Origin of the sequence: Listeria grandensis, from assembly GCF_014322885.1 — a bacterium.
Taxonomy (GTDB): domain Bacteria; phylum Bacillota; class Bacilli; order Lactobacillales; family Listeriaceae; genus Listeria_A; species Listeria_A grandensis.
In genome coordinates, this window is record NZ_JAASUG010000003.1 from 230,686 (window position 1) to 288,356 (window position 57,671).

Below are 57,671 nucleotides of genomic sequence, written 5' to 3' on the forward strand. Positions count from 1 at the left end.
AACAACTTCCTCTGTATCCAATAAATTATCTTTCACATCATATACCAAAACTTCTACTTTCTGAGTATCCGCTTTGATTATATCGTGTGCATAAGCCTTAATTTTGCCATCGATAACCTCTCCACGAAAATAGGTTTTCCCGTCCACTCTTAACTTCATTTTCACAACATCTCCAGTATACTTACCTGTGATATATTTGCTGCTTATAAGGCTGTAATTGTCAGGAGTGACACTTCCTTGACCAAGGTAATCCTTGACGTTTACTGTTTTCGTACCAATGACTGTATCCTTTGCGTCAAATGCAATGATTTCTGCTTGTTCTGTTTTAGACTTAATCTTGTCCTTAGCATAAAAACGGAAATTCCCGTCCTTTACTTCTCCACCAGAGTGTACTTTATCCCCAACCTTTAATTTTATATGATGTACACCTTGCATCGCAGTACCTGTCACGTAGGAATCCCGTACCAACATGAAATCATCTGGTGTTATGGAGTCCAAAAGTCTGAACGCTTTTTTTACTAATTCAACCATTGCGTAATAATCGGAATCATTAATTTGCCCTTGTAAACTTGCTACTTTGGCTTGCATTTCTTGTAATTGCATATAGCTGACACCTTGTTTTAGTGCATCAAAATTTGTATCTACAAACAGGTTATCAATCGGTTCCCAGTGTTGCTTATACTTTTCTGTCACATTTAAAGAGTAAATGCTTGCTCTTGATATTTGGTATTCTTTATTGCTGAATGCAAAACGTACTTCTGCTGAACGCCTATCGATATTCAAATTATCTGCATTACTCAAATGAAATTCTTGTATCAACTTTTTTGGAGTCCCTTCACCAACAACAACCTCATTGGAATACACCTCGTCCTTCAAGTCCACAAAGCCTAGTTTGGCAGTTGCTTTTCCACCAAAACCATTTTTAACCACTTCTGCAGTAGTTATATATGTGCGCCCTTCGATGCCATAGATTTGTTGCCGCATACCAACAAAGAACTCGGTCTCATTAACACTTGGCAATTCAAATACCATACCAGCCGACTCTGGACGGCTCTTGAAACTCTCGCTGTTATTCATAAAAATAAGTGGGGTGTTCATATAGATATCTATTTCGCCATATTTAATAAGTGGTCTTACACTTGGATCTTTCACGTGATCCGTAAATGTGCTCCAATTTCCATAACGACTCGGTTCAAAAGTCCCGTTGTTATAGAATGAGATATTACGAAGCAAATTATCACGGTCATATTGGCTTGGTAATAAAGAGTACGCAATTTCAATATCTTTTAACATCTTCGTTTTCATTTCTGAATCGGTAAGTGCCTTGACTTCCTCTTCTGCAGATTGGATATGGGTAACATCTGTGTTGTTGATTTGTGTGCGTTCTTCGTCACTAAATAACTTTGCGACCGATTGATCTGCTAATAGCGTATATGCACGAAGTAGCAAATCGCGCATAACATGGTACTCTTCTCTGTATTCCTCATCAGAAATAGAATCATATACCGCATCAATATCAGCTTTATCTACACCCGTGCTTAAATACCCATAAGTATCATTCCCAAATAACCCCTCAATCCGCGACCAAATTTCAGGATGTGTAAGGGTAACCCTTGGATTAGAAATTTCCATATTTTCTTTAAATCTGGCATTACCCCCATTGTACGCTGATTTTCCAACGATGAAGGAAGTTTCTTCTGATTCTGCAATATATGTTTTAGTTATCGTTTTCTTTGAATCGATAGTCAAGCTTTCCCTAGTTGTAAATTGATTATCTTCATTAAGAGGAAACGTATTTTTACTAACATCAAATAGGCCCACAAACGCTGCATAAGTCGCTAAACTAACATCTTTTTTCTCTAAGTCTACAGACGCTGTATAACTTCTACCTTTTGTCGTGTAAAAAGTTTGTCTAAACCCTGCTTCACGAGGAGTAAATCTAGCATCTGTAAGAAATTTCATCACATTATTGTCTACACGAACATATTTTTCGGCTGGCGCTTCACTGCCACCATTAATTACATGATACCCAGGCACATAACCACTTGGCGCCCCGAACGTCGACCGTGGCGAATAATAGATCGGTTCATAAGAATTAATACTTCTTTCAATAAAATAAGCCTGCCAACTAGAATAACGATTCACTCCTAAGCCATCACCAAAAAATGTCGTATTATTTAGTAATTGATCATAAGCGCCCTTCGCTTGTTGTCTTGTACTTGAATTCACGTTCTTATCCCTTACATTTGTTGACTTTTGAATTTTTTGTTCCGCTTTCTTTGTTAGTTCCTCTGCATAGATTGCAGTTGGGGGTATAAGCGTGCTCATAGCCATTGTAGCAACTGCTGTTATGGCAAGTAGCTTTTTCCCAAAATTTTCTATCGGTTTCATTTTATTACTCTCCTTTTTAATTTATTAACGGCGTTACATCTATTCTCTTGTTTTTACATGCAAGACACAATCTATTTTTGTAAAATTAGCGCATACGTGACGTATAAGTACACGTCTATAGATGCATCAAAAAAAAACTGATAGGAGCCATAATAATAATGACTTCATACCAGCTTTTCCTAGGTACTTATTTTTTCCAAAGACGACTTACAATTTTTCCAAGTTCCATTAAAATAACGGCGGCTAGTGCTAGTCCCGCTGCAATTCCCCACTCGCTTAAGCCAAACGTCTCTGGGATGGAGAAGATCTCGCGTGCACCTGGGAGCACTGTCACGCCATACAAGACGAAACATACAAGCACTGCATAGATAACGTATTTATTACTAAAAAATCCTGCTTCAAATGCAGTCAGCTTATTCGAACGAGCTGCAAATGTTTGCAATGTCCGCGCTAGAATCAAGGTTGTAAACGCCATCGCAACACTGATTTCAGGAGAATGCTGTAACCCGATGTATTGCGAAATAATAACCGCTACCCCGATTAATAGGCCACGCGTGACAACAGCCTGCATCGTTCCACCTGCAAAAATACCTTCTTTAATATCTCGTGGCTTCCGTTCCATCACGTCTGGCTCTGCTTTTTCCATGCCAAGCGCTATCGCTGGTAATGAATCGTTGACCAAGTTGATAAACAGCAATTGAAGTGCTGTAAATGGATTGATCCAGTCAAATACCAAAGCAAACAGAATCGCAATAATCGCACCTAAATTTCCCGCAAACAAATAGGCAATCGCTTTTTTTATGTTATCAAAAACGGTACGGCCAACTTCCACCGCGCTTACAATCGATACGAAATTATCATCCGTTAACACCATCGCCGACGCATCTTTGGCAACGTCTGTCCCGCTTCCCATCGCAACACCAATATCCGCTTGTTTCAAGGCTGGTGCATCATTTACACCGTCACCCGTCATCGAAGTTACCTTGCCTTTTTTCTGCCATGCTTTGACGATCCGAATTTTATTTTCAGGAGAGACACGTGCGTACACCGAAATATGTTCCAGCTTTTCATCTAGCTCTTGCTCTGATAAGGCATCGAGCTCTTGGCCTGTCAGCGCGATATCATCCGGTTCCATCAAACCAATATCACGTCCAATCGCTTGTGCTGTCGTCTTGTGATCCCCGGTAATCATCACCGTTCGAATTCCGGCTTTTTTCGACTCTTCAATCGCGGAATAAACCGCTTCACGTGGCGGGTCAATCATCGCCGTCAAACCAACGAGCACCAAATCATGCTCATCGTCCAAATCAACATCCGACTGCGAGCCGTCCAAACGCTTATACGCATAAGCTAGAACCCGTAACGCCTGATTCGAAAAGTCCTCATTCGCCTGCATCAAACTGGCCTTCAATTCCTCCGTAAGCGGCTGTTCTTTGCCATCCAAGAATACCTGGCTACAGCGCGCGAACACGACATCCGGTCCACCTTTGGTCAGCATCGCTTTTTGCCCGTCGAACGTGTGCATCGTCGACATCAACTTCCGCTCCGAGTCAAACGGAATCTCCGCTTCCCGTAAATAACGCTCACGAATCTCGTTGTAATTCTTATTGTTCTTATTACTAAACGCGATCAGCGCAACCTCCGTTGGGTCTCCAAGTTCAAGCCCCTCCTCATTGATGTTCGAGTCATTACAAAGCACCGCGATATGAATCAACCGACGCTCACCCTCCGACCATGTATCCGGTGTATCCGGGAAAACTTCTTGCGTCCCGTCCGGCAAATAATAATCCACCACGGTCATCTTGTTTTGCGTCAACGTCCCCGTCTTATCCGTACAAATCACACTCGTTGAACCGAGCGTCTCGACAGCCGGCAGTTTCCGAATAATCGCATGCCTTTTTGCCATCTTATTCGTTCCGACCGACAACACAATCGTCACAATCGAAGACAACGCCTCCGGAATCGCCGCAACAGCCACTGCCACTGCGAACATAAACGCATTCAAAATCGCCTTCGTCATGTCGCCACTTCCGCCGCCAAACCAAACACGCCCCGCCTCAATGGCAAAAATCAAGATACAAAGAAGCAAAATCCCGATACCGAGTTTTTTACTAAAGCTCTCCAATTTTTGCTGTAAAGGGGTTTGCTTTGCTTCGGCGCTTTCCAACAAGCCTGCGATCTTCCCGATCTCCGTGCCACCGCCCGTTTCCGTTACGACAAAAGCTCCTCGTCCATAAACGACTAATGCCCCGCTAAACACCATGTTTTTCCGATCACCTAAGGCCACCTCATCCGAAATTGCCCGTACATGTTTTTCTACCGCTTCTGATTCACCCGTCAACATCCCCTCGTCGACTTTCAACGAACCACTTTCAAAAACTCGTCCGTCCGCCGGAATGAAATCACCAGCATCAAGCAATACGATATCACCCTTCACAAGTTCCCGCGCAGCTATCGTCAGCTTTTCTCCGTTCCTGATCACCTTTGCCAGAGGCGCCGACATCTCCTTGAGCGCATCAAGCGAACCCTCCGCCTTCCGCGTCTGCACCACACTAATAACCGAATTCAAAAGTAGCACCGCAAAAATGATAAGCGACTCCACAACCTCACCCAGCAAAATTTGCACAAGCGCTGCGGCAAGTAGCACAATAACCATCGGATCCTTAAACGTCTCTAAAAACAGTTTCCATAGAGGATCTTTCAACTTGTCTTTCAATTCATTATAACCATCCCGCTCCAACCGATTCGCCACTTCCGTCGCTGTCAAACCAGTTTTCGCAGAAGTTTCTAACTCTTCTAATACTTTTTCTGCCTCTTCCTGATACCTCGCCATTCCCAAAACACCTCTTTTTTTACAATATACTATCCATTATACCCGAAAAATCTCATCTTTAAATCAAAAAAACGCGAAATCCTCTAAAAGATTTCGCGTTTTCGCATGCGTATTATTTTAAGAAAAAATATATCTGTATCGGTGCGCTGAACTATTCTTTTAAATCCGACATCTTTGCTTTCCCCATCAAAAGCATCGTGAAGAATGCCAAACTTAGCGGAATCAGCGTCCAAAGGAAAGTTTGTGCGATTGAGCTACACAACACTTCGGTCACTTTATCCAAAATTTCGGTCGGAATTTTCGCGCGCAATTCTGGTGATAAAATCGCACGGCTATCCACATGTTTGAACATCTCAGGAACGCCATCCGCAAACAGGTTTCGCTGTACTACGCCATAAATCGTAATCCCAACAGTCATCCCAAACGAGCGAATAAAATTATTCGTCGCACTCGCTGTCCCGCGCTCACTCGGATTAATTTTATACAGACTCGCCGTTCCAAGAATCGAGAACGAAGGCCCGATTCCTACACCTAGCATCACCATGTAAATCGTCAACATGTAACGCGGCGTATCCGGCGTCAGCGTCCCAAACAGGATCGTCGTCACAAACGTCAAAATCCCTGCACAAATCATGATCGCGCGAAAACTAAAACGATTCGCCAAGTTCCCCGAAACAGCCGCCATCACGCTTGTCCCAACCATCATCGGCAGGAGTAACAAGCCTGAATTCGTCGCCGTTCCACCATCGACACCTTGCACATACAGCGGGATATAAATCGTCGCAACCATGAAGACTCCACCGTACAGCATCCCCGTCAGCACCGTCCCTAAATAGACATGACGCTTAAACAAATAAAACGGTAAAATCGGATCTGATGCGCGACGCTCCACAAAAATCAGCACAATCATCGCGATGACAAACAGAGCAAACAATCCTAAAATCTGTACTGAGTCCCATGCATACGTTTGGCCACCAAGCTCGAGTCCAAACATTAAAGCAACCGTCCCGCCAACGAGGAAGAACGCGCCCAGCCAATCAATTTTAGCTTTATTATGTTTCGGCGATTCTTTATAAAAAATACTAATTAAGAATAAGGCCACAATCCCAATCGGCACGTTGATATAGAAAATCCAATGCCAGCTAATGTGATCCGTAATAAATGCGCCAAGTAGCGGTCCAACAACGCTTGATAGGCCGAATACAGCGCCGAACCAACCGCCCACACTCGCTCTTTTTTCTAGCGGTAACACGTCCCAAATAATCGTGAACGCGATCGGCATTAACGCACTACCACCAACGCCTTGAATCGCACGATAAATGGCCAGTTGCGTCATCGTTTCCGCCGTTCCGCAAAGAATCGAACCAATTAAAAATAAGGTAATCCCGAACACATAGAACCGTTTCCGTCCATACATATCCGATAATTTTCCGAAAATCGGCATCCCTGCCATCTCCGCAACTAAGTACGCTGACGTAATCCAAACATACTTATCAAGTCCCCCTAAATCCCCTACAATTGTTCCCATACTCGCTGCAACAATTGTGTTGTCAAGAGAAGAAACAAAGATTCCAAGCATTAACGCGACTAATACCGGAACTATTTTCGTTTCTGTTTTCGCCATTTTTCTCACCCTTCTTGATCGTAACCATGTATAATAGAACTATCACGGCTTATCCTTTTAATTTAACACTGTTAAATTATATCCTTATTCCCTTTAAAATAAAATCAGTCTAAAGGAGTATTTTTAGTGAGCAAAAAAAGAAATCTAACAAAAGAAAAGATAATTCTAGCCTCATTAGAAGTTTTACAGAAGAACGGTATCCAAAGTTTATCGATGCGCAAAGTGGCCGAAGCGATGAATGTACAAGCCCCCGCGCTCTATTGGCATTTCAAAAATAAACAGGACTTGCTTCAAGGTTTGGCGAGTTACATCTCCGCTCAGATTGAGCTACCTGATCCGGCGCTTTCGTGGCAGGAGAAAACACGCTGGCTTGCAATGCGAAGTCATCATGCCATGTGTGCAGTTCCTGACGGTGCCGAAATCATGATGAAAACAATTCCGATCGACATTTACCGTTTGAAAATGATTGATTGCCTGTTCGTCGCTTTCTTGGAAGCCGGTTTCGATGATGATCAGACACTGGCGTTATGCAATCTAATCGACAACTACGTGACGGGGATCGCGATCGATGAGGCCTCTCAAGAACGCACCCTAAACGAAGTCGGCCCAGAAAAGATTCATGATTTGTTTGCCTCGATGTTTGAGCGCGAGGATACGCAAGACTTGCGCGTACTACCTGTCATGAAAAAACACGCCCAGTCTGAGAGCCGATTTGATTTGAATTTTTCGTTTGGACTCGATGTCATTATTGCCGGTGCTGAAAAACTGCTTGACATGAATAAAGAAAGGTGATGGAATATGCGTCAAGATAAGCTTTTACAAGGAGAATTCATTTTTTTACGTCCACTACATCCGAACGATCTGGATGCGTATTATACGATGTTTTTTAACGAGGATGTTCGCCGTTTAACTGGAACAAAACAAGCGTTCACCTACCCTCAAATCGAGCAATATATCGCGACAAAATGGCAGGAAAGCGACGCTATCTTGTTACTGATTTGTTTGCAAGATACAGAAGAAGTCATTGGAGACATCGCAATTCAAGATATCGATACGACCAATCGCCATGCCAATTTACGCATTGCGATCAGCAAAACGGAACATCAAAGTAAAGGCTACGGTTCTGAGGCCATGCGGTTAATGCTTGATTATGGATTCGGCATTTTGAACCTACACAGAATTGAATTGAATGTCTTTGATTACAACAAACAAGCCACCCGTGCCTATGAAAAAGTCGGTTTCATAGTGGAAGGCATTCAGCGTGAAGCACTATTTTACAACCATACCTACCATGACTCCATCACGATGAGTATACTTGCTCGGGAATACCGCAAAAAATATCAAAAATAAAAGAAGGATGGGCGCTCGGCACAATAATGCCAGTCCCATCCTTATCTCTATTCGTTCCTCGAAAACTGAGCATCGTGCAACTGACGATACGCCCCCTTCTTCATCATTAATTCCGCGTGTGTTCCTTGCTCCGCGATTCCCGACTCGTTCACCACAATGATCCGGTCCGCATGTTTAATCGTTGCCAAGCGATGCGCGATAATCAATGTCGTCCTTCCCTTTGCCAATTCATCTAGTGATTGTTGGATCACAAGCTCCGTCTCCGTATCGAGTGCAGAAGTCGCCTCATCCAAAATTAAAATTGGCGGATTTTTCAAGAACATCCGAGCAATCGCAAGCCGTTGTTTTTGACCTCCAGAAAGTTTCACGCCACGTTCTCCAATCATAGTATCCAAACCATTTGGCATCTCGTTCACCACTTTTTCCAAATGCGCTAACCGCACCACGTACCAAATTTCCTCATCGGTTGCATCCAATTTCCCATAAGCGATATTCTCACGGATCGTTCCAGAAAACAAGAACACATCCTGTTGCACGACCCCAATCTGAGCGCGCAAAGACGCCAATGTCATCGCCCCAATATGCACACCGTCAATTGTAATCGCACCATCTGTCACATCATAAAAACGCGGTAACAAGTTACAAATCGTCGTTTTCCCAGCACCAGAAGGACCCACGAACGCGATCGTTTCCCCAGCTTTCACCGTCAAATCGACCCCATCCAGTACTTTTTTTCCAGAATCGTATTGAAATGACACATTTTCATAGCGAATATCTCCTCGTAAATGTCCCGCATCAACCGCTCCAGGTTTATCTAAAATCGATGGTTCTGTATCCATAACTTCGATGAACCGCTTAAATCCAGCAATCCCTTTCGGATAACTCTCAATCACCGCGTTAATCTTCTCAATTGGCCGCATAAAGACATTCGTCAACAAAATAAAGCTCACAAACTGCCCATACGAAATCCCATCATTAATCACGAAATAGGAGCCGAAAAACAAAGCAAACAGCGTAATCAAGCGCATTAAAAAGTAGTTAAACGAAAAACTAAATCCCATCACCTTGTAAAACATCAATTTTGATTTGCGATACGTCTGATTCAACTTGCCGAAACGCTCCCGCTCAAACCCCTCATTCGCAAACGCCTGCACAACACGCACACCACTAATCGCATTTTCTACACCTGCATTAAAGCTCCCCAAATCCTTGAAAATCTGCGTATTCACACCCGTCATCTTCTTGTTGAAAAAAATAATCAGCACCGTCAAAATCGGTACGAGTACAATCGTCATCACCGCCAGCTTCACATTAATCGTCATCATCAACAAGAACGCTCCAACAAGCGACATAATCGAGATAAAAATATCCTCTGGACCATGATGCGCGACCTCACCAATTTCAAACAGATCGGTGGTCATCCGCGACATCAATTTCCCCGTTTTCTGGTTGTCGTAATACTCAAACGGTTGCTTCTGCAAATGCGCGAACAAATCCCGACGCATATCCGTCTCAATATTGAGCCCCAACATATGCCCCCAATACGTCACAATATATTGCATAAACATATTCAAGAAATAAAAGAACAACAGCGCCAAAGCTGCCGTCACAATAAGTCCCCAATCCTTGTTAGGCAACAACTTATCGATCACCTGATTCACAGCTACCGGAAACGCTAACTCAAGTAATGCCGCAATTACCGCACACCCAAAATCGATTATAAATAAAAGCTTGTATGGCTTATAATAACTAAAAAATCGTTTTAACACCCAATTCTCCCCCTTCTTCTCACGGAAATTCCATTATAACAAAAAAATACACGCTTGCCTAATTGAGATTGATTCTCAATCAAAAAAAGTTCCCATTTCAATAGGAACTTCCTTTTTCTTATCTATTCCCGCCCAATTGACGGTTTTTCCTACGTCCAAATGGAATCATCGCAATCGCACCGAAAATCGTGCAGCTATAGTACGTAATCAAACGCCATAAAATGAGACCCATTACTAGTTTTTCCGGGCTGAGTACCATACCAAAAAACGAGGTAAAGCTATATTCCGCACCACCACTACCACCAGGCGTCGGAATCGAAGACGACAATTTCATAACAAAAGCGTGATACGTCATCACAGTCATCAAGCCAACATCCGTCACACCCATACTCAGCAACACAAAATAAGGAATGCTTAAATAAAAGAGCAACTGGACAACTGTGTAAAGCGTACATTCCCAAATCAGCCGCCGGTTCCCGCTAAAACGCACACTTTCCTCATGGAACGATGTAATTTTACTATCCGCATTTTCGCGAATGCCCGCACGACGTTCCTTTTTCACAAATAATAGCGCTGGTTTTAACAGAATATGCACGATCGCTGATGCCACACGCTCACTTTTAGCCACTGTAATCAAGCCGACAATGACCGCCAAATTGATGACGAAGCCAATCAGTATTAAATATTTAATCTCGAATGTCGTATGCCCCAATAACGGAAAACCGAAAATCAAGAAAAATACGAAGGTCCCCACGATCACCGCTTGGTAAATAATAAACTTGATTAAGAGCACAGAACTCCCAAGCCCAATATCTATTTTTCGTCGTGTCAACAAGTAAAGCTGAGCCGGCTGACCACCACTTGCAAACGGCGTCACAGAGTTGAAAAACTGCCCAATCATCGTAATTCGAAAGGACGTTCGTAACTTTAATGTCGGATCTGCAAGTTTTCCAAATCGCTGCAAAACAACCGACTCCAGCCACCAGTATAAAAACATTGCCAAACAAGCAATCCCGATATAACCTAAATTCACATTTTTTAAAACGTCCAGAACAACATTCCATTTGACATTACGAAATTGGAAAAAAATAAACCCAACACTAATCGCAACAACAAGTAAAATACTGATTACATGCCGGCTTGTATTTTTATTCATCTGCTTCTATCCCTTCAAAAGCCCGTCATAAAATTCCTGCCATAATCCAGTGAGTCTAGCTTCTGAATAATAGTCCGCTCCTTTTTTAGCACCATCTTTCGCCGTTTGCATATATGCTGGATCCTTTGCCATCCGCTCCAACTCGCCCTGAAATAAAGCAACATCAGAGGCCTGCATATAATTGCCCGCAAGAATGCCCTCATACAGCTCCAAATCCCGCAACAACACAGCAAGCCCACTGCTCATACCTTCTAAAATCGCCATCGGAAACAGCTCATTAAATGACGGCAAGAAAAGCACATCCGCCATATTATAATATGCATTCATATCCGCACGCTCCACAATCCCTGGAAACTGAACGTTTTTCGGCGGATGATCATAAATTTCCTTCAGCTCTTTATACCCAGCCGTAATTTTCCCAAAAGAAAAACCGCCAGCCCAAATAAATTGCATCTCTGGTAACTTTTTGGCGACTTCAATAAAATCGAGAACGCCTTTACGATGCTGCACTTGCCCCACACCAATCGCGACGAAAGCATCCGGTGCAATACCATGTTCTCGGCGCAATGCTAACTTTTCTGCGCCAGACATTGGATAGAATGTTTTCGCTGACACAAAATTCGGTATATATTTAATTTTCTCTTTTGGAATGCCGTACGCTACTAATTGCGGAATAAATGACGGGTTCACAACAACGAGCACGTCCATCCGTTTATAAAATAGAATAACGTATTTATAAAAAATCTTTTTTGCAATCCAAGGTAGTTTCAGACTCTCGTCCAAAGTTTCCGGTAAAAAATGCACATATCCAACCATCACACCACGCCGCTTCCTCCTAAAAGTGGATAAGAAAAACGGAAAATCGATCGTGTGATAGTGTGTGATGTCAGATTTGCGATATGTATTAATGGCGATGTCATACTTATCCGCATGATGCGTTGTCATTAAGTTAATGAGCTCGCGATACGCAGAAGCTACCCCCTGTCCCTTCACTTTTTCTGCAGAGGATAGCATCGTAATTCTATTCATGGTATTTTCTCACTTTCTTTTCACGTTTTTGGAGTACTGCTGCTGGAATGCTTAACACATAATTGCTCACCGTATACTGATCTAACGGCTCATAAGTTCTTTCTCCATCGATCCAGCCATAATTCTCACACGTTTCCATGTATAATTGTTCAATGTTGGCGCCGAATTGTTCTGCTGAAAAGCTTTGAATATGGTGCAATGCGTTTGTGACCAAGCGACCTGCCATATCCTTCTCCTGCAACAATCCACAAATCATTTCTGGCAATTCTGCATCTGTTCTAAAACTTCGACCCGTTATGCGGTCCAACACAAGGCCTTCGTTACTCCGATCCGTTTTGGCAATCACAGGAATGCCCGAAGCCATCGCCTCAATGTAGGTCATGCCTTGCGTTTCTGATGTAGAAGCACTGACAAACACATCTCCTAATTGATAAAAACGACCAATCGTTTCCCAATCCTGCTCTCCTGCAAAAATGACTGATTTCGAAATATCTTCTGTAAACGCCAGTTCTTCCAACTCCTTGCGAGCTGGGCCATCCCCGACGATGAGTAATTTCGCATTCGGTATCTTCGCAAGCACACTCGGAAAGGCCTTCACGATAATATCAATGCCTTTTTCTTGCGCGACACGACCAACTGAGACCACCACTTTATCATTTGGCGCAATGCCAAGAGCAGCCCTCGTATGTTGCAAATTCGTTTTATCAAAACGGTCGGCTTTAAACGATTGAAATTCCGTTCCTGTTGGGATAATGCGAATATGATTCGGAATACCATAACGACGTAGCGACGTTTGTACCTTCTCTGTTGGGACAATAACCGTATCCATCGACTCACAAAAAGCACGGCTTAGTCGCTGTACAACGCCTTGAGTAATCAGTTTACCCTTGCCGATATAATGCAAGTAATCCTCATACATCGTGTGATACGTATGCAAAACAGGTAGGTCGAATTTTTTCGCCATTTTTTTCCCGATTAGCCCCATCGAAAACTCGGTATGGGTATGAATAACATCAATTTCTAAACGTCTGATCAAATGGGCTACCTTCTGTGTTCCAGCAACCGCAATTCGGCGCTCAGGAAAAAACACAAACGGAATGCTTGAAAAACGGAATACTTTCCCTTGCTCCGCCTCCAAGTCAGCCTGTGGATCTGAGGTTGTAAATATATATACATTATGTCCTCGTTTTGTTAACTCTTTTTCCATCGTCTTAATTGATGTTGCCACACCGCTAATCTGCGGAAAAAAAGTATCTGTAAAAATGCCTATGTTCACTGTTTTCGCCTTCCCTCCACACCATGATAAAGTACCATCGTGCCTTTGCCAAAGCCTGTTTTTATTTTAAGCTTAAAGTCATCCATCCTTATTATAACAAAAATCCAGATAAAAAATCATTTTATTTTTCAATATTTCTGTAACGCAACCATATCTAACTCTATTATGCAACAATCTTCAACAATTTACCTAGGCCTATGGTTTGATTTTTCCTCATTCTTACGTCCTTTTATACAAAGATAACTTTTTCGATGATCTCTATTTTGGGATCAAGTGACATCGCAACAGGACACGATTTTTTAACAAGGTGGAGCGCCTTTTCAGCTTTCGCTTGATCTGCGTCGCCTACTTTCAATGTGAAGGTAACCTCAATTTTCTTTAAAACACGCACAACTGCTTCCTGATCTTGCTCAAATGTCACATGAATATTTTCGATCGTATAATCAATTCGCTTCTTTTCTAGAATAGCGTCGTATACATATCCGCTACACGCTGCTACTGCTGCCACCGTTGCTTGTGTTGGTGAAAAACCAGTATCGCGATTTAACTGCCAATTTCCATTCTCATGGATCACATCAAACCCATTCGCGCCTCTTACTAAATCCATTCTCTCATTCCTCCTAATACACTTCATAATTCTGGCCTGTTTGTCCGCCTAAAACACTTTTAACAAAAGCTTGGGCCACTTTTTCTGCGGGAACTGGGTTAAAACCGACGAAGAAGTCAGCATACTTATCCCAAGATTCCTGCAATACGTTGGGGCTTACACTATTTATCCGAATCCCACGCGGTGTCTCAATCGCTGCCGATTTAACAAAGGCGCGGATGCCACCGTTCACCATTGCCGCTGAAGCTCCTTGCTTGATTGGATCATCCATCATAATCCCAGTCACCAAAGTGAAGCTACCGCCATCTTGGATATGATCCAAACCAAGCAGAACAAGATTCATCTGACCTTTTAGCTTACTGTCAATAGATTGTTGATTGTCTTCCGGCGTCATTGTTTCAAGTGGACCAAAATAAGCCGCTCCTGCTGCAACAATAACCGCGTCTACTTTCCCAACATGCGCATACATTGCTTGAATGCTCGCAACCGATGTCATGTCAAGCATCACATCGGCGCCTTTACGACTTGCTGTTATAATTGTATGTTCCTTTTCAAGCTTTGCAATAATTGCTTTTCCAATCGTTCCAGTCGCTCCAACTAATACTATTTTCAACAAAAATTCCCCCTTAAAACTAATCCGAGTTCCGTCGCATCGTTTTAGTATTAGCGACAAAAAGTGAAACTAATAGTACCAGAATGGCACTGGACAAAAATAATGTCGATGCTGCACTTTTATGATCGAGAATGATATAGCGCACAATGGCAGTAATTCCGATATAAATAAAGTACCGTAACGGAAAATGATAACCCATCTCAAAGTATTTAATAATCAAAGCTAAAAACTCAAAATAAAGAAAGAAAACTAATATTTCTTCTGTGATCTGATAAAAATTTTCCGAAGCATCGTAAAAGATACTATAAAAAATCTCCCATACTTCTTTAAACAACGAAATAACGAGTGTGATCGCGACTAAGATTAAGGCTAAATTAAGTGCCGCTCGCAACAACCGTGGTGTTCTGTCTGACCATCTTTTAATAAAATCCATCTGCTCACAACTCCTCTCATGTGTTCTCTATTGTACCAGATTTTAGCCTACAATTCATTTCTGATGGTCCTCACTAAAAAGCTGTACCCGCATCGCTTACAAAACACGATACGGGCACAGCTTTTTGGTTAAGATGGTGCGTCGGTGTTTTCTTCTACTTTTTGAACGAAGGTTTCGAATAAAGGACACATTTCGTCGTCCTGTTTCACCATGATTTCTGGATGCCACTGCACGCCGACAACAAAGAGATTGCCTTCTCGCTCAAGGCCTTCGATCACACCGTCTGACGCCCAAGCCGTCGCATGAAATTCATCGGCTATATCCCGAATTACTTGGTGGTGTAGCGAGTTAACCATGGTCTTCTCACCAAAAATAGCACGGAGTTCCGATGCTGCTTTCGTCGTAATCGAGTGAATTGGAAAAACCGGATCTGTGCGTTGTAAATGCTGGCGTTCAATCCCCTGTGCATAGCTGATATCTTGATACAATGTCCCACCAAAAGCCACATTCATCAACTGCACACCACGACAAATCGCTAGTACTGGCTTATTTTGTGCCAGCGTCTCTTTCAATAATTCGATTTCATAAATATCCCGTTCGGGTAGCGTTGCGCTGAGTTCTGCGAGCGGTTCTTCTCCATATAAGAATGGCGAAATATCATCGCCTCCTGTAAGCACTAAGCCGTCAATGCGCGCCACAATCTCCTTCGCATAACCACCTTGCGTCACTGGTAAAATAATCGGCGCACCCCCTGCTTTTGCGATCGCCTTCACGTACGTATCATTTACTGTCGCGCGCGGCTCAAAAATATTTTGTGGAAACTCCATACTGCGGAGCGTTCCTGAAATTCCAATGATAACTGTCATCGCTAACCATCTCCTCCACTAGTCTGCCACACAACCTACTTAAAAATATTTGTAAGCTTCTTCGATTAAAATTTATTCTAAGCACTTCTCTATTATACTACATAACCGTTTTTCAAAATTCGAATCATCTGCCTTGCGAATATTTGTACAGTTATTTATAATGAACTATACCAATTATTAAATAACGGCTCTATTAAAAGGAGGATTTATATTTATGCAAACAGACCAATTCAAATATTTAAGTTTGTTATCTCGTAATTATCCGACCATTGCAAGTACAGCCACTGAAATTATTAATTTAGAAGCCATTCTCAATCTCCCAAAAGGGACCGAACATTTTTTGAGTGACCTGCACGGGGAATATGAAGCGTTTGAACAAGTGATTCGTAACGGTTCAGGTGTCGTCAAACGTAAAATCCATGATGTTTTCGGCGATCGTTTGACCGATGAGGAAATGAATGGCCTGGCGACATTGATTTATTATCCCGAACAAAAGCTAGATTTGATTCTAGAGACAACGGAGCATTTAGATTTTTGGTATAAGAGTACACTTTTTCAATTGATTGAGCTTTCTGTGCATGTTTCGTCTAAGTATACACGTTCGAAAGTCCGCAAAGCAATGCCGGCAGATTTTGAATATATTTTGCAAGAATTGTTGCATGAAAACCATTTGGTGATGGATAAGTCGCTTTATTATCAAGAAATTATTGCGAGTATTATTTCGCTTGATCGAGCTGGGGAATTTATCGGCGCCCTTGCACGCCTCATTCAGCGTCTTGTTGTCGATCATTTACATATCGTTGGCGATGTTTATGATCGTGGACCTTATCCTGATAAGATTATGGATTCGTTGATGGCATATCATTCACTTGATTTTCAGTGGGGCAATCACGATATGCTCTGGATGGGCGCTGCGAGTGGATCGCGTGTTTGTCTGGCGAATGTATTACGCATTTCGAGTCGTTATCTAAATTTGGATATTATTGAGGATAGTTATGGCATCTCGATTCGGCCATTAGCACTTTTTGCGGAGGAAAATTATAGGGATGATCCTTGTACTGCCTTTTTACCGCAGCAGACGGCGATAACGGAGCAGAGCACGACGGAAATTAATCAGATTGCACGGATGCATAAGGCGATTGCGGTTATTCAGTTTAAACTGGAAGGCGAGATTATTGCACGTCATCCTGAGTTTGAGATGGAGCATCGTTTACTACTTGATATGGTCGATTATGCGGCTGGGACGGTGACAATAAAAGGGAAAACGTATCCGTTAACAGATACGCATTTCCCGACGATTGACCCCGATAATCCTTATGCACTAACGGATAGCGAGCATGAGCTGATCGATAAACTCACCGCTTCTTTTAAAAACTGTGAAAAATTGCAACGCCACGTCTCCTTTCTTTACGCCAAGGGTAGCATGGTGCTGACTTATAATAACAACTTGCTGTATCATGGTTGCATTCCGCTAAACGAAGATGGCAGTTTCATGGAGATGACGCTAAAAGGTCAACGTTTTTCTGGACGCGCCCTTTTGAATCAGTTTGAGCAAATCGCACGGGAAGGTTATTTTCGGACAAGTGGCACCCCTGAGAAAAAATATGCGCTTGATATCGTCTGGTATTTATGGACGGGCGCCGCATCTTCTCTATTTGGAAAAAGTGAGATGACAACTTTTGAACGGTACTTTGTCGCGGATAAAGAAACCCATGTCGAGAAGAAGAATGCCTATTATAAACTGCGAAACGAAGAAGCCACCTGCCATCAGATCTTAGCAGAATTTGATTTGGATACGAGTGGTCATATTATTAATGGGCACACACCTGTAAAAGAAGGGAAAGGCGAAAGTCCGATTAAAGCTGGTGGCAAGATGCTAGTCATCGATGGCGGCTTCTCCCCTGCTTATCAAAAAACAACAGGTCTTGCGGGATATACGCTACTGTACAACTCCTTTGGCTTGCAGCTGGTCTCCCATCAGCCATTCACCTCCACAGAAGACGCCATTCAAAAAGAAACCGACATTCTCTCGACGCGCCAAGTGATTGAGACAGAAACCGAACGGAAGTTGGTTCGCGATACCGATATCGGTCAAGAATTATTGCAGCAAATCGACGAACTCAAATGCTTACTCCGTGCATACCGACAAGGCTTAATTAAAGAACGACATTAAAAAATATGTACATGCGCCTAAAGTAAGAATCGCATTACCTTTTTAACAGGGTAAAGTGATGCTGTATGACGCTTCGAAACGGAGTGCACAGCATCGCTTTTTCACCTGCCCGATTCAATATTCAAAAAACATATTGTTTTTTCTACCGAAAACGTTCATAATGGATAAATAGAGTACGAGCCTATGCATACTAGATTCAGAAAATTGAATTTAAATTTTGCATGGTTAATTGAATGGATCAGGAGTGTGAAAGATGAAAGTTATTAAATTCGGCGGAAGTTCGCTGGCTTCGGCTACGCAACTACAAAAAGTATACAAAATCGTGGTAGAGGATTCGAAGCGAAAGTTCGTTGTTGTATCAGCTCCTGGTAAACGTTTTGCAGATGATGTGAAGGTGACGGATTTATTAATTGATTGTGGCGCAAAACATCTGTTAGGGGAAACGGCGGTGGATTTGGAGCAGGAAGTGCTGGCTCGCTATGCGTCGATTGCGGATGAACTAGGTCTTGGTGCGGAAGTTATGGCCCGAATCACCCGAGATTTTGAGGAGCTTTTGGCTTCTGATAAGGCGAATCCCGACCGCTACATGGACCGGATTAAGGCGAGTGGTGAGGATAATAATGCGAAATTGATCGCGGCATTTTTCCGAAGTCAAGGAACAGAAGCGCACTACGTGAATCCGAAAGATGCGGGGTTATTTGTGACAGATGAGCCTGGAAATGCGCAAGTTTTGCCGGAAAGTTATGATAATTTGTATAAATTACTGGAACGTGACGGGATTGTTGTTTTCCCTGGGTTCTTTGGTTATACGAAGGATGGCGAAATCAGTACGTTTTCGCGCAGTGGCTCGGATATCACGGGGGCGATTGTGGCGAATGGCGTGAAAGCGGAGGTCTATGAGAACTTTACAGATGTCGATGCGGTTTATGCGGTGAATCCTTCTATCGTACATAAGCCCCGCGCGATTGTCGAGCTGACATATCGGGAAATGCGTGAGTTGTCTTATGCTGGTTTTTCTGTGTTCCATGATGAAGCGCTTGTTCCCGCCTTCCAAGCAGGAATCCCTGTTCAAATTAAAAATACGAACCGACCACAATTACCCGGTACACGCGTGATTCACCACCGGGAAAATACGAATGGTCCAGTTGTGGGAATCGCGAGTGATGGCGGTTTTTGCAGTATTTATATTACGAAATACTTGATGAACCGTGAAATCGGATTTGGTCGCAAAGTGCTAGAAATTTTAGAAGATGTTGGCTTGACGTATGAGCATATGCCTTCTGGGATCGATGATTTGACGATTATTTTGCGAGAGAATCAGATGGATCGACAAACAGAAACAACCGTGCTAGATCGCTTGAAAAATGAGTTGTCATCTGATGAAGTCATGATAGAGCATGGCATCGCGCTTGTCATGGTCGTTGGTGAAGCAATGAAGCACAATGTCGGAACTACCGCGCGCGCTTCAAAAGCCTTATCGGAAGCGCATGTCAACATTGAGATGATTAATCAAGGGTCTTCTGAGGTCAGCATTATGTTTGGCGTGAAGGAAGAGGAGGAGAAAAAAGCGGTACGCGCGTTGTATAACGAGTTTTTTGACGCAGAATAAAGAATGGATCGACTCGAAAATTGATGAGTCGATCCATTTTTTCGTATATTGCTAATCTCTAGCTCCAGCCCAGCTGAATCGCATAATCATGTGACGGATGAACCAGTATAACGGTCCACATGACACGAGTAGCGGTACATAAATCAGCATCATGTGCCAATCGAAAATCGATACGAGTGAGAAAAACTTGCCACCGAATAAGAACAGACAGACAAATGCGGCCATCATTGTTGCTACGAGTACTTTCGTTTTGCGTCCGAATGGATGTCCAACACTAATCAAAGCGACGAAACATGTAGCCCCTGTTAGCATGACGTTCATGGTCGATGTTTGTGCGAAGCTTAATCCTAGCATGTTTCCAAAACCTAGAATAAGCATGATATAGGTGATAACGCAGGTCGCAGCTGGCACGGAAGTTTGCAATACTTTGTGTAGGAACTGTCCCTTGATGCGGTCGTAGTTCGGTTTTAATGCTAAGAAGAACGACGGGATTCCAACGGTTAGCGCCGAGATTGGGCTAAGTTGAATCGGTTGGAACGGATACGCCCCTGCTAGGAAAATGAAGGCGAGCGCGAGTACCGTCGAATACATCGTTTTGATAAGGTACAGTGATGCCACACGCTCAATATTGTTGACAACACGCCGACCTTCGCGCATCACGCCAATCATCGAGTCAAAATTATTCGATAGCAAGACAAAATCAGAAACGCTACGCGCGGCGTCACTACCTTCTGCCATCGCGATGCTACAATTGGCTTCTTTTAAAGCAAGCACATCATTGACACCATCACCAGTCATGGCAACGGTATGTCCCTGATTTTTATAGGTGTTAATCAAATCTTTCTTTTGATGCGGCGTTACGCGGCCAAAAACCGTATAAGCTTCGATAATCGGCAACAAATCAGCATCCTCAGCAACTTCACTCATATCAATATATTTATCACCATTCGCAATCCCCGCCCGAACCGCGACATTTGAAACCGTCACCGGATTGTCTCCCGAAATAACCTTAATCGACACACCTTCTGCGGCGAAAAATGCAAACGTATCTGGCGCCTCCACACGAATATTATCCGCAATCAAAATGAAGGCTAACAACTCACATTGCTCCGGCAAAACGCTTTCTGTTAGGGTTTCCAAAGAATGCGCCACCGCCAAAACCCGAAAACCTTGATTCGCATAATCATCTAATTCCTGCCGATTTTCCGCAGATAAATCTCTGAAAATAAACTCCGGCGCACCGATCAAAAACGTTCCTTTTTCGGTAAAACTACAACCGCTCCATTTACGCGCGGAGGAGAAGGGAATACGCTTCTCAATTTGCCATTCTGGATTCTCTGTGAAATGCTTCCCGAGCGCAATACTGGTCGCGTTATTATCCGAAAGCGAGCCAACAATCGCGCCAACACTAGCATCAATCTGCGAAGACGTCACTCGCGGATGCTTCAACACGATATCCGTCACATCTAGTTTTCCATCTGTAATCGTCCCCGTTTTATCCAAACAGAGCACGTCCACACGCGCCAATGTCTCAATACACGGCATCGATTTCACGAGCACTTTCTGCTTCGCCAAGTTGATAACCCCAACCGCAAGCGCGATACTCGTCAAAAGTACAAGCCCTTCTGGAATCATCCCAATCATCGCGGCTGCCGTTCCGAGTACCGATTCCCTCAGTGGTAATCCTTGGAAATACTTCGAGAAAAATAGCGCTAGCCCAATCGGAATAATGATAAACGTCAATACTTTGATAATTTTCTTAATCGAGCGGATTAACTCGCTATCTGGGCGTTTCTCCTGCTTGACTTCCATCGAAATTTTTGACACAAAACTATGTTCTCCGACAGCGGAAACCTTCACGTACGCTTGCCCACTGACGATATAGCTTCCAGACATCACGTAATCATCCGCGCCTTTAACAACAGGCTCTGCTTCACCCGTTAGCTGTGATTCATCGACTTCCAAACCATCCGTCTGAAAAATCATCCCATCCGCACAAATTTGGTCTTCGCGATTCAGAACCATCACATCACCAAGTACAAGCTCGTCCTGTTCCATTTCACAAAGTTCGCCATCGCGCATAACCTTGACCTTCGCCTGTGTCAAAATCGTCAGCTTATCGATGTTTCGCTTCGCCCGGATCTCCTGAAAAATCCCCATTGATGTATTGCAGAGCGCGACACCGAGGAACAGCAGATTTTGATAGCTTCCCACGAGAATAATAAAGCTCGCGATGACGACATTTATCATATTAAAAAGCGTAAATGTATTATCCCGTATAATTCCAAGCACACTACGCGTTAACGGCTTGAGTGCATGATTAACCTGTCCGTGCTTTACTCGCTCGGCTACCTCGTTGGAAGTTAACCCTGCTGGTGTTTTCGTTTTATTTTCCATCTCACCAGATCCTTTTCGCTTTAGAATAGCCTCTATATGCCTTTTATCATGCTCGCATTGTATCAAAAAAAGATAAGAATTCGATGAAATTTATGAGAGATTTTCATAGCTACTCTCATTTTTGCGGGCATATTATAGTACTACCCGTTTTGAGGAAAATCCATTCAAAGATTCAGCAATAAACTGTTAATTTTCTCCCACTCATGCATGTTTGGTAAGCGTGACGTCCGGTACTGAATACACTCTGTTATCACTGTCTCGTCCCGATAATTTTGTACTAGTATATCAACGCCCAGTTCGTGTATCAATTCATTGGTAACCCGCTTATTAGAAATAAAAGTTACTTTTGCATGCCTGCTAATAAACTCGTTGACAAAGACCTGCATATAATTCATGTACGCTTTTTTACCATCCAGTGCAAATAAAATATGCTTCTTCGTTTGATAACTTTGATGCGTTACATAGTACGTAAACATGGCCAAATTAACAGCCACGTCCTCTTTATATTCCAGCGATTTAATCTCTGGGATATCACTAGTCACCAGTTGATTTAACCAGCGTTCATACAAGATAGGATGATTTAGCTTCACAAACTGATTGATTTCATAAAAATTTTTCTGGAAAAGCGACGTTAGTCTTGACAGTAAAAGCACGTTCTCCAAATAAAACATGAAAATACTCAGGTTAGATTGATCTAGCTTCTCCATATCACTACTACTAAAGAAAAGTTCAATAAATTCACGCAAGCCTTCATGCCAAGTCATGGACTCATACAATCGCTGCATCACTATTTCGTCTCTTTCTTTATAAAGGTAATTCTCCAGTAGTAGCAGGTCAATATAAATAACTTCATCTTCTGGCATCGCGTGATTCAATACTGTATCCAGCGTTTCCCTCGCCAGCTGATGCACATAATGATATCTAGGCGTTTTCATTTGCTCTGCTTTAAACGCTGCATCTATCTCAACAAAATGACCCTGCTCGATTCGGTGACTAATCACTTTAATCCAATATAATATACTACGATGCTGTATATAAACATCATACCCCACCTCATTCATAAAAAAGAGGTAGTTTTTTTCAAAGATATCATATTGCTCTTGTCTTGGGCGATGTTCCATGGACATATCATTAATATTATAGAAAAAATAGTAATAAAAATAGCGAATATTCTCCTCTTTCCCATGGATATTAACAGGGTTCGTCGTCAATGTTAATTTGAACTCCGCTAGCAAACTCCTTAAATGCTGCAAGTAACGATATAAGGTAGACGTTGATAAAAATAGTTCATCTGCCCATTCATCAATCGATAAGAATATTTCTTCATAAACGTTCGAAATAATTTGAAACAGCGGTGATTGCTTAGACACGACCATCAACAATTCATCAATCGCCAATTTGTCGTTAATTCGATAACCCTGTACCTTCAATGTGGAAAAAAATTTTCGTTCTGGAAAAGCTCGCTCTAACTCCCTGATGTCTCGTTCCAACGTCTTCTGGGACACATTAAACTCTTCTGCAATTTCTTCTAGTGTAATTGCATAATCGGCGTCATGAATGCGTTGAAGCAGGCTTACTTGTCGCTTAATTTTCTTATCTGCAATAATTTGTAAATAAAAATGGTTCATTATCATCATTCCCTTTACTAGATTCCAAATATAGAATTCTCCTTAATGAAATTGTATCATTTTATTTTACTTCTAGTCCAGATTCCTATACTTAAATACCTATTTATTAAAAAAGAGCACAAAAAAAGGCCAAAAGCGACTCTTAAATTCACTAATGGCACTTTTTAACCTTTTATCTAATCCAAATATACCGAGCTATACTTCGCTTTCGTAAAAAGACGAATATACCTCCATATAGGAAAAATGTGAGTAGCGTCAAACCAAGTGTCATGCTTATTGGATAACTACCTATAGCTGGTTGACCCGTTATCAGATGAATCGCATTCGCAAATAGAATAAGAAAATAGTAATGTGTACATAAAATGACAAGACTATTTTTCCCATAAAAAGAAAAGATACGAATGTGCTGCAAGCGTATAGCCAGAAGGCACAGCGCAAAAATACCGAGTAATGCGCCAGCAAAGAAAGCGAACGGTTGACCGATATCCATACTGCGCAGGGTGACAATTTTATAATCATTCGCGTACATGAGTGTTAGAATATAGAGAACAACACAGCTAGCGAGCGTCCACCATGATAGGAACCATTTTCTTTGGAATAGTTTTCGTTCCCGGCTTATGAGTCCTACCCAGTAAAATAAAAAGGCAACGGGAATAATTTTAATACCAAGTGGCCAGCGAATACCTTGATCGAATGTGCTCAAGACTGTTAGACCGACAACGATAATAAGCACAAGCCACGACCATTTTGGCAGATATTTTTTAAAACAAAAGAATAGGATTTCGACTTCAAATAAGACGACTAAAAACCATAGTGGACTATTAAAACCAACTTCTCCATTTAAAAAGAAGAACTCCATCCAGGAAAAAGGATACGCTGTTTTTTCATAAATAAACTGGAATCCGAACATGATTAATGCTGTTATTGCTTGAAAAACGAAGAAAGGAACAAGTAAGCTGTGGCTTTTTTTCCGGATGTACGTGCCTAGACTACTCGGCTTTACTTGAAACGTGTAGCCGGAAAGAAAGAAGAACAGTGGCATATGAAAACCATAAATCCAAATTTTCACGTTATCTGTGGCATAGAAATGTCCCCATACAACGAGAAAAATACCCAGTCCTTTGGCGACGTCTAGCCACTCGAGGCGTTTCACTTCACTGTCTCCTTGCTGTTTATTCGTTGTATCGCTGACCGCAGAGCTGTGGAGGATGTCCCCGTTGTATAAGGTAGATATTGAATCGCCACGCCGACTTGCGCAAAGGTTTGTTCCAACTGATTCCACGTATCACTTCCCTGCCAATCGCTTCCGACAAACATGACGTCAAAAGGATGCGCCTCATAAGCCTCCATTTTATTCATATTTTTTTGTGGTACGACTTGATCCACATAACTAATCTGGTTCACAATCTCCATCCGCTCTTCAAAAGGGATGATAGCTTCTTTATTTTTGTAGGAGACAAGTTCATCGATGGTGACACCAACAATTAGATACTCGCATTGTTCTTTCGCTTTTTTTAGTAAGTTAAGATGCCCGATGTGAAACATATCATAAACGCCTGTTGTATAGCCGATTTTATATTTTTTCATGGTTTTCTTTTACTCCTTTAATGGCAAAATGCCTTGATTTGGTTGGCGACGGTGAGCGCTGCATTCCCCTTCTCATAGGAACCTATTTTTTGGTTGAAAAGGGCTAATTTATGTTGATAGTTTGTAGCATCAAACTGACAAATTTGAGTAAGAAGTGTGGCTGGACTGGTCGCGATTGGGAATGGTAGGTCCTGTAGATCGAAGTACATCGCGCGTTCATTTGCAATGTATTCCGTCACATCTGGTGTATAGAGAATCGTTTTTTTACCTGCCATCGCCATATCAAACATGCTAGAAGAGTAATCAGTGATGAGTAAATCCGCCGCTGCGAGCAATTCCTGCATATCAGGATAATCCGTGGCATTGATGGCGCCTTTGCGATAGGACATGCCACCCGCAAGGTTAGCGATATTCGGATGCAGGCGAACAAGGATTGTCCACTCACCAAAAAATCTTCCTTCCAACGCTTGTTTCACATCCGAAAATTCTTGTAAATACACCGATAGACTGGCATCTTTTCGAAATGTTGGGGCGTATAGTGCGAATTTCGTGGTTGGCTTTGTTTCAAAAAACTGTGTGACGCGTCCATGAACTGTTGTATCTTCATTTATAAGTAAATCGCATCGTGGGGTTCCAGTTGGTAAAACTTCTCCGTCAAACCAGAAAGAATGTTGATACATTTTGCGGCTAAAATCAGAACCTGCGAGCATGTAATTGCATTTTTGGGCGTCTCGTTTCGCACGGTCAAGATAAGCTACTGGCAACTGTTTTTCTGCATCTTGTTCTATTTTTTTGAGGCGCAGCGGGCTATGCCACGTTTGAATATATACTTGCGGTCTGCGTTTTGGTGGGCTGTATTTTTGGCGGCAGTTATCGAGCCATATTTTAGCGGTCGCGAGCTCTTGGAGGGCTTGATTGGAGCCATATCTTACCGGACGCACGCCTTCTGGAAGTGTGGATTCTTGATTCTGTGTAACTAGCCAAACGATATCAAAACCTTGATTTAGTAGTTCCGCGACGATATATTTTGGGTTGTCTCCGTAGCCACGACCGTAATGTGTGGATACGACGATTTTATTTTTTTGTATCGGTAAAAACCAGTAATGGTAGGCGAAATTGCCGTAATGCCAGCGTTGTTTTAGTAGGCGTAGTGTTCGTTTACTTTTTTGAAACATCCTTAATTAGCTCCTTTTCTGAGAAAATATGGCGGTTTTTCCAGACGATGATCACGCGATAGAGTAATACGGTGAATTGAGACACGACGGTGATGGCGCATAGCGTGGTGATTGTGAACATGCCTGTTAGGAACAGTACCGTTAAACCAATGAGTTGGACGATAGCTGAAACAATGGTAGATGCATTGGCATGTTTCGCAAGCCCCATCGGTGATAAAGTCGGAAAACCTAACATGTAGACGAGTGGTGTGATGGCAACGATTGGGAGTAGTATCCGCAAAATTGATCCCGCATCGTAGAAAGCAGCGCCGAGAAATAGCGCCATAAATTCGTTTGCATAGATACCAAGCACGATACAGCCAATCGTGACTGGTGGCATGATCATCCAAATGATTTTTTTCAGTAGGCGGAAATCGCGATTTTTTACCATGTAAGGGTACAAACTGTCCGCAATTGGTGAAAATGCAGATTTTGCGGTACCGACCAGACGATCTGATGCCACATACATTCCCACTTTCACGCTTCCCGGCGAATACATTAAACCAAGGAAAAACGTGTTGGTGACTTGATACATCGTCGCCGCAATCCGTGAAAAAAAGAACGGGCTAGACTTTCGAATCGTTTCGCGAAGATAGCCTTTATCTAGTCGTACAAACTTGATTCCCAGCTTTTGCGAGACATGTCGCTGGGCTAAAATGAGGGCCACTGCATTACCGATCAGCGTAAAAAGTGGCACGAAGTAATATTGTTGGGGAGTTTTTAAAAATAAAAAAATCATGACTACAAAGAAACCTTGAATCGCCACAGTTCGAATCGTGATCCGTTTCATTGTTTCCAACCCACGATAGAGAAAATCTGGCAAGAAAGCACTCACTGCAACCGAAGCGAACGTTAGGAGATATAAAAACATATCTTGTCGAAACATCGGGACAAAGTAACAAATACTGACCAGTACTGCAAAACTCAAACCTGTAAAGAGCATTTTTGCGCGCATTACCGCCGTATAAATTTTTGCGACCTCCTGTTTATTCTCCCGATGTTGCGAGATGTCAGCAGTGGCCGATAAAATAAAGCCAAAATCAATGACGAGCCGGAAATAAGTCATCATCGCAATCGCAAAACCGACTTTCCCGTAAAATTCGGGTCCTAATATTCGCGTTTGATATGGTACTGTAATAAGGCTGAAAAAGTAGCCTGAAAAGGTAAGCGCATAGAGGAATAATGTATTGTGTAGCAGCCGCTTTTTTTTCGTGTCCTTCATGTCTTATCTTCTCCTTTTCCTTATCCAAACACGTGCCGCCAAGGGCCATCGAACGAATGGATGCATCGTTATTTTCACTTGGAGCGCTTTATCATAACTCAGACTGTCCATGTATAAAATATTTCGGCGCTGACTTAAAAACCGTTTGGCAGCACTCGTTTTAGCCATAGATTTTTCCTTCTCTAACAAGCGAATAACACGTTTTTTCGAGTCATACGAGGCACGACTATAGTAAATATTATTCTTCATAATCGAACCCTTACGATACCTTCTTTTAAAAAACGTTTGGCGAATATACATCACTCGCTTCACTTTCGTAAACAATTGCGGTGTGAAAATCTCATCTTCATGTAATAGCCCATCAACGAATGTCATCTTGACTAACTCAGCACGAACGAAGAACAGCCAAACTGGTGAATTGTAATGCCTACATTGCGCTCTCAACCATTCTTTCTGCGTATAGATCTTTCCTTCTTGCAAAACTGCGCTTGAATCATATGAATTTATCGACATCACACCATCTTCTGTGAACGGCTCCGCATCAAATTTGACCATATCGAGCTGCTCCTGTTCCGCAAGAGCAAAGCAACTCGCCAGCATATCATGTTGCAAATAATCATCAGAATCTAGAAAATAAAGATATTTCCCAGTCACGTGTTTTAACCCCGTATTCCGAGCAGCCGACAACCCCTGATTTCGCTGTGAAATAATACGAAGTTGCGGTAATTTTGCTTGATAAGCCTCCAAAATCGCTAAACTACCATCCTGACTGCCATCATTCACTGCAATCACATCAAAATCTTGATACGTTTGCGCCACCAGACTGTCTAAGCAAGCCTCCAAATATGGCGCCACATTATACACTGGTAAAATAATCGAGATACTAGGCAAGCACGGTCCCTCCTATTTTCGCACGACCGATGGAATAATAACTCAGTCCCGCATCACGCGCAGCTTGTAAAGAAAAACAATTCCGTCCGTCATATACGAGCGGCTCTGCCATCGTCTGAAATAACGCTAAATCCATCTCTTTGATTTCCTGCCATTCGGTGAAAATAAAACAGGCATCCGCATTTTCTAGCACATTCGCAATCGAATCTCCATATGTTAAACTATCTCCAAAAACATTCTCTAAATTCGGCAATCCAACCGGATCATAGACATGAACATCCGCGCCCTGATTCAACAATAACTGTAAATTCGGAATCGACGGCGCCTCACGTAAATCATCCGTTCCCGGTTTGAACGTTGCTCCTAACACCGCGATTTTTTTACCCGTAAATTGCGGTATATCTTTGCGCGCCGCTTGAATCAACTTAAACCGCTGCTTCTCGTTGACTGCAATCGCCGCTTGAACCGTCCGCAACGTGTACCCTTCTTCCTCCGAGAGCCAGTGAAGCGCCTTCGTATCTTTCGGAAAACACGAGCCACCATAACCGATTCCTGGTGATAAAAACTGCTTACCAATCCGCGAATCTGTTCCCATACCGCGTGTTACTTCTTCAATATCCGCGCCAACAACCTCACATAGATTCGCAATATCATTCACAAAAGAAATTTTGAGCGCTAAAAAATCATTCGAGGCGTACTTCACCATTTCTGCGCTTCGACGGTTCATCGTTAAAATCGGCTGTCCAAAAGGGGCATACATCGCTGTTAACGTTTCCGTTGCCACTGCGCTTTCTGTCCCAATGACAATCCGCTCTGCATGTAATGTATCTCGAAGCGCCGTACCCTGTGATAAAAACTCTGGATTCGATGCAATTTCGACAAGCCCTTGACGTTCCTCGCCAAGTATTCGCTTAAAATGGTTCGCTAATTTGTCATTCGTCCCGATTGGAACTGTCGATTTTATCACAACTAAGGTTGGCTTCTCAATCGAATCCGCAATTTCTCCACAAACGGTATACAGCGCTTGTAAACTCGCAGATCCATCCGCATTTTCTGGTGTCGCAACACCAACAATAATGACATCCGCGTCAAGGTAGGCCTTTTTATAATCAATCGTAAAAGATAGCTTCCCAGCCTTTTGCGCCGCTTTCACTTCTGTTTCTAAACCCGGCTCATAAATCGGGGACTCTCCTCGATGCAACATCTCAATCTTCGCCTCGTTTTTGTCGACACAAACGACCGTATGCCCAACACCTGCCAAACAAGTTCCCGTCACTAAGCCTACATATCCTGTTCCCGCTACAGCAATTTTCATATATTTCCATCCTCACTTCTATTTAGAATAAACTCTGATTAGATTGATCAATAGCATATACAGATAACTGCCGCTATACCTGATATTCCAATGTACCTTTCGACCGCGTGCTACAATTGCTTTTTGCCGCTGCCATTTCGTTAAACTTGTATCCGTTGCAATCCCGCGATTCACAATCGATAACAAAAAAGAATCGCGCGCCGTTCTTGTTAATGGCGCTGTTTCCATCCATTTTTCTGAGAAAGTCCATGCATTTAGTTGCCCCACACGCCCCGCCGTCGCAACATTTTGATGGTAAACCGTTTCGGCGCTTGCTAAATGTTTCATCTCAACGCCTGCCTGCTCCATCCGCAACAATAAATCCCAATCTTGATGTTTTTTGAGGCCCTCTGTGAATGGTATTTCGAGCAGAATTTTTCGAGGAATTAATAAAGTAGAGGTTTGCATAAAGCCAATCGTTTTCCAACTTTTGCGAGAAAACAAGTAATCACCAACAGAGTATGCGCCTTCCTTCCAAGGTATATACGGCAATTGATACGTCCGTTTTGGTTTCCCAGGTGCATATGTTGCAACAGAAGTAAACGCGAGGTGCCGTGCCTCTGAATTCTCATCTAATAACGCGAGTTGCTTTTCCAATTTATCCGGCAGAAACTCATCGTCATCATCCAAAAAGGCAATCCATTTTCCAGCGGCTATTCCGACACCGAGATTTCGAGCGGTACTACCACCAACACCTTTTGTTTGGAGCACTTTCACCGGTATCTCACCATCCATATAACGCTGCACAAACCGTTTTGTGACGTCATCTTCGCCATCAATCACGATACAGATTTCGACAGCGGGATACGTTTGCGACAAAACGCTCGCTACCGCCCGTTCCAACATCTTCACACGATCTCGCGTCGGTATCACGACACTCACTAAATCACGCATCATTGATTCTCCTGGTAATAATAGTGATCCTGCTTCTGCTTTTGATTATTAAAAATTGCACCGAGGAACAGCTTCGAACTCTGCTCCAATCGTGTACTAGCCTTGCGCGCCCGCTCCGTCACCGTATAATCGTTACGAATCACGAGAATCGACGCATCCGTCATCCCTGACAAAACTTGCGCATCCGCTACAGCCAAAATCGGCGGCGTATCCATAATAATATGGTCAAACTTCTCTCCTAGTTCTGCGAGCACTTCTTTCAACCGATCCGACGCTAAAATGGACGCTGGATTCACTGGAATAATACCCGCCTGTAAAATATACAAGTTCGGCGTATCACTTTTAAAAACCGCACCTTCGACCGTGGATTCCTTCTTGATCAAGCCCATCAAACCAAGCGACACGCCATTTCGGAAATACTTATGAATCGTTGGTTTCCGCAAGTCCGCATCAATCAGCAAGGTCTTTTTCCCCTTCTGAGCAAACGCAATCGCGAGGTTACTCGAAATAATCGATTTCCCAGAACTCGGATCGGCCGACGTGATCAAAATCGATTGTAACTTCTGATCGATACTCATTAATTCAATGTTTTCTACGACCATCCGAAACTGTTCCGACAATGGCGATAATGGCTTATTCTGCACGATAAGTTTGCGGTCTTCGCGTTGCACTTCTTTCTTTTTGCGTAACATCATTTTTTCTTTCGCCTCCTTGCTGCATTATCTTCATGGCTTGCTGTATCCGTGGATGTAATGTTTCCAATCGTTCCAATCACTGGAATTTGCAAACGAGCAACGATCTCTTCTTCCTTCTTAAATCTCTCATCAAAAATCCGTCTAGCAAAACCGACAACAACACCAATCACAAGCCCTGCAAACATTCCCGCGAGCATCCCAACTTTGATATTCGGGCTAATTTTTTGTGCAGTATAGGCGTCTGCCAACAACTCGACATTGGAGATTTTCATCATACTTGGCGTCTCTTTCAAGAAATGCTTCGTTACAATCCGCACCATTCGAATCGCTTCGTCTGGATTAGCATCGACCACATGAATGTTAATCACTTGCGAGTTCTGAACGCTATCAACGGATACTTTCCCAGCCAGCGCCTCAAGACTCATCTGTGGACCGATTTCCTGTGCCGCACTTTTCAAAATACGTGGGCTCTTGATAACGACACTGTACGTATTTACCATCTGAATATTCGCCTGAATTTCCGAGTTTTGCACCGCGGAGTTCTGGTCTTGTGCGTTTTGTGTAATAAGAACTTGCGATACCGCTTCGTATTGCGGTGTTACAAAAAATTGCAAATAGCCGAACGTGGCTGCGGCGCAAAGACACATAGAGGCAATGATAATCCACAGGTTTTTGCGTAAGACTTCCATGATTTCTCTTAATGAAATGGTTTCTTCCATAATGCATCCTTTCCTAAAGCCGGCTTTGTTCCTTCATTCCCAAACGAAATTCCAATGAGGAAAAAAGTAATGATGCCAAGGCTTGTCGTGAGATAGAGTTCTGTAAATAAAGAGGTGATCGCATACAGGAAAAGCACGAGCGTGAAGGCCTGCGTCGATCCCGACCGCCGATTAATCATGAGTAGAAATAACACGATAATCAGTCCAAAGCACACCACGCCGATATACCCGAACTGTGCTAGAAACATCGCGACATAACTATCATTCAAATACTGCGGATTTTCTCTCGTAAAACCATAGTACTCATAAAATCGCAATGTATCGTAAAGCGAGGAGTAATTTTTCACCGAGCTTCCCGACCCAAAGGATGCAAAACCAGCTCCAAATGGCGCATACATATCGGCTATTTTAAATGCCCCTTGATAAAGCAAACTACGCGCAGAGGTCGTTGAGGAAAGCAGTCGCGTATCGATAACTTCCCAAAACATAGCGATGAGCGCGACGCCTGGCAAGATCAGATAACTAATTTTAAAACTTTTCTTTTTGGCGTAATATTGGAACAACAGCATGAAGAAATAAATCGCGATAAAAATCAGACCTTTATTTCGAGCTGCGAAAAAGATTAGCGTACTGCCCATCAATAAGAATGGGATATGGTAGCGTACATTTTTTAAACCGAGGAATAACATGCAGAAGAATACGGTTGCGCTTAGATAAGTCGCGTGTGGGAAAAGCAGATATTGCGTTCTGATACCAAATCTGAATTCAGTGGAAGGCCAGATTGGATAGGCTAAATTCACGAGGAGTAGCAAGAATAGAATCCCGATTATCCATTTTGCGTAAAGAACCAATCGATCGGTTTGGGAGGTGAAGAAGCCTTCTTGAAAAGCCAGTCGACCGAAGAAATACGCGACAAAACATTTCGAGATACTCCAAATGTCGAGAACAATAAATGACGTACCGCGAATACCAGAGGCCAGATTTCCGAATAACCCGAGGCCGATGATGATGAGCACCAGTCCAATAATGATATATTCCTGCGTCATCAATGCTTTTGGCTGCTTCAGTTGGAATAAAACAATCCCGATAAGACATAGAAATGTAAGCACATTATCCAGATTTAATGTTGGCAAATAGGCTATATTTTCAATTGCTGGTGCAAAAAGAATGAGCGTAAGGAATGTAAAAAATAGAAAACTGGCAAAGGGTTGCTTTTCTCGTTTCAAAACTGGCTCCAATAGCTATTCATTCCATTCTGTATAAATTTGATCCCATTTCCGGTTATAAGCTGGCATCGAAAAAGCCGACTTGATTTTGTGTGAAGCCGCCGCCCCCATTTTGCTCCTCTCCTCTTCTTGTTCTATCAAAAAGGATATGGCATCATAAAGCGCATCTTGATCTCCAGGTTCGATGAGTAAGCCATCTTTACCTTGCTCCATAACATCTGGAATGCCACCAACATACGTGCTAATATTCGGTATTCCGCGAGCCATTGTCTCAAGTATCGCCATCGGTAAACCCTCTTGATAAGACGGTAACAGGTGAATAAGCGTTTTTTGCATCGTCTGTTCTTTTTCTTCTGCTGTAATCCAACCGCCAATGCGCACGTTGTTTAGCTGTTTTTGCGTGATGATCGCTTGTGCTTGTTTGGTGTCTCCATCCCCGTACAGATAGATGAAAATCTCAGGATGCTCGTCTTGTAAACGTTCCGCTACTTGTAAAATATCGTACGTGCCTTTTCGTTCGCCGAGCTGTCCAAAACTGCTTATTTGTGTGCGTTCTACTGGTTTCTCGCTAGGTGCTGGAATTGGAACCGCATTTTGGACGATTTCCATCGATATTCCGTATGCCGCAAAATAAGTTTGCACGTCTTCATTTAGCACGATGATTTTGTCCGCTTTTCGCAAGGTTTGCAGCAAGTGCTTTTGTAACCGCGGTCCACTCATTTGATGATACTGATCGAAGTGAGAACCATGAATGTGCAACAATACTTTTCTCCCGCACTGTTTTGCTATCCTTGTCGCGATGGCCTTACGAAAATAGCTACCGTCTTGCGCCATGTGAATATGCACCAAGTCGATTTTCTTGCCTATGATTCGAAATGGCAACGATAAAATACCTAGTGCCGAGTAAAAAGTACGTCGGAACAAGCTGCCTTCTTTCCAACTTTCCGCATAAAATATCGTGTTGTCTGAGGAGCTGAAATGATTTTGAAAGTTTGCAATCACCGTCGCAATCCCGCCCTTCGTCGTCCGATCTGGACCAAACATTAGGATTCTCATTTTTGAAGCCTCTCTTTTCAACCTATTTTTTCGTTACTAATTGTCATATTCTATTGATTCATTTTTGAGGCGCTGACTTGTATTGCCCCTACTTCTATTTAACCATGTATCGTCAAAATTGCGTATTCATGTTTGTCTGGTCTCTAGACATTTGTAAGAATTTCTAGGCTGGTCTTTTACGCGTTCGTTTCTCTTTTAGCACATGGTCTAAAAATACAAGGTTGCCGACGACATATCTTTTTGCCAGCCGTTTTGGTTCTTGCATCATGCGGTATAGCCATTCTAGGCTGCAGCGTTGCATCCATTTCGGCGCTCGTTTCAATTCACCGGCAATGACGTCAAAACTACCTCCAACGCCAATCGAAACTGGCACGCCCATCTCGTCCATATACTGATCCACGAAGAATTCTTTTTGTGGGCTTGGCAACGCGACGAATAATAGATCTGCATCGCTCGCCTTAACCTGCGCCACAACATCTTCCTCCTGCGCTTCATTGAAAAAGCCATGATGGTATCCTGCAATTGGTAACGTCGGGTAATCGCGCTTCACTTTGGCAATCAGTTTATCAAGAATGGCTTCACTCGTGCCTAGGAAATAGACGCGATATCCTTTTATAGCTGCTTGTTCGAGCAAATGTAACATCACATCGATTCCCGCCACACGTTCAAGCGCAGGTTTCTTGAGTACTTTCGCCGCTAATACCATGGACATACCGTCTGGATTAATAAGCGCCGCCTCATTGATAATTCTTTTAAACCGCGGATTTTTTTTCATCAGATTAATCTTGTCCGCATTGACACCTGTATGATGCACCGGCGTACGATTTTTGATATAAACTTCTATTTGATCGATCGTTTCGTTAAAATTCAAGGTATCCAAATTAGCCTCTAAAAATTGAATGCGGTTAGCCACTATATCCCACTTCCTTTTCCAGTGAGTTCGCGCCATGTTTTCATTAAAATAACGAAATTGAAGCGCAGGGAGCGATTTTTGATGTAACGTAGGTCTAGTTCGACCATTTCTTTGAAGCTTAAGTTATTGCGACCACTTACTTGCCATAATCCTGTACAGCCTGGTTTCACAAGTAAACGTAACTTGTCATAGCTTGTATAGTCTGCTACTTCATCTGGTAACGGTGGACGCGGGCCAACAACGCTCATATGACCTTGCAATACGTTTAACAGCTGTGGAAATTCATCGAGGCTTGTTTTTCGTAATATTTTACCGATTTTCGTGATACGCGGATCTTCTTTCATCTTGAACATGCAACCGGCCACTTCATTCTGCGCTAAAAGGTCGGCTTTTTGTTTCTCCGCATCCACAACCATCGACCGGAATTTGTACATGTAGAACGGCTTTTGATCTTTTCCAATACGACTTTGCTTGAAAAAAACGGGTGCTTTTATGTCGCTTAATTTAATTATGAGCATGATGAAGAGTAGAACTGGGGCACTAATAATGAGTGCCAATGTTGCGATGGAAACATCTAATACCCGATAGCGCCACTCTTTTTGATCTAAGCTTTTCAGTTTTTGGGTTTCTTGCGATGAGTAAAACAATCATTTTTCCTCCTCCATCATTTGCTAGGGAATGAAAGCAACCATTCAGCCACAGGTTCTTGATCCATTTGGAAAGCATAGCTCATCCAACCTTTTTCAAGACTCGCAGGAATTTCAAAATAGATATTTCCAGTAATTGTTTTGCCAGCAGCTACTTCCTGACCAAGACTATCCGTTTTCATACCATAAATATCATATTCCTTGCCATCATCATCTTTTAGCCTGAAGTTTCCAGCGCCAATACCAATCGGCTTTTCCGTGTTGTTCTTCACTTTCACTTCGATTTTCAAGATACGTTTGCGATCAGTTGCAGCTTTTTCACGCGTCACTTTCGTTGGTGTTACAGTCATTTCCTTAGATCCTAATGCTTTATTCAAATCGGTCTCTTCGCTATTACCACAGCCTACCAAAGCCACAGAAAGGAGCAGTATCGCGAGAATTGTCATGCTAATTTTTTTCATAATCCCTACCTTATTATTAAAAGGGAAACTACAATCAGCTTCCCTCCGTTATTTTGTTAATGAGTCTATTCTGAGAGGCTTACTGCTTTTTCAGACAGCTTCTTATTATCTGGACCATAGCCATAAACGATTACTTTATCGTCTGCTTTGATTTTCTTATCCAAGGCGTAGAATTTGTAAATGCCACCCGCTGAAATCGTGCCTCCGTAATGCATCTTACCGTTGACTGAAATCGCTATTTGCTTGATATCGCCAGTCAGTGTTCCCTTGATATTTGTGTCTGTCAGATTCAAATCTGCAGTTTTGATATCACCTGCGTAGAGGGCTTCTATTTTCAGCGTTTTGGATGTTAAGAGTCTGCTTTTCACATCATAAAAATTCATCGTTACTTGGGCATCTGCCTTCGTGATTTTGTCCAAAGCGTAGAATTTAACGGTGCCATTCGCAACCTCGCCACCCCAATATTTATTGCCGTCCACAACAATACCAACTTGCGCAATAGCTTCACCTGTATAGGTTGCTTTAATATAATTATCGCCTAGTTTGTAATCTGCCAAGGCAACTTCCCATGCTGACTTCACTTGAAGAGGAAAACTGTGTTTGATTTGTTTCGCGTCATCATACAAGTTCACCATGACCACATCGCTGACCTGCGTTATTTTATCTAAGCCATAAAATTTGAGCGTCCCATTTTCGACTGTCCCACCGTAGTAGCGTTTGCCATTAATATCGATGCTCATTCCTGTTGCAGCGCCAGTGTATGTCCCTGTGATATATAAATCGCCAAGTTGGTGCGTCGCGGCTTGCCCCACAATCGGAATCATCGCAGTTAATGCTGTCTGAGCCTTATTAATACTTGCTTCCAGTTCCTCTTTTAACGCAATATTTGTGATGTCTGCCACAAGTTCCAGCGCGCGATTGATCTCCGCTTGTGTGAGTGTTGGCTTGATATCATTTATCGGTTTATCATCTTGGAAAAGTTCATTTACTGCTGTTTTTGTAGCAAGTTCTGCTGCAAGTCGTGCCTCTTCTAACGCTTCTTGTTGGCGTACTATTTCCTCTAGTTTTGCTGCTTCACGTTCCACCAATTGCCGGTTCGCTTCGTCTAGTTGCAACTGTAATTCTGCTCTAATCACGGAATCCACTACCACATCAATCAAGGCTTGTACGTCTGCAATCGCTTTTGCATCTGTCGCTATGTTGATGGTACCCGTAGAGTTTCCATTTTCAAAAAGAGCGTTCAAAGCGATTTCTGCCTCTTCTTGACGAGCTCTATCCTCTGTTTCTATGGCTTCAAGCTTAGCCTTTGCGCTATCCAGTATTGTTTGCAACTCCGCTTTTTTAGTCGTATCTTGTATCACCGCAATCAGGTTTTGAACATCATCAATCATGAACATTGTGACTTCTGGTAGCAATTCGCCATCCGTATTTTTATCTACGAAGAAGTTGTTCAATGCTGTTTCTGCAATAATTTGCTTTTCAAGTTCCTCATCCGTCTCTTTTTGAACTTGGGCAACTGATTTCACTAGACTTAAACTGGTCATCCTATGATTTCCGTTAACATAGGCGTACGTCACTGTCCCCGCATCCATGCTATAGAACACTTTCGTTACATCTGATGTAGCGGTAAACGTAATTGCTCGTGGTGTTGTTTTCGTTGTTCCCGCTCCAAGATTCGTATCGGTCGCAGTCGTCTTGTGGCTTGCTATAACTTGATTATTACTATCCGTAACGCCAAACTCCGTGGTGGAACTAAACAGCTCTACGGTCGCACTACTCTTATTCCGAATCTCATTACCAGTTAATATATACTCTTTTCCAGGAACCGTTCGAATTTCTTGATAAGCAATATACGCCACATTATTTTCCTTAGCGTTTGTTGTTAACAAGTTCGCTGAATTAATAAGGAATGATACGGAGGTACCATTCACAGTTGGACTTGTTCCCGCTCCACCTAACCCAACTACGGTCCCAGCTGTAAAATAATTATTAGCGTCTAATGCCAGCGTCGCGCTTCCTAAAATGATCTTACCTTTTTGATACTTCCACGGCCCAGTAGCATAGGCGACACCAGTACGCTGGTCCACTAAACTCAAGTTATCAACAACATATGCAGCTGGTGTAGCCTCTGGATTTTCTGCTGCTAATCCTTTTCCAACTAGTATTTGAAGCGGCGTCATAACAGTCGTTCCGAGTAGAGATGCGATGGCCAGAGTACTCATCATTTTTTTCATGTTCGATTTTTTCATATATTCCTATTTTCCTTCTTCCTTCTAGATTTCCCTTTTTAACGAAAAATTAAAAATATTTAATTAAAAATACTTTTAATTCATTCTATATCTAGGCTATCTTGATGAAGAGTTGTTGTTGCTCATTGGTGAAAATCTGTTTTTCTTTTTCTAGCGACGTCAGCACCGTGCTTAATGTCGTCCTGCTTATCCCCATATAATTCGCTAGTATTTTCCTTGTGAAGCACGTTGGTATTTTAATAAAGCCATTGCAAGTTTCTCCAGTACCGTACCAGAGTGCTATCGAACGAAGGGATAATAATACTTTTTCCACATTCATTTCTCCCATCGATGCAATTTTCTGTGTATAACGATCATAAATCAGTCGCATATAATTATAATGGTACAGGTATCCTTCTTGAATATTCATGATTTTTGCGATTACATCAGTAAGTTCAAATTTCCAAACGATAAGCTCTTTACTTAATGCTACGGCATGAAAGTCTGTGTGTTCTAATTGTTTACTATGATGTAACCCAATAAACCCATTCTCGCTGACGAAATCAATGATCTGCGAATTAAGTACAAGCGCTGATACACCTTGTTCAATAGCATAAACAAAATCGGTTGCTTCCACTTGTAGCATCAATTCTTCTGATTTTTTGATAATTAGCTGCTCTTTTGGAATGGGGAAAATTGCATCATTTAGTAAAATTGGTAATAACTTCTTTGGGTTAAAATCTTCTTGGATGGCATCAATTGCGTACAGTTCTTGTAATTCCATTATGCTCGCCTCCTATAATTATAATAACAGCTAAAAATCAATTAACCTTTTTACAATTTTGCACGTTTTGTCGCGATTTGTGTCGAATTTTTGAACTTTGCTCTTTTTTTCACTCACAGTTGTTAATTCTATTTAATCATGACTGGTGGATTTTACATATTCATGTTTGTCCAAGATTTAGACTTTTATGATAATCGCATGTTCCTTCCATACAAAGCTACAAATATACCTCTTCACTTTTTCATATATGTCTGCTTTTCTGACAATATTGAATTTGCTCCTAGCTATATCCATGGTTAAATGGTTATAGAGGCAAATTAGGAGGAGCTACGTATGCAAACAAATAAACGTAATCAATCAGGCCATTTACTAGCAGCTTTACTTGAAACAAATATCCCTCGCCAAAAAATGATTTTACAAAAGAACGATAAAATCGAGCTAATATCTATAAATAAAGAGCCTTATATCTTCATTATCGTATCTGGTGTCGTTGCTATTTCCTCTAATACAAATACGATGATTGACTTTGCTGGTGAAGGCGATTTACTAGACTACAATGCTTACTCTAGCTATTTATCTGGTAAAGTATTAACAGATAAAGTCAGCGTATGGAGATTTGCTCAAATGGATATTTTCACTCAAATTGCGCAAAGTCCAGTTATTCAAATGGAACACTACCATATGCTACAGATGATTCAGCGCCGTTTAGAGCAGAAACAAATACATGCCACATTAGATACCAAAAATAAGATTGCCGCATTCATTCACACGCTAGCAGCACGCTACAATACAACAGTGAATAACCAAGGCATGTTGGAATTACCCAAATGTTTTTCAAGAAAAATGATTGCCAATTATGCAGGCGTTAGCCTCAGTACCTTGACAACGTACTTGCAACAATTAGTGGCAGAAGATCGTATAGTTTTCAACAAGCATGTCATTTTCATCAGTGAAAATAATGGTGTTTTATAATATAAAAAGATCACAATTAAGCTAAGCTAATTGTGATCTTTTTTGTGGTTCTAAAAATACCTATTCAGAGATAGTAACCACTTTTTCGGCGATTTTCTTATTATCTGGGCTGTAGCCGTAAACGATCACTTCGTCCATCGCTGTGATTTTTTTGTCGAGTGTGTAGAATTTGTATGTGCCGTTTGTTGCGATTGTTCCACCATAGTACATTTTTCCGTTCACAGAGATTGCTACTTGTTTGACGTCACCTGTTAATGTACCTTTGATGTTGGTGTCTGTTAGTTTCAAGTCTGCTGTTGCGACTTCACCTGTGTAAGCTGCTTGAATTTTTAGCGTTTTCGATGCTAGTAGATTGTTATTCGCATCGTAGTAATTCATAGTAACTACAGAATCTGCTGACTTGATTTTGTCTAGGGCGTAGAATTTGATGTTACCGTTAGCAACGTCTCCACCCCAATATTTCTTGCCATCTACAACAATACCAACTTGTGTAACGTCAGAATTATTGTATGTTGCTTGAAGATAGTTATCACCAATCTTGTAGTCGGCAAGTGTCACTTTCAATGGTTCTACGACTTGTACTGGGAATGAAGTTTTGATTTGTTTGTTGCTGTTGTATAGGTTGACCGTTACAACATCTCCTACTTTTGCGATTTTATCCAAACCGTAGAATTTCAATACGCCATTTTCCACGGTTCCGCCGTAATAACGTTTACCATTGACGTCCACACTCATACCTGTTGCGGCTCCTGTGTATGTTCCTGAGATGTAGAGGTCACCGAGTGTATATTTCTTTGCTTGTCCTACGATTGGGATGATTGCATCTAGTTGTGTTTGTGCTTTGGCAATGCTTGCTTCTAGAGTTGCTTTTGTTGCTGGATCTGTTACCGCAGCTACCAATTCTTTTGCTTGGTTAATCGCATCTTGTGTTAATGTTGTCGCGATATCATTGGTTGGATTGTTGCCTTGGAATAGCGCATTAACTGCTTCTTTAGCTGCTTTTTCAGCGGCTAGACGTTCTGCTTCGGCTTTCTCTGCTTCTTGACGTTCTATCAGTTGTTTCGTTGCTTCGTCTAGTTGCGTTTGTAGCTCTGCTTTTTTCATTTCGTCTGTTAGCGCATTGATGACTTCTTGTGCGGCTAAAATTGCTGCCTCGTCTGTTGTTGGTTTGATGGTGTTATCCGAAGCGAATAAGTCTGCCACCGTTTGTGTTGCGGCTTCGGATGCTTGACGTGCTACTAATTGTTTCGTTGCTTCGTCTAGTTGTGTTTGTAGTTCTGCTTTTTTCGCTGCGTCTTTTACTTCGTTGACAAGTGCTTGTGCGGCTGCAATGGCTGCTTCGTCAGTCGTGTTGTTGATAACAGCATTCGCATCAAATAGCGCTTGTACAGCTTGTGTTGCTTTTTCTGCTGCTTCACGTTCTGCTAATTGTTTCGCTACGTCGTCCAATTGTGCTTGTAGTTCTGCTTTTTTCGCTGTATCTGTCACAGCATCTACCAGTTTTTGTGCATCGGCAATCGCGGCTGCATCTGTCGTTGGCTTGATGTTATTCGTTGCGTCTACAAGATTTTTGACTGCGTCGCTTGCTGCATCTTGGCGTGCTTGTTCTGCGGCTACAAGTTGGTCTGCAACCATTTGTTCTGCTTTTTCAATTTCTTTCAGTAACGCTTGTTTGGTCACAACGTCTTCGATACCGTTGACTAATTTCTTCGCGTCATTGATTTTTTGTTGCGTAATATCGGTTGCTGTAGCAGTATGCGCATCATTCGCGAATAATTTGTTCACGGCTGCTGTTGCTTCAGCTTCGGATACGTAAACGTGGATTTCAATCGAGCTATTTTTGCCATTTGCAAGGGTCGCTGTGATGACAGTTTTACCAGCGCTTAAGCCGACTACTTTACCAGTCGCGTCAATGCTTGCAATTGCTGGATTAGATGATGTCCATGTAACGCCTAGTTTACTTGTTGTAATAGCGTCTAGTTGCACACTTTCTGTCGTTAAGAGAGTACGGTTACTACTATTAATTGTCACATAAGCATTGGATTCAGCAAGTGTTGCGGCTGCTTGATCTAACATGGCTTGTGCTTTATCAATTTCTGCAAGTAGTGCATCTCTTAAATCGCCACTTGGTAATTTATTAACTGCTGCTTCTGCACGGTTAATCGTTGTTTGCGTTGTCGTTGTTTTGATTGCCGTATGATCCGTTGTTGTGAATAGATCATTGACTGCTTTTTCTGCTGCTGCACGATCTGCTAAGAAATCGGTAGCTTTCGCAAGTTCTGTTTCTAATGCACGTTTCACTGCTGGATCGGTTATTGCCTCAATTAATATTTTAGCTTGGTCTACATCCAACTGTGTCGTTGTATCTTTCAATGCCAAGTGAGCGTTACTGCGGAATAAATCGTCTACAGCTTTTGTCGCCGCATCTTGACGTGCTTGTTCTGCTTGTTGAATATTAGCTTTTTGCTCTGCTAATTGACGTTTCGCTTCATCCAATTGTGCTTGTACGGTTGCTTTTTCTGTTGGATTCGTGATCGCGTCTACTAATTTTTGAGCATCTGCAATGGCTTTATCATCCGTTGTTGTTTTGATCGTTCCAGTCACATCATTATTGTTGAAAAGTTCTTTCACGCTTGCTGCGGCTGCTTCTTGACGCGCTACTTCTTCTGAGGCGGCTAATTCATTCGCTGCTAATTGGCGTTTTGCTTCTACGATGTTCGCTTGTAATTCTGCTTTTTTCGCTGGGTTTGTGATTTCATTAACCAACGCTTCTGCGGCTGTAATTGCTGCGGCATCTGTTACGATTTTGATTGTGCCATTCACGTTACCGCTGTTGAATAAGTCTTTTACTGCTGTTTCAGCGAGAGCTTGACGTGCATTTTCCGCTTGTTCTGCGGCTTTTTGGTCCGACAATTGTTGTTTTGCTTCGTCTAATTGTGCTTGTAGTTCTGCTTTTTTCGCTGTATCTGTCACAGCATCGATGCGTTGTTGCGCGCTTGCGATTGTTTGATCTGTTGTTGTTGTTTTGATCGTTCCAGTTACATCATTGTTGTTGAAAAGCGCTTTCACTTCTGCGGCAGCTGCATCTTGGCGTGCTTTTTCTGCTGTTGCTGCGTCACGTGCTACCAATTGCGCCTTCGCTTCGTCTAGTTGTGCTTGTACTGCTGCTTTTTCTGTTGGATTCGTGATTGCATCTACCAATTTTTGCGCATCAGCAATGGCTTTAGTATCCGTTGTTGTTTTAATCGTTCCAGTCACATCATTGTTGTTGAAAAGTTCTTTCACACTTGCCGTAGCTGCTGCTTGACGCGCGGCTTCTTCTGACGCGGCTAATTCATTCGCTGCTAATTGGCGTTTTGCTTCTACGATGTTCGCTTGTAATTCTGCTTTTTTCGCTGGGTTCGTGATCGCATTCACCAATGTTTCTGCGGCTGTAATTGCGGCTGCATCCGTTACGATTTTGATCGTGCCGTTCACGTTGCCACTGTTAAATAAATCTTTTACAGCTGTTTCAGCAAGGGCTTGACGGGCATTTTCCGCTTGTTCTGCAGCTTTTTGGTCTGCCAATTGTTGTTTGGCTGCGTCTAGTTGTGCTTGTAGTTCTGCTTTTTTTGCTGTGTCTGTCACAGCATCCACGCGTTGTTGCGCGCTAGCAATCGTTTGATCATCAGTCGTTGCCTTGATTGTTCCAGTTACGTCATTGTTGTTGAAAAGCGCTTTGACTTCTGCTGCCGCTGCATCTTGGCGTGCTTTTTCTGCTTCGCGTGCTGCCAATTGTGCTTTCGCTTCGTCCAGTTGCCCTTGTAATTCCGCTTTTTTCGCGGTATCCGTCACGGCATCCACACGTTGTTGTGCATTCGCGATCGCTTGCGCGTCTGTCACTGTTTTGATTGTTCCAGTCACATCATTATTGTTGAAAAGCGCTTTGATTTCTGTCGCTGCTGCTTCTTGACGGGCGCGTTCTACAGCGGCTTCACCATCACGATCTTCTAGTTGGCGTTTCGCTTCGTCTAACTGACTTTGTAATTCTGCTTTTTTCGCTACATCTGTCACAGCATCCACCAAGTTCTGTGCACTTTCAACCGCTGTTAAGCCTGTTGTTGCTTTGATTGTTCCTGTCACATCATTGTTGGCAAAAAGAGCCTTTACTTCTGCGCTAGCTGCATCTTGACGAGCTTTTTCTGCTGCCGCTGCTTCGCGTGCCGCTAATTGACTTTTCGCTTCGTCTAATTGCGCTTGTAATTCCGCTTTTTTACTTGCGTCTTTTACTGCATTCACAACGATTTGTGCATCCGCAATAGCCCCGGCATCTGTCACTGTTTTGATTGTCCCAGTCACATCGTTATTGTTGAAAAGTGCCTTCACATCATTTACTGCTGCTTCTTGACGGGCTGCTTCTGCCGCTGCTTCCGCTTCTGCTATCTCACGCGCTGCTAATTGACTTTTCGCTTCGTCTAGTTGGGCTTGTAATTCCGCTTTTTTCGCTGTATCCGTAACACTATTAATTAATGCCTGTGCACTTGCGATTGCATTAGCATCCGTCACTGTTTTGATAGCGCCGGATACATCATTATTATTGAATAATCCTTGCACTGCTTTTGCCGCTGCTTCTTGGCGGGCTAATTCGTCGGCTACTGCTTGTTCTTTCGCTGCTAATTGACTTTTCGCCTCATCAATATTAGCTTGCAATTCCGCTTTCTTCGCTGGATTCGTAATAGTGTTCACTAGATTTTCTGCGGCTGTAATCGCTGCTTGATCTGTCGTCACTTTGATGTCAGCATTCACATTATCATTCGTAAATAATGCTTTTACTGCAGCATCTGCTTGCTCTTGACGTGTAGCTTCTGCCTGTTCTTCTGCGATACGATCAACTAATTGTTCCGCTGCTGCGTCTAGTTGCGCTTGTAATTCCGCTTTTTTGACTGGATCTGTTACTGCATCCACCAATTTTTGCGCATTTTCAATCGCTTGACTCGTCGTTATGTCTTTGATAGTACCTGTTACATCTCTGTTATTAAAAAGATCTTGAATCGCTGTTTGCGCTTCGGCTTGTCGTGCAACATCTGCTAACGCTTCTTGGGCTTTTAGCAATTCAATCGCTTTATTGATATAGCCTTGAAGCTCTGGTTGTATCGTTGGACTCGTCACTAGCTCGACCAATGCTTGCGCACTGTCCACTGCTGCTCGATCCGTTGTTGGAGCAAGAACTGTATACTTCGTCGAAAATAACGCGTTCACCGCGGCGATGGCTGCGTTATTTGCCGTACTATCCCCAGCTACTTTAAAGCTAAATACATTAGGATATCCACCAGTTCCTGTAGCATTACCTCCAAGATTTACAGTAGTATTAGCAGCTAATGGCGTAAACGTTAAAGTAAAGATAATTTCGCCTGAAGTTGGACGAGTAAATTTTGTCCCAATACCAGTAGAACTGATATATCCATATTTTTGGGCAAAAGCTGTCGTGATTTTTACTTGTATCGTTTTTGTATTAGATGTCCATTTTTCACTGGTGTAAACGCCAGTTCCTACAAGAGTCCAAGTTACCGTTGCTGTAGCTGCTGAAGCTGACTTGGGCAATATACTTAACGGAGCTACTACTGTTGTTCCAAGCATCGAAGTGACCGCTAATAAGCTAATCGCTTTTTTCATTTTTTTGTTCATCATAATTTTTAATTCCTTCTTCCTTTTTTGTTTTTAGTACATAAAAGAACACAATTTAGAATATTCTGGTTATACACCTCCTCAAATAAATCTTTCATTATTTAACGAATAATTGTTGCCGTTCATTGATAAACACTAGCTTTTCTCTTTGTAATGCGGTCAGGACAGTGCCAAGTGTTGTCCTGCTGATTCCCATATAGTTTGCTAATATATTTCTTGTAAAGCATATTGGGATTTTAGTAAATTCTTTATACATTTCTTTATCTCCGTACCAAAGTGCAATCGAGCGTAATGTTTGCATGACCTTATCCAAGTTCATTTCTCCTAGCGATGCAATTTTTTGGATGTAACGTTCGTAAATACGATGCATATAGTGATAATGATACAAATATCCTTCTTGGATGTTCATGATTTTAGCTAATACGTCTGTCAGCTCGAATTTTCGAACAACAAGTTCTTTACTAAGAGCTAACACGTGAAAATCCGATTGTAAGCGCTGTCTACTATGGTGTAGTCCAACAAACCGATTCTCATCTACAAAATCGATAATTTGCTTGTCCAGGACAAGGGCCGATACGCCTTGCTCAATAGCGTATACAAAATCGGTATCTGATGTTCTTAACATTAATTCTTCCGTTTTCCCAATAACCAGTTGTTCATTTGGAATCGGAAAAATGGCATCATCGAGTAGAATCGGCAATAACTGGCTTGGATTAAACTCTTCTTGGACGGGATTTATTGCATGTAGGTCTATTAATTTCATTAAGATCACCTCTTATTCCTATCATAACAACTAAAAAGTGAATAGGCTTTTTATAAATTTGCACGTTTACTCACAATTTGTGTCGGATTCTCGAACTTTTATTTTACGTTGAAAAAGCTATGTTTTAGGTACTAGCATGCCCCATCAACTTTATATGTCATTCTTGATTTTTTAAATGTGGAAGAGTAGCTATATATTTGATATAGCTACTACCATCCACTTATTTGTTGTTTTTATTCTGAAATTGTAACTACTTTTTCGGCAATTTTTTTATTTTCTGGGCTGTAGCCGTAAACGATCACTTCATCAGTGGCTGTGATTTTTTTGTCGAGTGTGTAGAATTTATATGTGCCGTTTGTTGCGATTGTTCCACCATAGTACATTTTTCCGTTCACAGAGATTGCTACTTGTTTGACGTCACCTGTTAATGTACCTTTGATGTTGGTGTCTGTTAGTTTCAAGTCTGCTGTTGTAATTTCACCTGCATATGCGACTTCGATTTTTAATGTCTTAGATGCTAGCAGGTTGTTGTTCGCATCGTAGTAATTCATAGTGACTACAGAATCTGCTGACTTGATTTTGTCTAGGGCGTAGAATTTGATGTTACCGTTAGCAACGTCTCCACCCCAATATTTCTTGCCATCTACAACAATACCAACTTGTGTAACGTCAGAATTATTGTATGTTGCTTGAAGATAGTTATCACCAATCTTGTAGTCGGCAAGTGTCACTTTCAATGGTTCTACGACTTGTACTGGGAATGAAGTTTTGATTTGTTTGCTGTTGTCGTATAGGTTGACCGTTACAACATCGCCTACTTTTGCGATTTTATCCAAACCATAGAATTTCAATACGCCATTTTCTACTGTTCCGCCATAGTAACGTTTGCCATTAACATCGATACTCATGCCAGTTGCTGCTCCTGTATATGTGCCTGAAATGTAAAGGTCACCGAGTGTATATTTCGTTGCTTGTCCAACGACCGGGATGATCGCGTCTAGTTGTGTTTGTGCTTTGGCAATGCTTGTTTCTAAGGCTGCTTTTGTTGCTGGATCTGTTACCGCAGCTACCAATTCTTTTGCTTGGTTGATCGCATCTTGTGTCAATGTTGTCGCGATATCATTGGCTGGATTATTGCCTTGGAATAATGCGTTGACTGCTTCTTTAGCTGCTAAGCGTTCTGCTTCCGCTTTTTCTGCTGCTTGACGTTCTGTCAGCTGTTTGCTTGCTTCGTCTAGTAATGTTTGTAATTCTGCTTTTTTCGTTTCGTCTGTTAGGGCATTGATGACTTCTTGTGCGGCTGCAATTGCGGCTTCGTCTGTTGTTGGTTTAATAGCATTATCCGAGCCAAATAGGTCTTGAACGGTTTGTGCAGCTGCTTCAGATGCTTGACGTGCTACTAATTGTTTCGTTGCTTCGTCTAGTTGTGTTTGTAGTTCTGCTTTTTTCGCTTCGTCTTTTACTTCGTCTACGAGTGCTTGCGCAGCTGCAATGGCTGCTTCATCTGTCGTGTTGTTGATGACAGCATTCGCATCGAATAGCGCTTGTACAGCTTGTGTTGCTTTTTCAGCAACTAAGCGTTCTGCTTCGGCTTTCTCTGCTTCTTGACGTTCTATCAGTTGTTTCGTTGCTTCGTCTAGTTGCGTTTGTAGCTCTGCTTTTTTCGTTTCGTCTGTTAGCGCATTGATGACTTCTTGTGCAGCTGCGATGGCTGCTTCGTCTGTCGTTGCTTTGATCACATTATCTGGACCAAATAACGCTTGAACGCTTTGTGTTGCGGCTTCGGATGCTTGACGTGCTACTAATTGTTTCGTTGCTTCATCTAGTTGTGTTTGTAGTTCTGCTTTTTTCGCTGCGTCTTTTACTTCGTTGACAAGTGCTTGTGCGGCTGCAATGGCTGCTTCGTCAGTCGTGTTGTTGATAACAGCATTCGCATCAAATAGTGCTTGTACGGCTTGTGTTGCTTTTTCTGCTGCTTCACGTTCTGCTAATTGTTTCGCTACGTCGTCCAATTGTGCTTGTAGTTCTGCTTTTTTCGCTGTATCTGTCACAGCATCAACCAGTTTTTGTGCATCGGCAATCGCGGCTGCATCTGTCGTTGGCTTGATGTTATTCGTTGCGTCTACAAGGTTTTTGACTGCGTCGCTTGCTGCATCTTGGCGTGCTTGTTCTGCGGCTACAAGTTGGTCTGCAACCATTTGTTCTGCTTTTTCAATTTCTTTCAGTAACGCTTGTTTGGTCACAACGTCTTCGATACCGTTGACTAATTTCTTCGCGTCATTGATTTTTTGTTGCGTAATATCGGTTGCTGTAGCAGTATGCGCATCATTCGCGAATAATTTGTTCACGGCTGCTGTTGCTTCAGCTTCGGATACGTAAACGTGGATTTCAATCGAGCTATTTTTGCCATTTGCAAGGGTCGCTGTGATGACAGTTTTACCGGCGCTTAAACCAACTACTTTACCAGTCGCGTCAATGCTTGCGATCGTTGAATTAGATGATGTCCATGTAGTCCCTAATTTGCTGGTTGTAATCGCATCTAATTGTATGCTTTCTGTTGTTAAGATGGTACGATTTCCGCTGTTGATTGTGACAGTTGCACTTGCTTCTGCCGCAGATGCTGCCGCCGCGTCTAGCAATGCTTGTGCTTTATCGATTTCCGCAAGTAAAGCATCTCTTAAATCGCCATTTGGTAATTTATTCACGGCTGCTTCCGCACGGTTAATCGTTGTTTGTGTTGTCGTTGTTTTGATGGCCGTATGGTCCGTTGTTGTGAAGAGATCATTAACGGCTTTCTCTGCTGCTGCGCGATCTGCTAATAAATCGGTAGCTTTCGCAAGTTCTGTTTCCAATGCGCGTTTTACTGCTGGATCGGTTACTAAATCAAGCAATGCTTTCGCTTTGTCTAGATCTGTTTGGATAGTTGGATCTTTCAATGCTAAATGTGCACTGCTACGGAATAGATCATCAATCGCTTTTGTTGCTGCGTCTTGACGAGCCTTTTCTGCTGCTACAATGGCTGCTTTTTGCTCTGCTAATTGACGTTTCGCTTCATCCAATTGTGCTTGTACGGTTGCTTTTTCAGTTGGATTCGTGATCGCATCTACTAATTTTTGAGCATCTGCAATGGCTTTTTCATTCGTTGTTGTTTTGATTGTTCCAGTCACATCATTATTGTTGAAAAGTTCTTTCACGCTTGCTGCGGCTGCTTCTTGACGCGCTACTTCTTCTGAGGCGGCTAATTCATTCGCTGCTAATTGGCGTTTTGCTTCTACGATGTTCGCTTGTAATTCTGCTTTTCTCGCTGGATTCGTGATGGCGTTAACCAATGCTTCTGCGGCTGTAATTGCTGCGGCGTCTGTTAGAGGTTTGATCGTGCCGTTCACGTTGCCGCTGTTGAATAAGTCTTTTACTGCTGTTTCAGCGAGGGCTTGACGTGCATTTTCCGCTTGTTCTGCGGCTTTTTGGTCCGACAATTGTTGTTTCGCTGTGTCTAGTTGTGCTTGTAGTTCTGCTTTTTTCGCTGTATCTGTCACAGCATCGATGCGTTTTTGTGCATCTTCAATCGCTTTTTCGTCTGTTGTTGCTTTGATCGTTCCAGTCACATCATTGTTGTTGAAAAGCGCTTTAATGTCTGTCGCTGCTGCTTCTTGACGGGCTTGTTCTGCAGCTGCTTCTGTTGCGGCTGTTTCACGAGCTGCTAATTGCGCCTTTGCTTCGTCTAATTGTGCTTGAACGGCTGCTTTTTCTGTTGGATTCGTGATTGCATCTACTAATTTTTGAGCATCTGCAATGGCTTTAGTATCCGTTGCCGTTTTGATCGTTCCAGTCACATCATTATTGTTGAAAAGTTCTTTCACGCTTGCTGCCGCAGCCCCTTGACGCGCGGCTTCTTCTGATGCGGCTAATTCATTCGCTGCTAATTGGCGTTTTGCTTCTACGATGTTCGCTTGTAATTCTGCTTTTTTCGCTGGATTCGTGATTGCATTAACCAATGTTTCTGCGGCTGTAATTGCGGCTGCATCTGTTACGATTTTGATCGTGCCGTTCACGTTTCCACTATTGAATAAGTCTTTCACTGCTGTTTCAGCAAGGGCTTGACGTGCATTTTCCGCTTGTTCTGCGGCTTTTTGGTCTGCCAATTGTTGTTTAGCTTCGTCTAGTTGTGCTTGTAGTTCTGCTTTTTTCGCTGTATCTGTCACGGCGTCCACACGTTGTTGTGCGCTAGCGATGGCTTGTTCGTTTGTCGTTGCTTTGATTGTTCCGGTTACATCATTGTTGTTGAAAAGCGCTTTGATGTCTGTTGCGGCTGCTTCTTGGCGTGCTTTTTCTGTTTCACGCGCTGCCAATTGTTCTTTCGCTTCGTCTAATTGACCTTGTAATTCCTCTTTTTTCGCGGTATCCGTTACGGCATCCACACGTTGTTGTGCATTCGCGATTGCTTGTGCGTCTGTCACGGTTTTGATTGTTCCAGTCACATCATTATTGTTGAAAAGCGCTTTGACTTCTGTTGTCGCAGCTTCTTGACGGGCGCGCTCTATAGCTGCTTCGCCATCACGATCTTCTAGTTGACGTTTCGCTTCGTCTAGTTGTGCTTGCAATTCCGCTTTTTTCGCTACATCTGTCACAGTATTTATCAAGTTTTGTGCGTCGGCAATTGATGTTGTGCCAGTTGTTGGTTTGATCGTTCCTGTCACATCATTGTTGGCAAAAAGAGCTTTCACTTCTGCACTCGCTGCATCTTGACGCGCTTGTTCTGCGGCTACTTCACGCGCTGCCACTTGTTTTTTCGCTTCGTCTAATTGCGCTTGTAATGTCGCTTTCTTCGTTGTGTCTGTCACAGCGTCGATACGTTGTTGTGCGTCCGCAATAGCCCCGGCGTCCGTTGTTGTTTTAATTGTACCTGTTACGTCATTATTGTTGAAAAGTGCTTTGATTTCAGTTTCTGCTGCTTCTTGACGGGCTGTTTCTGCGGCTATGGCTGCGTCACGCGCTGCCAACTGACTTTTCGCTTCGTCTAGTTGTGCTTGTAATTCTGCTTTTTTCGCTGTATCTGTCACACCATTAATGAGTGCTTGTGCGTCTGCAATTGCTTTGGCGTCTGTTACCGTTTTGATTGTTCCGGTTACGTCATTATTGTTGAATAATGCCTTGACTTCAGCTGTTGCTGCTTCTTGACGGGCTGTTTCTTCCGCTGCCGCTGTTTCACGCGCTGCTAATTGACTTTTTGCTTCGTCTAGTTGGGCTTGTAATTCTGCTTTTTTCGTTGCATCTGTTACAGTGTCGATACGTTGTTGTGCATCTGCAATCGCTTTAGCATCTGTCGCTGTTTTAATAGTTCCTGTTACATCATTATTATTAAATAGCGCCTTCAACTCAGCTGCTGCTTCTTCTTGACGCGCTGTTTCTTCCGCTAAATCACGGGCTACAATTTGCTGCTTCGCTTCATCTAATTGCGCTTGCAACTCCGCTTTTTTCGCTATATCTGTGACACCATCAATCAATACTTGTGCATCAGCAACCGCTTTGGCATCTGTCGTTGTTTTAATAGTGCCTGTTGGATCAGCATTATTGAATAGTGCATTAATATTCGCTGTTGCTGCTTCTTGACGGGCTTTTTCCGCTGCGATATTAGCATTAACAACTGTCATCAAGTCAGTTAATGTCTTTTGAACAGCTGCTTTTTGTGTTGCATTCGCTACTAAATTAATTTGTTTTTGAACATCGGCAACCCAAGCATCTGTTACGTTTGGTTTTACTTTACCATCTGTACCAACTAAAGTCGCTACTGCTTCTTTTGCTAATTGATTGTCAGATTTACCAGCAGTAAAATTGGTTAAAGTTATTGTTTTTGCTACATTTAAAGGACTAACTAATTGTAAAAAGACGCGAGATGTCGTGCTTTTCGCTACAAAAGTATACTCAGCAAGACCGCTAGCTGCAGTTTTGAAATTAAGATCCTCAGCAGCGTTGGAAGTGTTTACTATACCTAGCCAAAAATTGCTAGTTGTTGAGTATGTTCCTTGTGAATAATTTGTAGACACTGTATACTCTTTACCAATTTCTGTATTTATGGATTGCATGACTAATAGATTACTTGATGCGCTATACATCGTTAGATTACCTTCATCAGCACTAGTTAAGCGCTTCACTGGATTAATGCTGGCTGTAACCGCGTTACCACTTTGCGTATAGAGAAGAGTATTACTTATTGTGTCCGTGATTGCAGTACCTGTCGACCAATATTTCAGTTTCGCCGATGTAGCCGTTGATACTCGTTCAATCGATGTTGTCATTAAATTAGGATTGCTTAGCTCAAAATAAGTTGATGCAGTAGCTGCCTTCTGTACAGCATATCCTTTAGTTGATAATACGTTTAATGGTGTTAATACAGTTGTTCCTAACATAGAAGCAATGGCCAGTGTACTAATTACTTTTTTCATTTTCATGTTTTTCATGTGTTTAATTTTCCTTCTTTCTTTTTTGGTTTTTGTTTCCCTGTGAAATCGTGTATTATTCTAAATACTCAATTAAAAAAACTATCTAATATTTTTTAGTTAGCCTCTGACAAACTTCTTCGCTTCCGGCAGCAATAACTATTAGTTAAGTTTATTGGGATAGGTTTTATATGGTTTTCATCATAGTGACCTCCTATAAACATCATAACAGCTAAAAAACAAGCGCCCTTTTTACAATTTTGCACGTTTTGTCACGATTTGTGTCGAATTTTTGAACTTTATTTTTTTAATTCTGCTTCGCTCATTCATTTCTGTCCATTTCGATGACAATAATGAATTCCCCAATTTCGGTATTCGTGGTTTAATGGTTATAGAGGCAGCGAACGAAGCGCCATAAAGAATCGTAGGAGGAGATAATATGAAAACAAATACATTAGCAAAAAGCGAAGCATTAGATACAAAGATACAAGCTGGGAAGTTCCTTACTTCTTTAATCGAGTCAGATATCGCCAAGGAAAGATTGGAATTAAAGAAGAACGACAAAATCGAATTGACAGCAACGAACAACACGCCTTATATCTTTGTTATTGTAGCTGGTGTTGCCGGTATCTTCTCCAATACAAATGTAGCGATTGACTTTGCTGGCGAAGGTGATTTACTAGATTACAACGTCTACTCTAGCCAACTATTCGGAAAAGCTTTGACAGACGAAGTGACGGTTTGGAGATTTGCACAAAGTGATGTATTTAACAAAATTGCAGAGAGCTCAGAGATTCAATTACAGCATTACCACATGCTACAAACGATTCAGCGCCGTTTAGAGAAGAAGCAAATCCAAGCAACGTTAGACACGAAAAATATGGTTGCAGCGTTCATCCACACATTAGCAACGCGTTATAACCCGAAAGCGGATGACCAAGGTATGATTGAACTACCGAGATATTTTTCAAGAAAAATGATTGCCAATTATGCTGGCGTTAGTCTTAGTACACTGACAGCTCATTTACAACAATTGATGGAAGAAGGCCGTGTTATCTTTAATGCCCGCGTACTTCTTATCGGTGAAGAGAACGAAGCCTAAAAAATAGGTCGAATAAAAAATCATGCTTAGCGCTTGGCCAAACATGACTTTTTATTCGACCTATTTATCTGTTACTACTACATACGTAACGCTAATCGGACCGTGTACACCAACCACGAGCTGCATCTCGATATCGCCTGAATTCGATGGACCAGAGATGAAATTGATAGAGGAGCCGATTTCCTGACCACTCGCAATGCGCGCATCATAATAATCTGCAGCTTGTGTGGAGCGCGGGACAATTTTGCTTTTTGGCACGATCGCGATATAGTGCACTGGCAGAAAATGAAGCGTACGGCCTTGTTTAGGACTCGATTCTACAACGACTGATCCACTTTCAGCAAGGAGAAAGTCTGCAAAGGCAATCGCAATGTTTGAATCGGCTGCTGTGGCAATGTTCGCCGCGCGATTCTCTCGCCCTTCTTTCCAAATGGAAACCACGCAATTGTCCCAGGCATTATTCGCTAAATTCTGTAATCCAAATTCCTCGAATCGTGGATCATCGGCAATAAGCACCGACTCGTTACCGTAATTGGTAGCGATTTTTTCGATGTTCGCTGCAAGATCTGTGACAGATGTCTCCACCACATCCGTATGAATGCGCGAACAAGCACCTTTTGCAATCGCTAGCAACTCATCTTGCGTCTTCCCAGCCAGTGTCGTATCCGCAATCGTATGCACGCGTTCTGGTCGTTCGACACCAGTTCGACGCCGTTCTCGTCCTAATTTCTCCGCAATCCCATTCAAAAATGCTTCCCGATTATCCGTCGCTGTCATTTCACTACACCTCCTTGCTCCCGATTTTGATACCACGTTCGGAAATTATCGCGTTCTTTCGGAGGGCGTGGCAAATCACGTACACTCGTCCAACCTTTAATCAAGCCGAATCCGCCGGAAATATAGCCTCCGTATTGATACAAGTTTTCCGTCGTAGAAGACGGTTTCGCGCCAAGCACGCCAAGTCCAACATGACCGAATTTCAGCGCCTGCTTAAACAAGAACGGCGACGAGGTAGCTTTTGCAATAAAGCGCATTTGCTGATCCACAAAACCGTGTCCCATTTTCAGCTCGTCCGTCATCACCCGCCGATGCTCAATCAACAAACCATGAAGTGGAATTTTGACAGGGCACGTATCCGTACAAGCACCGCACAAACTCGACGCGTAAGGCAACTCGCCAAACTGTTCGTAACCGCCAAGTACCGGTGATAACACCGCGCCAATTGGACCCGGATAAATCGAGCCGTAACCATGTCCACCAATTGTCCGGTACACCGGGCACACATTCAAACACGACCCACAGCGAATACATTGCAATACCGACTGAAACTCCGTACCTAGCGCCTCCGAACGTTTATTATCCAGAATCACCACATGAAAATCATCCGGTCCATCCGATTCCTCCGTCAATTTTGGCCCCGAAAAAGTAATGTAACTCGTCAAACTCTGACCGACCGCACTGCGCGACAACAAGTTATCCATCACTTCCGCGTCCGCCATGTTCGGCACAATCCGCTCCATTCCCATCAACACAATCTGCGTATCCGGAATGCTCTCGCACAAATCCGCGTTCCCCTCATTCGTCACTAAATTCACCATACCACTACTCGCAATCGCAAAATTGCAACCCGTAATCCCGACATCCGCGTCCAAGAAAAATTCCCGCAACACCTCGCGAGCAAAACGCGCCATGTGCTCCGGCTCATTGTCCCCGTCATACCCCAACTTCTCCTTAAACACCAACCGAATCTGCTCCCGATTCTTATGTATATCCGGAAAAACAATGTGCGACGGCTCATCCCAATCATCCATCTGCAAAATAAATTCCGCGAGATCCGTCTCCATCACCGAAACCCCGTCCATCTCAAGCAACAAGCGATCCAAATCAATCTCCGTCGTCACCATCGATTTCGACTTCACGATTTTCTTCGCGTTTTTCTGCCGAATCACATCTTTCACATAATCCGTCGCCTCCTGCTCCGTAGACGCAAAAAACACCTTTCCACCATTCTTCGTCACATTATCGCTAAACTGCTCCAAATAAAAATCCAAATTTTCAAGCGTATGCTGCCGAATCTGCTCTCCAAGATCACGCCACTCTTCCCAATTGCCCAAGTTCTCCCGCGACGTTTCCCGTTTCACCCACTGATCATCCTGCGCTTTTGCGACCGCTTTTTGCATAAACGTATCGTCCAGACTCTCCTTCACCCGCGTATCAAAATCCTTCATACTCGTCGATAGTCCCATTTTAGAATCCCCCTTAAACCGTTGCCCGAACAGGCTTTGTGACATTACTATTCAACACTTCCGCGATATGCATAATCTTGATTTCCTTACCCTCACGATTAAATTTTCCACCGATATTCATCAAACAGCCCATATCCGCGCTGATCAGAATCTCCGCATCCGTCGCCACAACATCCGCCATCTTCTCCTCGACCATCTGCTCCGAAATCGCCGGCATCTTCACCGAAAAAGTCCCACCGAACCCGCAACAATTTTCCACATGCGGCAACGGCACTAATTCCAATCCCTGCACCTCCGCAAGTAACGCATATGGCGCTTCCTTCTCGCCCAAAATCCGCGTCATATGGCACGAGCGATGATATGTAGCCTTCCCCTCAAGCGTCGCGCCAACATCCGTCACACCCAACACATGATATAAAAACTGCGAAAACTCATAGGTTTTAGCACTAAGTTCCCGCGCCGCTTCCGCATATTCCGGATCCGCTTTAAAAATCTCCTCGTACTCGCGCATCATTCCCACGCAAGATCCCGAGGGTCCAACGACATATTCCGAATCCTTAAAAGCTTCTAATTGATTGATCAAAGTTGCTCGCGTCTTCTCCATGTAACCGCTATTATAAGTAGGTTGCCCACAACACACTTGCGACTCTGGGAAATCCGTCGTGCACCCCAGCCTTTCCAAACATTCCACCATCGCCATCCCGACATTGGGGAACATCATGTCCACAAGACACGTCGAAAAAATACTGACCTTCATAACTATACGCCTCCATTATATTTTGCATATTCCTTCCATACATAAATTTTAGCATATTTCCCATTAGAATCCGAATCAAAACCCT

At 42.6% G+C, this 57,671-nt stretch carries 41 protein-coding genes (1 of these 41 running past the window's edge); 6 read left to right on the forward strand and 35 right to left on the reverse strand.

Annotation, left to right across the window (positions count from 1 at the left end):
* From HCJ54_RS06140 to HCJ54_RS06150, 3 genes are all read right to left on the reverse strand, one after another.
* Nucleotides 1-2,391 carry the 5' portion of an immunoglobulin-like domain-containing protein gene (locus HCJ54_RS06140; RefSeq protein WP_187136994.1) on the reverse strand. 777 nt of this gene lie to the left of the window's left edge, so only the first 2,391 of its 3,168 coding nucleotides appear in the window; its start codon is at nucleotides 2,389-2,391; its stop codon lies off the left edge, out of view.
* A 187-nt stretch (nucleotides 2,392-2,578) separates the two neighbouring features.
* Complete coding sequence (locus tag HCJ54_RS06145) at nucleotides 2,579-5,224, reverse strand: cation-translocating P-type ATPase (protein ID WP_185525950.1); 2,646 nt, start codon at nucleotides 5,222-5,224, stop codon at nucleotides 2,579-2,581.
* A gap of 151 nt (nucleotides 5,225-5,375) precedes the next feature.
* Entirely contained in the window at nucleotides 5,376-6,848 is a 1,473-nt protein-coding gene (locus HCJ54_RS06150; protein ID WP_036065348.1) for an MDR family MFS transporter, read from the reverse strand.
* A gap of 126 nt (nucleotides 6,849-6,974) precedes the next feature.
* Here HCJ54_RS06150 and HCJ54_RS06155 point away from each other — a divergent pair, with 126 nt between their 5' ends.
* Together HCJ54_RS06155 and HCJ54_RS06160 are read left to right on the forward strand one after the other, a co-directional pair.
* On the forward strand, nucleotides 6,975-7,640 hold the full coding sequence (locus HCJ54_RS06155; protein ID WP_187136995.1) for a TetR/AcrR family transcriptional regulator C-terminal domain-containing protein: 666 nt from the start codon (nucleotides 6,975-6,977) through the stop codon (nucleotides 7,638-7,640).
* Between the two features lie 6 nt (nucleotides 7,641-7,646).
* Nucleotides 7,647-8,198 (forward strand): GNAT family N-acetyltransferase, encoded by a 552-nt coding sequence (locus HCJ54_RS06160; RefSeq protein WP_185525948.1) that lies wholly within the window; start codon nucleotides 7,647-7,649, stop codon nucleotides 8,196-8,198.
* Between the two features lie 47 nt (nucleotides 8,199-8,245).
* On the opposite strand, the gene HCJ54_RS06165 is transcribed toward HCJ54_RS06160, so the two are convergent.
* The 8 genes from HCJ54_RS06165 to HCJ54_RS06200 all read right to left on the reverse strand — a co-directional run bounded on the left by HCJ54_RS06165 (nucleotide 8,246) and on the right by HCJ54_RS06200 (nucleotide 15,947).
* Nucleotides 8,246-9,967, reverse strand: a complete 1,722-nt coding sequence (locus tag HCJ54_RS06165) for an ABC transporter transmembrane domain-containing protein (protein ID WP_187136996.1) — start codon at nucleotides 9,965-9,967, stop codon at nucleotides 8,246-8,248.
* Between the two features lie 118 nt (nucleotides 9,968-10,085).
* A complete protein-coding gene (locus HCJ54_RS06170; RefSeq protein ID WP_185411477.1) occupies nucleotides 10,086-11,123 on the reverse strand; it encodes a lysylphosphatidylglycerol synthase transmembrane domain-containing protein in 1,038 nt (345 codons plus the stop codon).
* Between the two features lie 6 nt (nucleotides 11,124-11,129).
* Nucleotides 11,130-12,152 carry a glycosyltransferase family 4 protein gene (locus tag HCJ54_RS06175; RefSeq protein ID WP_187136997.1) on the reverse strand — a complete coding sequence of 341 codons (1,023 nt, stop codon included), beginning with the start codon at nucleotides 12,150-12,152 and terminating at the stop codon, nucleotides 11,130-11,132.
* Nucleotides 12,145-13,428, reverse strand: a complete 1,284-nt coding sequence (locus HCJ54_RS15620) for a glycosyltransferase (RefSeq protein WP_187136998.1) — start codon at nucleotides 13,426-13,428, stop codon at nucleotides 12,145-12,147. Before HCJ54_RS15620 ends, HCJ54_RS06175 begins: the two co-directional genes overlap by 8 nt.
* Before the next feature lie 229 nt (nucleotides 13,429-13,657).
* Nucleotides 13,658-14,035, reverse strand: coding sequence for an OsmC family protein (locus HCJ54_RS06185; protein ID WP_187136999.1), 378 nt, complete (start codon nucleotides 14,033-14,035; stop codon nucleotides 13,658-13,660).
* A gap of 13 nt (nucleotides 14,036-14,048) precedes the next feature.
* The gene (locus HCJ54_RS06190; protein WP_187137000.1) at nucleotides 14,049-14,648 is read right to left on the reverse strand and encodes a short chain dehydrogenase; all 600 of its coding nucleotides are present in this window, start codon (nucleotides 14,646-14,648) and stop codon (nucleotides 14,049-14,051) included.
* Nucleotides 14,649-14,667: 19 nt separating this feature from the next.
* Complete coding sequence (psiE, locus tag HCJ54_RS06195) at nucleotides 14,668-15,081, reverse strand: phosphate-starvation-inducible protein PsiE (RefSeq protein ID WP_036065362.1); 414 nt, start codon at nucleotides 15,079-15,081, stop codon at nucleotides 14,668-14,670.
* 128 nt (nucleotides 15,082-15,209) lie between these two features.
* On the reverse strand, nucleotides 15,210-15,947 hold the full coding sequence (locus HCJ54_RS06200) for a gamma-glutamyl-gamma-aminobutyrate hydrolase family protein (protein ID WP_187137001.1): 738 nt from the start codon (nucleotides 15,945-15,947) through the stop codon (nucleotides 15,210-15,212).
* 214 nt (nucleotides 15,948-16,161) lie between these two features.
* Between HCJ54_RS06200 and HCJ54_RS06205 the strand changes: the two genes are divergently transcribed.
* Nucleotides 16,162-18,120: a fructose-1,6-bisphosphatase gene (locus tag HCJ54_RS06205; protein WP_187137002.1), complete on the forward strand. Its 1,959-nt coding sequence runs from the start codon at nucleotides 16,162-16,164 to the stop codon at nucleotides 18,118-18,120.
* A gap of 253 nt (nucleotides 18,121-18,373) precedes the next feature.
* Complete coding sequence (locus tag HCJ54_RS06210) at nucleotides 18,374-19,729, forward strand: aspartate kinase (protein WP_187137003.1); 1,356 nt, start codon at nucleotides 18,374-18,376, stop codon at nucleotides 19,727-19,729.
* Between the two features lie 51 nt (nucleotides 19,730-19,780).
* Here HCJ54_RS06210 and HCJ54_RS06215 read toward each other — a convergent pair whose 3' ends face one another.
* The 18 genes from HCJ54_RS06215 to HCJ54_RS06300 all read right to left on the reverse strand — a co-directional run bounded on the left by HCJ54_RS06215 (nucleotide 19,781) and on the right by HCJ54_RS06300 (nucleotide 39,645).
* Complete coding sequence (locus tag HCJ54_RS06215) at nucleotides 19,781-22,126, reverse strand: cation-translocating P-type ATPase (RefSeq protein WP_187137004.1); 2,346 nt, start codon at nucleotides 22,124-22,126, stop codon at nucleotides 19,781-19,783.
* A gap of 164 nt (nucleotides 22,127-22,290) precedes the next feature.
* Entirely contained in the window at nucleotides 22,291-23,754 is a 1,464-nt protein-coding gene (locus tag HCJ54_RS06220) for an AcpB/EbpR/MafR family transcriptional regulator (RefSeq protein ID WP_187137005.1), read from the reverse strand.
* A gap of 172 nt (nucleotides 23,755-23,926) precedes the next feature.
* Nucleotides 23,927-24,907, reverse strand: coding sequence for an acyltransferase family protein (locus HCJ54_RS06225; RefSeq protein ID WP_187137006.1), 981 nt, complete (start codon nucleotides 24,905-24,907; stop codon nucleotides 23,927-23,929).
* Complete coding sequence (locus tag HCJ54_RS06230) at nucleotides 24,904-25,341, reverse strand: FAD synthase family protein (protein WP_187137007.1); 438 nt, start codon at nucleotides 25,339-25,341, stop codon at nucleotides 24,904-24,906. Before HCJ54_RS06230 ends, HCJ54_RS06225 begins: the two co-directional genes overlap by 4 nt.
* Before the next feature lie 17 nt (nucleotides 25,342-25,358).
* Nucleotides 25,359-26,516, reverse strand: coding sequence for a CDP-glycerol glycerophosphotransferase family protein (locus HCJ54_RS06235; protein ID WP_187137008.1), 1,158 nt, complete (start codon nucleotides 26,514-26,516; stop codon nucleotides 25,359-25,361).
* Nucleotides 26,500-27,777, reverse strand: a complete 1,278-nt coding sequence (locus HCJ54_RS06240; RefSeq protein ID WP_187137009.1) for an oligosaccharide flippase family protein — start codon at nucleotides 27,775-27,777, stop codon at nucleotides 26,500-26,502. Before HCJ54_RS06240 ends, HCJ54_RS06235 begins: the two co-directional genes overlap by 17 nt.
* Before the next feature lie 3 nt (nucleotides 27,778-27,780).
* Complete coding sequence (locus tag HCJ54_RS06245) at nucleotides 27,781-28,668, reverse strand: glycosyltransferase (RefSeq protein WP_187137010.1); 888 nt, start codon at nucleotides 28,666-28,668, stop codon at nucleotides 27,781-27,783.
* On the reverse strand, nucleotides 28,661-29,983 hold the full coding sequence (locus HCJ54_RS06250) for a UDP-glucose dehydrogenase family protein (protein ID WP_187137011.1): 1,323 nt from the start codon (nucleotides 29,981-29,983) through the stop codon (nucleotides 28,661-28,663). The genes HCJ54_RS06245 and HCJ54_RS06250 overlap by 8 nt, the downstream gene beginning before the upstream one ends.
* Nucleotides 29,984-30,001: 18 nt before the next feature.
* Entirely contained in the window at nucleotides 30,002-30,919 is a 918-nt protein-coding gene (locus HCJ54_RS06255) for a glycosyltransferase family 2 protein (RefSeq protein WP_187137012.1), read from the reverse strand.
* Nucleotides 30,916-31,611, reverse strand: a complete 696-nt coding sequence (locus HCJ54_RS06260) for a CpsD/CapB family tyrosine-protein kinase (RefSeq protein ID WP_187137013.1) — start codon at nucleotides 31,609-31,611, stop codon at nucleotides 30,916-30,918. The genes HCJ54_RS06255 and HCJ54_RS06260 overlap by 4 nt, the downstream gene beginning before the upstream one ends.
* Nucleotides 31,608-32,330 carry a YveK family protein gene (locus HCJ54_RS06265; RefSeq protein WP_187137014.1) on the reverse strand — a complete coding sequence of 241 codons (723 nt, stop codon included), beginning with the start codon at nucleotides 32,328-32,330 and terminating at the stop codon, nucleotides 31,608-31,610. Before HCJ54_RS06265 ends, HCJ54_RS06260 begins: the two co-directional genes overlap by 4 nt.
* Nucleotides 32,309-33,556 (reverse strand): hypothetical protein, encoded by a 1,248-nt coding sequence (locus tag HCJ54_RS06270; protein ID WP_187137015.1) that lies wholly within the window; start codon nucleotides 33,554-33,556, stop codon nucleotides 32,309-32,311. Before HCJ54_RS06270 ends, HCJ54_RS06265 begins: the two co-directional genes overlap by 22 nt.
* 15 nt (nucleotides 33,557-33,571) lie before the next feature.
* Nucleotides 33,572-34,612, reverse strand: coding sequence for a glycosyltransferase family 4 protein (locus tag HCJ54_RS06275; RefSeq protein WP_187137016.1), 1,041 nt, complete (start codon nucleotides 34,610-34,612; stop codon nucleotides 33,572-33,574).
* A gap of 163 nt (nucleotides 34,613-34,775) precedes the next feature.
* Complete coding sequence (locus tag HCJ54_RS06280) at nucleotides 34,776-35,525, reverse strand: WecB/TagA/CpsF family glycosyltransferase (RefSeq protein ID WP_222712970.1); 750 nt, start codon at nucleotides 35,523-35,525, stop codon at nucleotides 34,776-34,778.
* Nucleotides 35,525-36,142, reverse strand: a complete 618-nt coding sequence (locus HCJ54_RS06285) for a sugar transferase (RefSeq protein ID WP_425324795.1) — start codon at nucleotides 36,140-36,142, stop codon at nucleotides 35,525-35,527. Before HCJ54_RS06285 ends, HCJ54_RS06280 begins: the two co-directional genes overlap by 1 nt.
* Nucleotides 36,143-36,189: 47 nt before the next feature.
* Nucleotides 36,190-36,633 (reverse strand): DUF4352 domain-containing protein, encoded by a 444-nt coding sequence (locus HCJ54_RS06290; protein WP_187137019.1) that lies wholly within the window; start codon nucleotides 36,631-36,633, stop codon nucleotides 36,190-36,192.
* 65 nt (nucleotides 36,634-36,698) lie between these two features.
* Entirely contained in the window at nucleotides 36,699-38,882 is a 2,184-nt protein-coding gene (locus HCJ54_RS06295) for an immunoglobulin-like domain-containing protein (protein WP_187137020.1), read from the reverse strand.
* Nucleotides 38,883-38,973: 91 nt separating this feature from the next.
* A complete protein-coding gene (locus HCJ54_RS06300) occupies nucleotides 38,974-39,645 on the reverse strand; it encodes a cyclic nucleotide-binding domain-containing protein (protein ID WP_187137021.1) in 672 nt (223 codons plus the stop codon).
* A gap of 333 nt (nucleotides 39,646-39,978) precedes the next feature.
* On the opposite strand from HCJ54_RS06300, the gene HCJ54_RS06305 reads away from it, so the two are divergent.
* Nucleotides 39,979-40,617 carry a Crp/Fnr family transcriptional regulator gene (locus HCJ54_RS06305; protein ID WP_187137022.1) on the forward strand — a complete coding sequence of 213 codons (639 nt, stop codon included), beginning with the start codon at nucleotides 39,979-39,981 and terminating at the stop codon, nucleotides 40,615-40,617.
* A 60-nt stretch (nucleotides 40,618-40,677) separates the two neighbouring features.
* Here the strand turns inward: HCJ54_RS06305 and HCJ54_RS06310 are convergent, their stop codons facing one another.
* The 3 genes from HCJ54_RS06310 to HCJ54_RS06320 form a co-directional block, all read right to left on the reverse strand.
* On the reverse strand, nucleotides 40,678-46,284 hold the full coding sequence (locus HCJ54_RS06310) for a toxin Cry1Ac domain D-VI-related protein (protein WP_187137023.1): 5,607 nt from the start codon (nucleotides 46,282-46,284) through the stop codon (nucleotides 40,678-40,680).
* A gap of 94 nt (nucleotides 46,285-46,378) precedes the next feature.
* Nucleotides 46,379-47,044, reverse strand: coding sequence for a Crp/Fnr family transcriptional regulator (locus tag HCJ54_RS06315; protein WP_187137024.1), 666 nt, complete (start codon nucleotides 47,042-47,044; stop codon nucleotides 46,379-46,381).
* Between the two features lie 233 nt (nucleotides 47,045-47,277).
* Nucleotides 47,278-53,502 (reverse strand): toxin Cry1Ac domain D-VI-related protein, encoded by a 6,225-nt coding sequence (locus tag HCJ54_RS06320; protein ID WP_187137025.1) that lies wholly within the window; start codon nucleotides 53,500-53,502, stop codon nucleotides 47,278-47,280.
* A gap of 418 nt (nucleotides 53,503-53,920) precedes the next feature.
* Here HCJ54_RS06320 and HCJ54_RS06325 point away from each other — a divergent pair, with 418 nt between their 5' ends.
* Nucleotides 53,921-54,583: a Crp/Fnr family transcriptional regulator gene (locus tag HCJ54_RS06325; protein ID WP_187137026.1), complete on the forward strand. Its 663-nt coding sequence runs from the start codon at nucleotides 53,921-53,923 to the stop codon at nucleotides 54,581-54,583.
* A gap of 60 nt (nucleotides 54,584-54,643) precedes the next feature.
* Here HCJ54_RS06325 and HCJ54_RS06330 read toward each other — a convergent pair whose 3' ends face one another.
* From HCJ54_RS06330 to HCJ54_RS06340, 3 genes are read right to left on the reverse strand one after another with little or no spacing between them, the layout of a single operon-like run.
* A complete protein-coding gene (locus HCJ54_RS06330; protein ID WP_187137027.1) occupies nucleotides 54,644-55,360 on the reverse strand; it encodes a LutC/YkgG family protein in 717 nt (238 codons plus the stop codon).
* The gene (locus tag HCJ54_RS06335) at nucleotides 55,357-56,829 is read right to left on the reverse strand and encodes a LutB/LldF family L-lactate oxidation iron-sulfur protein (RefSeq protein ID WP_187137028.1); all 1,473 of its coding nucleotides are present in this window, start codon (nucleotides 56,827-56,829) and stop codon (nucleotides 55,357-55,359) included. The genes HCJ54_RS06330 and HCJ54_RS06335 overlap by 4 nt, the downstream gene beginning before the upstream one ends.
* A gap of 13 nt (nucleotides 56,830-56,842) precedes the next feature.
* Nucleotides 56,843-57,586: a (Fe-S)-binding protein gene (locus HCJ54_RS06340; RefSeq protein ID WP_036065376.1), complete on the reverse strand. Its 744-nt coding sequence runs from the start codon at nucleotides 57,584-57,586 to the stop codon at nucleotides 56,843-56,845.
* Between the last annotated feature and the right edge of the window lie 85 nt (nucleotides 57,587-57,671).

Bases quoted from the DNA above. Each gene is read 5' to 3' on its own strand.
- HCJ54_RS06145 (WP_185525950.1), bottom strand. From the start codon at position 5,224: ATGGCGAGGTATCAGGAAGAGGCAGAAAAAGTATTAGAAGAGTTAGAA.
- HCJ54_RS06150 (WP_036065348.1), bottom strand. From the start codon at position 6,848: ATGGCGAAAACAGAAACGAAAATAGTTCCGGTATTAGTCGCGTTAATG.
- HCJ54_RS06160 (WP_185525948.1), top strand. From the start codon at position 7,647: ATGCGTCAAGATAAGCTTTTACAAGGAGAATTCATTTTTTTACGTCCA.
- HCJ54_RS06170 (WP_185411477.1), bottom strand. From the start codon at position 11,123: ATGAATAAAAATACAAGCCGGCATGTAATCAGTATTTTACTTGTTGTT.
- HCJ54_RS06175 (WP_187136997.1), bottom strand. From the start codon at position 12,152: ATGAATAGAATTACGATGCTATCCTCTGCAGAAAAAGTGAAGGGACAG.
- HCJ54_RS06185 (WP_187136999.1), bottom strand. From the start codon at position 14,035: ATGGATTTAGTAAGAGGCGCGAATGGGTTTGATGTGATCCATGAGAAT.
- psiE (WP_036065362.1), bottom strand. From the start codon at position 15,081: ATGGATTTTATTAAAAGATGGTCAGACAGAACACCACGGTTGTTGCGA.
- HCJ54_RS06200 (WP_187137001.1), bottom strand. From the start codon at position 15,947: ATGACAGTTATCATTGGAATTTCAGGAACGCTCCGCAGTATGGAGTTT.
- HCJ54_RS06205 (WP_187137002.1), top strand. From the start codon at position 16,162: ATGCAAACAGACCAATTCAAATATTTAAGTTTGTTATCTCGTAATTAT.
- HCJ54_RS06210 (WP_187137003.1), top strand. From the start codon at position 18,374: ATGAAAGTTATTAAATTCGGCGGAAGTTCGCTGGCTTCGGCTACGCAA.
- HCJ54_RS06215 (WP_187137004.1), bottom strand. From the start codon at position 22,126: ATGGAAAATAAAACGAAAACACCAGCAGGGTTAACTTCCAACGAGGTA.
- HCJ54_RS06220 (WP_187137005.1), bottom strand. From the start codon at position 23,754: ATGAACCATTTTTATTTACAAATTATTGCAGATAAGAAAATTAAGCGA.
- HCJ54_RS06230 (WP_187137007.1), bottom strand. From the start codon at position 25,341: ATGAAAAAATATAAAATCGGCTATACAACAGGCGTTTATGATATGTTT.
- HCJ54_RS06235 (WP_187137008.1), bottom strand. From the start codon at position 26,516: ATGTTTCAAAAAAGTAAACGAACACTACGCCTACTAAAACAACGCTGG.
- HCJ54_RS06240 (WP_187137009.1), bottom strand. From the start codon at position 27,777: ATGAAGGACACGAAAAAAAAGCGGCTGCTACACAATACATTATTCCTC.
- HCJ54_RS06250 (WP_187137011.1), bottom strand. From the start codon at position 29,983: ATGAAAATTGCTGTAGCGGGAACAGGATATGTAGGCTTAGTGACGGGA.
- HCJ54_RS06255 (WP_187137012.1), bottom strand. From the start codon at position 30,919: ATGATGCGTGATTTAGTGAGTGTCGTGATACCGACGCGAGATCGTGTG.
- HCJ54_RS06260 (WP_187137013.1), bottom strand. From the start codon at position 31,611: ATGATGTTACGCAAAAAGAAAGAAGTGCAACGCGAAGACCGCAAACTT.
- HCJ54_RS06265 (WP_187137014.1), bottom strand. From the start codon at position 32,330: ATGGAAGAAACCATTTCATTAAGAGAAATCATGGAAGTCTTACGCAAA.
- HCJ54_RS06275 (WP_187137016.1), bottom strand. From the start codon at position 34,612: ATGAGAATCCTAATGTTTGGTCCAGATCGGACGACGAAGGGCGGGATT.
- HCJ54_RS06290 (WP_187137019.1), bottom strand. From the start codon at position 36,633: ATGAAAAAAATTAGCATGACAATTCTCGCGATACTGCTCCTTTCTGTG.
- HCJ54_RS06295 (WP_187137020.1), bottom strand. From the start codon at position 38,882: ATGAAAAAATCGAACATGAAAAAAATGATGAGTACTCTGGCCATCGCA.
- HCJ54_RS06300 (WP_187137021.1), bottom strand. From the start codon at position 39,645: ATGGAATTACAAGAACTGTACGCAATTGATGCCATCCAAGAAGATTTT.
- HCJ54_RS06305 (WP_187137022.1), top strand. From the start codon at position 39,979: ATGCAAACAAATAAACGTAATCAATCAGGCCATTTACTAGCAGCTTTA.
- HCJ54_RS06310 (WP_187137023.1), bottom strand. From the start codon at position 46,284: ATGATGAACAAAAAAATGAAAAAAGCGATTAGCTTATTAGCGGTCACT.
- HCJ54_RS06315 (WP_187137024.1), bottom strand. From the start codon at position 47,044: ATGAAATTAATAGACCTACATGCAATAAATCCCGTCCAAGAAGAGTTT.
- HCJ54_RS06320 (WP_187137025.1), bottom strand. From the start codon at position 53,502: ATGAAAAACATGAAAATGAAAAAAGTAATTAGTACACTGGCCATTGCT.
- HCJ54_RS06325 (WP_187137026.1), top strand. From the start codon at position 53,921: ATGAAAACAAATACATTAGCAAAAAGCGAAGCATTAGATACAAAGATA.
- HCJ54_RS06330 (WP_187137027.1), bottom strand. From the start codon at position 55,360: ATGACAGCGACGGATAATCGGGAAGCATTTTTGAATGGGATTGCGGAG.
- HCJ54_RS06335 (WP_187137028.1), bottom strand. From the start codon at position 56,829: ATGGGACTATCGACGAGTATGAAGGATTTTGATACGCGGGTGAAGGAG.
- HCJ54_RS06340 (WP_036065376.1), bottom strand. From the start codon at position 57,586: ATGAAGGTCAGTATTTTTTCGACGTGTCTTGTGGACATGATGTTCCCC.